We start from the raw sequence: 57671 nt of genomic DNA on the forward strand, positions 1-57671 counted from the left end.
GGCAAGCTGGAAACCTGCACCGAGGCTGTCGAGGTCGCCCAGTACCTTGAGACGCTTCTCTGCAACTTCCGACAGAGCAACGTCTTTCTCGTAAGTGAGATAGGCATAGGCACGCAGTTTGGAGCGCCCCACGCGTCCGCGCAGCTGATAAAGCTGGGCGAGGCCGAAGATATCGGCGCGGTGTATGATGATAGTGTTCGCGCTTGGCAAATCCAGGCCGCTTTCCACGATCGTGGTGGCGAGAAGGACATCGTATTTGCCCTCGTAGAAAGCGCTCATGCGCTCCTCGATTTCTCCCGCACTCATCTGGCCGTGGGCGGAAACGAATTTCACTTCGGGCACGTTCTCATGCAACCAGTCGGAAATCTGCTCCATGTCGGAAATGCGCGGCACGACGATGAAGCTCTGACCGCCGCGGTGATGTTCACGAAGCAGCGCTTCGCGCATCACCATATCGTCCCACTCCATCACGTAGGTACGTACGGCGAGGCGGTCGACCGGCGGGGTCTGGATGGTGGATAGTTCGCGCAGACCCGTCATCGCCATCTGCAGAGTGCGGGGGATGGGCGTTGCGGTGAGAGTGAGCATGTGCACGTCGGCCCGAAGCTGCTTGAGCTTCTCCTTGTGCGTCACGCCAAAGCGCTGTTCCTCGTCCACGATGACAAGACCCAGATCCTTGAACTTGGTCTGTTTAGAGAGGATCGCATGGGTGCCGACGACGATATCGACATCTCCGCTGGCAAGACCCTCGCGGGTTTCTTTCGTTTCCTTCGCCGACACCAGGCGGGACAGGCGGCCGACCTTCAGCGGAAAGCCGGAGAAACGCTGGCTGAAATTCTCGTAGTGCTGCCGAGCGAGGAGAGTTGTGGGCGCGACCACGGCGACCTGCTGGCCGTTCATCGCCGCGACGAAAGCGGCGCGCAGGGCGACCTCGGTCTTGCCGAAGCCCACATCGCCGCAGACCAGTCGGTCCATCGGTTTGCCGCTTTCGAGATCGGACAGGACATCCGAAATCGCGCGGTCCTGATCGTCCGTCTCCTCGTATTGGAAACGGTCGAGGAACTGGTTGTAGGTAGGCTCGTCCACTTCCAGCACCGGCGCTTTCCTGAGCGCGCGCTGGGCCGCCACCTGCATGAGCTCGCCGGCAATTTCCTGGATGCGCTCTTTCAGGCGCGCTCGGCGCTTCTGCCATGCCTCGCCGCCCAGCCGATCGAGCATCACCGCTTCTTCGGAAGAGCCGTAGCGGCTCAGAACATCGATATTCTCGACCGGAATGAAAAGCTTGTCGCCGCCCTTATATTCGAGCTGGACGCAATCGTGCTTCGACTTGCCGACGCTGACCGGTTCAAGGCCGAGATACTTGCCGATGCCATGCTCTGTATGGACGATGAGATCGCCGACGGCGAGCGCCTGCAATTCGGCGAGGAAGGCGTCGGCGTCCTTCCGCTTCTTCTTGCGGCGCACCAGCCGGTCGCCGAGAATGTCCTGCTCGGTGAGCAGCTCCATCTCGTCATTGGCAAAACTGGCTTCCAGCGGCAGCACCATGGCGGCCGGCTTGCCCTTCGCGGAGAGCCCGAGCGCCTCCTGCCAGCTGTCGGCCAGCTGCACCGGCGCGCCGGCTTCCGAAAGTATCGATGCGATACGCGCGCGGCTGCCGGTGGAATAGGCCGCCAGCAGCGGTCTCTTGCCGGCCTTGCCCAGCGCTTTCAGGTGATCGGCGAGGATGGGATAGACATTGTCCCCGCGCGCCCGTTCAGGCGCGAAATCGCGGCCCGAACGGAAGCCGAAATCGATGACCGTGTCACTTTCCGGCTCGTCGAAAGTGGTCGCGCGATGGGCAGGGGCGTCAGCCAGACCGGATTTGAATTCCTCGTCCGTCAAATACAGCGCGTCGGGTTTGAGCGGACGGTAGCTGCCCTTGGCCTGACCGCTCGCTGCCTTGCGCTGGCCGTAATAGTCGGCGACGTCCTTGATACGCTCGTCCGCAGCAGCAAGGCTGGCATTATCGATGACCACCACGTCGCCATCGTCGAGATGATCGAACAGCGTGACAAGCCGGTCTTCGAACAGCGGCAGCCAGTGCTCCATCCCTGCAAGACGGCGTCCTTCGCTGACCGCTTCGTAGAGCGGATCCTGCGTCGCATTCGCGCCGAACATCTCGCGATACCGACTGCGAAAACGCTTGATGCTGTCCTCGTCTAGAAGAGCTTCGCTGGCCGGCAGGAGCAGATGATTGTCGAGCCGTCCGGTGCTCATCTGGGTATTCGGATCGAAGCTGCGCAGGCTTTCCAGCTCGTCTCCGAAAAAATCGAGCCGCAGCGCCTCGTCGAGACCGCTGGGGAAGACATCCACGATCGAGCCGCGAATGGCGTATTCGCCCTTGTCGATCACCGTATCGGTGCGGCTATACCCCTGCTTCTGCAACAGCAGCGACAAGCTGTCGCGCCCAATCTCCGTTCTCGGCTTGAATTCGCGCACGCTTTCGCGAATGCGGAAAGGCGTCAGGACGCGCTGGAGCACCGCGTTCGCCGTTGTAACGACCAGCTGCGCCTTCGCCTTGCCGGTCTGCAGACGATGCAAGGCCGCGAGGCGTTTGGCGCTGACGCTCAGCGCTGGGCTCGCGCGGTCATAGGGCAGCGAATCCCATGCCGGGAATTCGATCACCTCGAGCTCGGGCGCAAAGAAATTCGCAGCATCGGCCACGCTTCGCATCGCCGCATCGTCGGGCGCGATGAAGACTGCCCGCCCTTTTCCGGCGCGCGCAAGATCGGCCATGACGAGCGGCTGCGCGCCGCGCGCGACCTGCGCGAGAGTGAGTTGCTTTTCGGCTTTCAGGATACGGGAGAGATCGGGCATTACAGCGTCAGCGCCGTAAGCCCTGCGCCGTTCCCGTCAATGCGTCTTGTTCTTCCTCAGCGAGGAATATCGACGTAATCGAGTTCCTGCATCTTCTCGATCAGTTCGCCCTGGAAACGCGGCGGCGTGGCCTGTGTCTTCAATGCCCAGGCCATGATGTCGACATCGTCTTCTTCCAGCAGCGCCTCGAACCATGCGAGTTCTTCGGTGCCCCATTCCTTGTGATAACGGTCGAAGAAGCCGCCGATCATATAGTCGGCTTCGCGCGTGCCGCGGTGCCAGCTGCGGAATTTGCAACGGGCGAGGCGACCTTCGGGGGTAAGCATTTCAGGCATGAGGGACGGGTAGGGCACTCGCCAAACCCGCGCAAGCGGCTATAGGGTCTCGAGCATGCGGCCCGAAGTCCTCAACCCCCTGTTCGCCGAAGCCGAGACGCTGGATGGCGTCGGCCCGAAACTGAAGAAGCCCCTTGCGCGGCTGGGCCTGCTGCGGATCAAGGACGTGGCCTATCACCTGCCCGAAAGGTTCGTTTCGCGCCGTGCCGTCGAAGCGGTCGACGATGCCGGAGAGGGCGAAAACATCGTCCTCAAGCTGACCGTGACCGAGCATCGCGGCAGCCGCAATCCGCGCGCGCCCTACCGTGTTCTGGCGCAGGACAGCGTGGGCAATGTCCTGGCGCTGAGCTATTTCGGCAGGGCATCCTACACCGCGAAGAAACAGCTGCCCGTTGGCGAAACCCGCTGGGTGGCGGGGAAGCTGGAACGCTATGGCGACATGCTCCAAATTGTCCATCCGGATCATGTGGTCGAGGAAGGGGGCGATACGCTACAGCGGCTGTGCGAACCGGTCTACAGATTGTCCGAAGGGCTGACGCAGCCGCGCCTTTCCGGTCTTGTCGAGCAGGCTTTGTCCAAGGTGCCGACGCTGACCGAGTGGATCGAACCTGCTCAGCTTGCGAAAGCCGACTGGCCCCAATGGCATGCCGCGCTGAAAGCGGCACACAAGGGCGAGGACAAGTCCGCCCGCGATCGCCTGGCCTATGACGAGCTGCTGGCGAACAGCCTGGCGCTGCTGCTGGTGCGGGCTGACAATCGCAGGCGCCGCGGCCAGGCCCTGCAAGGGGACGGGAGCTATCGCGGCAAGCTGGATCTACCATTTCCGCTGACAGGCGCGCAGAAGCGTTCAATCGCCGAAATCGAAGGCGATATGGCGCAGCAAGCCCCCATGCTTCGCCTGCTTCAGGGCGATGTTGGTGCGGGCAAGACCGTTGTCGCACTGGAAGCGATGCTGATTGCGGTGGAGGCAGGGGCGCAGGCCGCACTCCTCGCGCCAACCGAAATCCTCGCCCGCCAGCATTACGAAAGCCTGCGCAGGATGGCCGAACCGACCGGAGCGCAGGTCGCGCTGTTGACCGGGCGGGACAAGGGCAAAGCGCGCGAGGGCACGCTGATGGGATTGCTCGACGGCAGCATAGACATCGTGGTGGGTACGCACGCCATATTTCAGGACAAGGTTTCCTATCGCAATCTTGCCATGGTCGTGATCGACGAGCAGCATCGCTTCGGCGTCGGCCAGCGGCTGATGCTGGCGAGCAAGGGCAAGCGAGCACCTCATGTCCTCGCCATGACCGCAACGCCAATCCCCCGCACGCTGACGCTCGCCCAATATGGCGAGCTCGACGTCAGCAAGCTGGATGAACTTCCGCCTGGAAGGCAGGCGATCGATACGGTGGTGATGGGGCAGGACCGCATTCCTGTCCTGGTCGAGCGGCTGGCCGCGCAATTTGCCGAGGGCCGCCAGGCTTTCTGGGTTTGCCCCATGGTCCGAGAGATGGATGGACCCGAAGAGATCGCTGCCGCAGAAGCGCGCTATGCATCCTTGAAAGAGCGGTTTGGCGACGATGTTGTGATGGTGCACGGCCAGCTCGCACCCGAGCAGAAGGACGCTGCGATGGAGCGGTTCGCGCGCGGCGAGGCGCGGCTGCTTGTGGCGACCACAGTGATCGAAGTCGGGGTCGACGTGCCCAATGCCACGCTCATGGTAATCGAGCAGGCAGAGCGCTTCGGCCTTGCCCAGCTGCACCAGCTACGGGGCCGTGTCGGGCGTGGCAGCGAAAAGAGCTTTTGCGTTCTGCTGCATGGCGAAACGCTCTCCGAGACTGCTCAAAAAAGACTGGCGCTGATGCGGGAAAGCCAGGACGGGTTTCTGCTTGCCGAGGAAGATCTTAAATTGCGGGGCGGCGGTGAACTACTCGGCACGCGCCAGTCGGGTGATACACCCTTTTCTATCGCCACCTTCGAGCAGATCACGGAGTTGCTGCCCAAAGCGCATGACGATGCCCGGCTTCTTATGGAGCGCGATGGCGGACTGGAAGGCAAGCGCGGCGAGGCGGCGCGCACGCTGCTCTATCTGTTTGAGCGTGATTTCGGTGTGAAAACCCTGCGTGGGGGCTAGAAGCCGAGCGCTTCGAGTTCTCTCTCCACAGCGGAAAGGTAACTGCCCCCGAAAAGGCGGACGTGAAGCAGCCAGGTCCATAGCCGGTAGACCGGCTGGCGATCTTCCCATCCCGCTTCGAAAGCCATCTGCTCGAAAAACGCCGGTGGCGGATTGTCGAACACTGTCAGCGTGGCGGCATCGACCTCCGCATGGCCGAAATAGGCACACGGATCGATAAGTCCGCTGATATGGCTCCCGGAAACAAGCACGTTTCCGCCCCACATGTCGCCGTGAAGCAGCGCGGGACGTGGTCTCACCGGAAGCATGTCGCCCAAATTGGATGACAAGGCTTCCAGCCTCTTGCCTGTTGCCGCATCCAGGTGGGGCGCATGGCACAGCAGGCGGTTATGCGCCCAGAAGGATGGCCAGTCATCCGACCTGTCGTTCGCGACCGTGACATGCCGAAGCGCGTAATCTTCCGGCCAGCCATAGCTATCGCCCGTTATCCCATGCAGGGAGGTGAGGGCATGGGCTAGCGCTGTCCAGGCTTCACCGGAGAGCGATCCGTCAGAGGGCAGGCATTCGATGAGTAGAACGTCATCCTCGCAGCCCAGAACTTCGGGAACCGGGGCAGAGCTTTCGCTCATCGCCTGAAGCATCCGGCCCTCCATATCGACTACGGGACCGTGTTTGGCGACCAGCATTCGGCCGTCTGCCAGGCGAATTTCGCTCGCTCCGGAAATGTCGCCGCCGGGATATCGCCGCAGTGCGGTTACCTCGGCGCCGGTAAGGCGATGCACCACCTTGTGGATCGCATCGCTCACCGGGCCTTTTCCAATACGCGCTGGACGATCCCGCGCACGTCCACCCGGGCCTTCAGCCTTGCGCCCAGCAGCGCCGTCCCGCTGACCTTGCGCTGCACGAAAAGCGTTTCTGCAGGAGGGAGGTGCCAGCTTTCGCGATCGCGGGCGATCGGCATGACCGTTTCGCGGATCTCTGGCACGAAGGCCCGGTCACCGAAGTCCAGCGGCTCGGGCCGGGCCATTTGGGTCACCGCGATGTCGACCGCTTTCCGCATGGCTTGCGGATGGCGGTCTAGCGCCTTGGGATTGACGAAGCCCGCGTCGATAGCGGCGTCGAGGACCGCTCCGCGATCCTCCGCCAATCCTGCTGTCAGCAGGCGTCGATAGTCTTGCGAGATGGTGTCGGATACTTCGCGTGCGGCGCCAAAATCGAGGAGGACGATACGGCCCGTGGATGCTTGCCAGCGATAATTGGCGAAATTCGGGTCGGTCTGCATCAGTTGGGCTTCGAACAGTTCGCGCGCCACCAGTTCCACGAGATGCGCAAAGACTTCGTCCCGGATACCCTGTTCGGCATCTGCAAGCGCCTCGATCGGAGAGCCTTCTTCGTAACTCATTGCCAAAATGCGCGGCGTGGTAAGATCAGTGTCGAGCGCGGGAACGACGAATTGCGGCTGGTCGGCCAGCAACTCTCCGAAACGGGTCATCATCTGCCCCTCGCGCTCGTAATCGGCTTCTTCGTGCAGCTGTTCTTTCGCCGCCACGAGAAGAGGCGCGATATCCAGTTCGGGAGGGAGCAATCCCGTCAGCTTCAAGAGAGTAGCGACATTGTCGACATCGGAACCGATGCTTTGCGCAACGCCGGGATATTGGACCTTGATGGCGAGTGTCCGGCCATCAGGCGTCAGGGCGCGATGAACCTGACCGATGGAAGCGGCGGCGATGGGGCGGGGTTCGAACCGGCGGAACTTGCGTCTCCAGTCCTTGCCCCACTCCTGTTGCAAAACCTTATCCAGCTGGCGCGGGGGCATGAAATCGGCGCGGTCGCGCAAGCGGGAAAGGATGTCGGAAAGCTCGGGAGGCAGGACGTCCCCGGCGTCCATGGAAATCATCTGGCCCAGTTTCATGGCCGCCCCGCGCAAATGGGCGAGCCGATCGGTGAGCCGCCGTACGTTACCGGGCGTCAGCAGTAGCTGGTCCATGCTGGGGCGTTCGCCACTCGCCAAGCGGCGCGCCCCTTCGCTCAGCATTCCGCCTGCAACGCCTCCTGCGAGACGCGTGAAGCCGCCCAGCCGTCCGATACGCGAAGACGGGACCGAACGATGGCGCGAAGGCTTGTCGTCGTTACTCATGCTCGGTCAGTTATTCTCATCTATCAGGACCGCTACAAGAGCGTCTGCTCCGGCCTTCACCTCGTTCCACGTTGTGGTGAAGCCTTCCGGGCCACCGTACCAGGGGTCGGCGACCTCTCGACCCTGCTGGCCCGGGACAAGGTCGAGCAGCATCGCCACATGAGCCTTGCCATCGCCCGGATCGACCGCGGCAATATTGGCCATGTTTGACGTGTCCATACCCAGAATATAGTCGAATTCGTGAAAATCGGCGGCCTGCAACTGGCGGCCCCGGTAACCGGAAATGTCGATGTCGTGCTTACGCGCTTCGGCGATGCTGCGCGGATCGGGCGCCTCCCCCACGTGATAGTTCGCCGTCCCGGCGCTCTCGACCTCTACATCCAGCCCGGCATCCTGCGCAGCGGCACGGAAAGCGGCCTCCGCCAACGGTGAACGGCAAATGTTGCCGAGGCAAACGAACAGCACCTTAATTTTGCTCATGGGCCGAGCCTAACAGCTTGGGTCGGGCCGCGCCAAGCGTTTGCCGCCGCAAGGCCGAGAAACCTAGAATGGTTAATTTAGGGTTTTCATAATAGGTGACCGAAAAGTAACCTTACATGAAACGGATTGTTAAGCGTTTCGGCGTAGGTATGACCCTATGGTTAACTATCATCGCGCCTTCGCCAGCACTCTGGCCCTTTCGGTTTTCCTCGCTGCACCAGCTGCTTATGCCGCCGGTGTCGAGGCAGGTACTCTCATCGAGAACACTGCCACGGCGACCTACGACGATGGTACGGGGTCCGTCTCGGTCCCGTCGAACACCGTCACTCTACGGGTCGACGAAGTACTGGATGTTACCGTCACCTCGCTGAATTCCGGGCCTGTATCCGCGTCCTCGGGCGCGGCGGTGCTGACTTTCGAAGTTACCAATATCGGCAACGGCCCGGAAGCTTTCCGGCTGACGGCCAATCCCAGCATTTCAGGCAACGACTTCGATACCGATATCGATGACATCGCGGTCGATACCAACAATAACGGGACCTACGATCCCGGCGTGGATCAGATATTGACCGCGCCCGAAACCACGAAGGTTCTCGCTGCCGGTGAGGCCATCAAGGTCTTCGTCATCACGAGCATCCCCGGAATGGTCCTCGACGGGCAGAAAAGCACTGTCGATCTGCTGGCCGAAGCCGTCACCGGAACCGGCACGCCGGGCACGGTTTTCGCCGCGCAGGGCGTCGATGGCGGTGATGCGATCGTCGGCGGTAACGGTGCCGACGACAATGCCACCGGGTCGATCATCATCGGCATCACCAAGGTCGATCTGGTGAAGTCCGCCACGGTCAGCGATCCCTGGGGCGGCACGAGCGCGGTGCCTGGCGCAGTCGTTTCCTACACAATCACGGCGAATGTCACTGGCCGCGGAACGGTCAGCGATCTCGTGGTGGCCGACATTTTCCCGGCCGGCACGACCTATACCGCCGGGACGCTGGCGCTTGATGCTGCTGGCCTCACCGATGCTACCGACGCCGATGCAGGCGAAAGCTCTGCCACCGGGATTTCCGTAAAACTAGGCACGGTCGCGGGCGGCACCAGCCATTCCGTCACTTTCGACGTCACCATCGACTGAACTGATTGATCACATGGAATTCGGAAAAATGAAGAAATTCGCCAGCACCTTCGCCATCGCCCTGATCATGGCCGGTACGCTGGGTGTGGCCGCAGCGCCCGCCCAAGCGCAGCAGAAGGACATCGACCTCAAGGGTGACGTGAAGCTCGAGAAGGTCGTGACGGGCGAGAACGGCGAAGACACGGTCGAACTGGTCACGCCCGACACGATCGTGCCCGGCGACAAGCTCATCTTCGGCACCGATTATTCCAACAAGGGCACGCAGGCCGTCGCCAATTTCGTGGTGACGAACCCGGTTCCCAAGGCTGTCCGCCTGGCGCCCGACGCCAGCGACGAGCTGATCGTCTCGGTCGATGGCGGCGAGAGCTGGGGCAGGCTTTCGGCACTGACAGTGACCGGCGAGGACGGCGCTCAGCGCGCGGCCGCGCCGGAAGATGTGACTCACATTCGCTGGACGCTGGCCTCGGTTGCGCCGGGCGCGAGCGGACGGCTCGAATACCCAGCTATCATCCGCTGAACGGCGGAAGGTAACCGCCAAGTTCTGCGGGCGGTAAGCGAAGCGCGGACACATACTAAGGAAGTGTAAGATGAAACGCACCAAGCAAATGCTGGGTGCGACGAGTGCGATTGCACTTGTCGCCCTCAGTTCCAGCCCTGCGCTGGCGGCGGGCACTTCGGCTGGTGACAAGATTACCAACAACGTCTCGGTAAGCTTCGACGTTGGTAATATCACTCAGACCGCAGTTACCGCTTCTGACGAGTTCACGGTCGACCGCAAGGTCAATGTCACCGTCACAGTCGACCAAGCTACCGTTTCGGTAACACCGGGCCAGAACAAGGCTGTTCTGGCATTCGAGGTCACCAACCTGTCGAACGACACGCTCGATTACCAGCTCAGCGCTCTTGCTGACGCTGCCAATCCGGCCGGCCTGACCATCCTCGGCATCTATCTCGATGCAAACAAGGATGGCATTCTCGACCAGGCCGAAATCGACGCCGGTCCGATCACCTATCTCGACGACATGACCGAAGACGAAATGCGTCAGGTCCTCGTGGTTGCCGACATCGGTCTGAATGCTGCGAACACCAGCGAATTCGACGTCGTTCTGTCTGCGGATGCACGCGCTGCATCGGGCAGCGCCGCATCGCCGGGTGCCGCATTGCTCAACAGCACCGATGCGAACACTGCGGGCGTGGACACGGTTCTGGCCGACGGTGCCGGTGACAGAGACAACGCCGGCGAGGGCGACTTCTCGGCCCGCGGTACCTATGCCGTGTCGGCTGCCGATGTGACTGTGTCGAAGACCAGCCGCATCATCAGCGATCCGATCAACAGCACCACCAATCCCAAGGCAATTCCGGGTGCCGTGGTCGAATACTGCATCGTGGTATCGAATGCTTCGGGCGGCGCGACCGCTACCGGCATCGACGTGACCGACGCCCTGCCGGCCGACGTCACTTACGACAGCAGCTTCGGCATCTTCGTGAATGGCGATGCGACCTGCGCAAATGGCACCAACGGTCTGACCGCTACGCCGCCGACCGCGGCTTTCGCGGATCCCAATGTCACTGCCGATCTCAGCGACATCGGTTCGGCGCAGAGCCGTTCCGTCTACTTCCGCGTGACCATAAACTGATCACCTGAAGCAGAACGTGCGTTTCCGTTCCTCCTTCCGGCTTTTGGCAGCAGTGCTCCTCGGAGTACTGCTGCCATTTGTCGTGTTGGGAGGAACGGCGCGCGCGCAATCGATCGACAATATCGCGGAAGCGCGCTGGACGTTCGACGGCGAGAATTTCCAGACCAAATCCAATCTCTATTCGATCAAGGTCGAAACGAACAACGCATCGATCGCCCTGTATCGCCCGGTCGTGAAGCCCGGCATCCAGCTGGATTTCTCCGCCTCGCTCTGTCTGGCGACCAATTCCACCGAGACGTCCGCCGCGCGGGCAAACACGACTAGCACCAATGGCAAATCGGCCAATGTAGAGCCGACTTCTTTGATCTCGGCTGGTACGGCTCTGTATATTCAGGTCACCGCGGCTCAGGCGAACCGCAATCCCGGCGTTATCGACCAGGTCGATCTCGCTATCGCCAGCAGCACCGGCGACCGCGAGAACATTACCGTCTATGAAACGGGCGTCGATACCGGCGTCTTCATCGGCTCGATCGAAACTCATCCGACGCCGCCTGCCTTCGTGTCAGGCGATTGCCGTCTTGGCGTGATTGACAAGGGCGTCGTTGAGATCGACGTATCGCTCGGCGCAGGATCGGTATCGATCATCAGCCGCTCGGTGGACGTCATCGCGCCGGCTTTCAATGTAGTCTTTGACAGCGAAACCGGAGAAGCGGTTTCCGGTGCACGCGTCACGCTCTTGGATGCAGAAACTGGTGCGCCGGCACAGGTTTTTGCCGGAGACGGCGTCACCCCTTGGCCGTCCACGGTCACTTCCGGAGAGCCGATCTTCGATACGGCGGGTGTGGTCTACTCCATGGAGAAGGGCCAGTTCTGGTTCCCACGCGTCGCTGCCGGTCGCTATCGCCTGCGCGTGGAACCACCCACGCCATATACCATGCCTTCCGTCGTCACCCCTGAACAACTTACCCTTCTCAAAGGCGCAAACGGGCAGGCTTTCATCATCGCGGATGGATCGTTCGGCCGTGATGTTTCGCCGAATGTTAACGATTCGCGCCTGGTAGACATTCCTCTCGATCGTCCGGGTGTCGGAGTGAAACTGACCAAGACGGCATCGCGTCCCGGCGCGCAGCCGGGCGACCTGATCCTCTATTCGATCGTCGTAACCAATGATGATCCTTCGCGACCGAAACGGGCCGTGAAGGTTACCGATACTCCTTCGCGCTGGCTTCGCTTCCGCAAGGATTCCGTCCAGATCGACGGTCAGCCGGCTGGCGAAGCGGCAGAAATCGCTCCTGATGGCAGCAAAATCGTCTTCAACCTGGAAGACATCCCGGCTGGTGGCAGCCGGCGGATTACCTATGCCATGACGATCCGCGCCGATGCGCCCCCGGGGCCGGCCGAAAATCGTGCAACCGCCGAAGATTCGCTTGGTCGGCAAACCGGGACCGGAGCCACGATTGAGGTCGAACGCGAAACCATCGCTGGCCGGATGACCATCATCGGCCGGGTTTCGGCGGGCACCTGCGATGTGAAGGACAATCGTCAGGGTATCCCCGGCATCCGCGTCATGATGGAAGACGGCAGCTTCGCAGTGACCGATCGCGATGGCCGTTATCACTTCGATGGCGTCGTCCCCGGTACCCATGTCGTGCAAGTATCGCGCATGACCCTGCCCGAAGGCGGCGAATTCATCGACTGCAACCGTGACACGCGCGGCGCAGGCAGCGCGATCTCGCGCTTCGCCATCGGCGGCGGCGGCTCTCTGGTTACGGCCGATTTCTACGCGACCGTGCCGGAAGGAAGCCTGCCGACAGCCAGTGCAGCGGCAGAAACCGCCCAAGCCCTTGGTGACGGCGAAGTTGCTGCAAAGCCCGAGGCCGAGGCCGAGGCTGAAGCCCAGAGCGAAGCTGCGGTCGACTGGATCGCGCTTGGCGATGGACCCGATGGCTGGCTTTCTCCGGAAGTCGATCACAATCCGCGTGCGCCTGCCATCAAGGTGGCGATCCGCCACCGCAAGGGACAGAAGATCAATTTGCGCATCGACGGCAAGCCGGTCGACGCGCTGCTGTTCGAAGGCGTCCGCAATGCCGAAGAGGGCCGCTACGCGGTCAGCATGTGGCGCGGTGTGCCGCTGCGCGGGGAACGCTCGGTCCTCAGCGCCGACATCATCAACAGCTTCGGCGAAATCAACCAGACGATCGAGCGTGAAGTCTTCTTCACCACCACGCCGGCCAAGGCCGAACTGGTCGAAGCGCAGTCGAAGCTGGTTGCCGATGGGCGCACCAATCCGGTGGTGGCGATCCGCATTCTCGATCGCAACCGCCGGCCTCTACGTGCCGGGATTTCGGGCGAACTGACGATCAGCGCGCCTTATCAGAGCGCCGAGCAGCTCGAGCGCCAGCAGCTGAACCAGCTGACCGGCCTTGCCGCAGGATCCGCCCGCTGGACAGTGGAAGGATCCGACGGGATCGCGCTTGTCGAACTGGCGCCAACCATGGTCAGCGGCTCGCTACAGCTCGCCTTCCGCTTCGATGACGGCGAAATCTCGCGTGAGGAGGTTCTGGAAACCTGGATCGAGCCGGGCGATATAGAATGGACCGTGATTGGTCTTGCCGAAGGGTCTGTCGGCGCGCGCACTGTGGCCGAGAATATGGAACGCTCGGGCCGCTTCGACAGCGATCTGGGCGACGAAGCCCGCGTGGCGCTTTATGCCAAGGGCAGGGTGCTTGGAAAATACCTCGTCACGCTCGCCTATGACAGCGCCAAGCAGGAAGAGGATCAGCGCCTGCTCGGCACGATCGACCCTGATGCCTATTATACGGTGTTCGGCGACGGTTCGAGCCGCCAGTTCGACGCCGCTTCACGCGAAAAACTCTATCTGCGTATCGAGACCGCCAGCTTCTATGCGCTCTACGGCGATTTCGTGACCGGCTTCGACCAGACGCGGCTTTCGCGCTACAATCGCACCGCTACCGGCTTCAAGGGCGAGGCACGCTTTGGCGAATTCAAGGCGGAAGCCTTCGCTGCGGATATCTCCAGCGGTTTCCGCCGCGACGAGATTCAGGGGCAGGGCATCACCGGGCCTTACAGCCTGTCGAGCCGCGGCATCATTGCCAATAGCGAACGCGTTACTCTGGAAGTGCGCGATCGCTTCCGTAGCGAACTGATCGTGACCTCCCGGCAGCTAAGCCGCTTCATCGATTACGATATCGATCTGCTGACCGGCACGATCACCTTCAAGGAACCGGTTCTCAGCCGCGATTTCGATCTCAACCCGCAATTCATCGTCGTCGACTATGAAACCGATGGCCGCTCGGGCGGTGAAACCAATGCCGGGGTGCGCGTAGAATGGACCGATCGCACCGACACGGTTCGCATCGGCGCGACGGCCATCAGCGACAAGGGCACGGGCGCCCGCACCAATATGGCCGGTTTGGATATGCATGCCGAACTGGACGAAGCGACACAGCTTCGTGCGGAGGTCGCGATAAGCGACAATGGCGGCGATCTGGATCAGGCGTGGCTGGTGGAAATGCAGCACCAGACGGGAAATCTCGATCTTTTGGCGTATGCGCGCACGGTCGATTCCGAATTCGGCGTGGGCCATCAGAACGGGGCCGAACTCGGGCGCACCAAGGTCGGTGCCGATGCCCGTCTCAAGATCGATGACCGGTTCGCCGTGCTTGGCAGCGTCTGGCAGGACGAAAGCCTCGACAGCGATGCCCGCCGCCGTGCCGCCCAGATCGAACTCGGCTACATCAACCTCCAGAACGAATATCGCCTCGGCATCGCACGGTTCGAAGACCGCCTGCCCGATGGCTCGCAGAATATCTCGACCGTGCTCGAAGGCGGCGCGACGCGGCGCCTGTTCGACAACCGGCTGGAACTCAGCGCTTCGACCAGCATCGCTCTGGACCAGGGCGAGTCGATCGATCTGCCGACCCGTCACCGGATCGGGGCACGCTACGCGCTGACCGAAGATGTCCGTTTCGTCGGGCTCTACGAGATCGCGGATGGCGAAAATATCGGTGCCCATACCATCAAGGGCGGGTTCGAGGTGACGCCCTGGAACGGCGCGCAGGCGGTCACATCGCTCGGCAAGCAGCGGATCGACGAATTCGGCAACCGCACCTTTGCCGCCTTCGGCCTGTCGCAGAGCCTGCAAGTGACGCCCAGCCTGACGATCGATGCCACACTCGACGGTAATCGCACGCTCGGGAAGGATCCGGCGCTGGGCGATATCATCAATCCCGATCACCCCGTCAGCAGCGGCGGACAGTTGGGGCAGGCGGGCAGCCTGTTCGAAGACTTCGGTGCGGCAACGCTCGGCGTGGCCTATCGCAAGGACCGCTGGAGCGCGACTGCGCGCGCCGAATATCGCGACGGCCAGTGGGCCACGCGCAAGGGCCTGACCGCCGGTGCGATCCGTCAGCTGGGCGAAGGCTCGATCGTCGGTTCAGGCCTCACCTGGACCAATGCTTCGGGCAAGGACGGCTCGGAAAGCGAGATCCTCGATGCGGCCATCGCGCTCGCACACCGTCCGGACAATTCGGAATTTTCCTTCCTCAGCAAGCTGGAATATCGCAGCGATCAGGTCTGGAACGTGGTCGCCGGAGAGGTCGGACCGGTTGGACGCAGCGCCTTTGCCGTAACCGGCGATGCCCGTTCGCGGCGGCTGATCGCCAGCCTGTCGGGCAATTGGTCTCCTTACGGTGAGAGCGCGGACGGCAGCTTCTTCCAGCGCGATGAATACGGCCTGTTCCTCGGCGCGCGGTACAATCTCGACGAGGTTGAAGGCTATTCGCTCGAAGGGACTACGCTGCTCGCCGGGTCCGAAGTGCGCTTCGGCGTGGGCGAACGGTTCGAAATCGGGGGCAGGGGCACGATCCGCGCGGCGTTGCGCGATGGAACGACCAGCTTTTCCTTCGGGCCCAATGTCGGCTTCGTCCCGGTCGACGGGGCCTTGCTCACGCTCGGTTATAACATCACCGGCTTCCGCGACGAGGACTTCTCGGCCGCGCGCCAGACCGATGCCGGCGTCTACGCCACCGCCCGCATGAAGCTCGACGCCGACAGCCTTTCAGCCTTGGGATTGAGCCGATGAGAGCTGCCACCATCCGCCAGATCCTGACCAAGGCAGCCGCCGTCATATGGGTGATCTTGCTGAGCTTCGGCCTCACCTCTCCCGCCGCTGCGCAAACCGCGACCATCGACTGGGAAACAGGCAACTTCCCCAATCTGAACGGCGTGCCCAACCCTAGCACCGTCTCCGGCTCTGACGGTACTACTGCGACCATTTCATATAATACTGTCAGAAGCGGTTGGGGCTCTTTCAACGCCAGCTATGGCGACTTCCTGAGCTACTACAATGGCAGCATTGGCGGCGCGGATCGGCCACTTCTGCTCAATTTCGACAATTCGAGCTATGATCCGGACGACAAGGTCACGACTGACTTCACCCTCAGCAGAACAGTTAGGAATTTGAGTTTCACTCTGACCGACATCGATAATGGAAATTTCATAGATGCGATCGAAGTCTTCTATGACGATGGTTCCGGAACATTCGTGAATGCAGCAACGAACGCTGGATTCTGGTCGGCAGGCAGTGCAGTCACGAGAACCAATGACGCAACGGTCAATGGCTGGCGGGGTACCGCGAATGTTGATAGTTCGGCGACCAACGGCGATATTCGGTTCAATTTCGGCAGTACGATCGTCAAGCGTATCCGCATTGTCTATTTCAGCTACACCGGGCCCAGACGCGAGGATCCAGGCGCCCAATTGGCCGGTATTTCCGACTTCACCTATTTGGCGGTGGGCGCTGACCTCTCCTTGACAAAGACAGTCGTGGGTCCAGCTCCCGCCCAGGGTGGAAACGTCACATACCGACTGACCCTCACGAACAACTCCGCGTCAGTAGAAACTGCCAACAGCATCGGCGTGCGGGAAAACTTTCCCAGCCAATTCACTTTCTCCTCGGCTTCGGGAACCGGCGCTTTCAATTCCTCGACCCGGATATGGTCGGTCGCCAGTCTCGCTCCGGGCGCGTCTGTATCTCTGACCATTACAGGAACCGTATCTGCCAATTCGGGTACGACCATCACGAACACGGCCGAGGTGATCGCCAGCAGCGCGGTCGATCCGGATTCCACTCCCAACAACGGTGTGACATCCGAGGACGACTACGCGAGTGCAAGCTTCGTCGTCGCCAGCGGGCGCATCGCGGGCGTAGCGCCCATCCTGAACTGCCCGAATGGCTCGACGTTCTTCGACTGGGATGCAAGCTCGGTCAGCTGGGCTGCCGGTTCTACCAACAACAGTTACACCCTTGGGACTTTCGGCCAAATCGGATTCACTGTCTCAAACCCGGGAGCTTATATAGACTCCGCGGAGTTTGGAGGCAGGTCTCCCACGCTGCAAAATACCTTCACGGGCGGATTGAGCCCTGCGCAACGCAACCTCGCTGTTGTTGTCAACCAGACGTCCCGTTCCAATTCGGCTACGATCGACATCACGCTGCCTAGAGGTTTCGAAGGCGTTCAATTTACGCTGTTCGATGTAGATTTCGCACCGAACCAATTTGCGGACCGCGTTACCGTTACGGGTAGTTTGTCGGGAACCTTGGTGACGCCCACATTGACCAACGGGAACGCAAACTATGTGAACGGAAACACAGCCATTGGCGATTTCGCTTCTGACAGCGACTCTGGAATGGGGAATGTCATTGTCACTTTTACCGGGAAAGTAGACAGAATAACGATAAGCTATGGCAACCATTCCACCGCCCCGAACGATCCGGGGCAACAAGGAATCGGGCTCCACGATATCCAGTTCTGCAGGCCTCATACCACCTTGAATGTAACGAAGCTAAGCCGCGTGGTCGCCGATCCAGTGCATGGCGCCACAAACCCGAAGGCTATCCCAGGCGCCTTGGTCGAATACCTGATTTCCGTTACCAACACAGGCAGCGAGCCCGCCGATGCCAATAGCATCATGGTGAGGGACGATGCGCCAGCAGATGCGAAAATGTGTCTGGCCAATTTCGGCGGGAGTAGCGGCCCCATCCTATTCAATGCTGGCTCACCTTCGTCTGGCTTGAGTTATGTCTTCACTTCGCTGAATGATCTGTCAGATCGATTGGACTTTTCGTCCGATGGGGGGGCTACGTGGACCTACACACCGTCTCCCGACGCGACCGGCTGCGATGCGTCAATTACCGACTTCAGACTGCGCCCTACAGGAGCATTCGCTGCCTCCACGACTTTCACTGTGAAAGTGAGATTTGTCATTCGATGACTTGCAGCGGATAGAATACCATTGATTCAATAGCGGCCGCGAAAGACCGGACTTTCGCTTAATTCAGACCTCGATTGACAGATAATCGCGAAATTTAGGTGAGATGGTTTCGCAACATCAGCTCAATCCGGCAGATGTTTCGAGCCTCAGCATACAATTAAGCTGAAAATGGTGCCCAGAAGAGGACTCGAACCTCCACGCCCTTGCGAGCGCCGCCACCTGAAGACGGTGCGTCTACCAATTCCGCCATCTGGGCACACGGCCGATCAAGAAAGTGTCTTGAACGGCAGGTAGGAGCGGGCCGATAGCGGCGTGGTGGATGCCTTGTCAACAAGAATGAAGTGCGTCTTGAAATTATCTATCCAAGATGCGCAGCGGCGTTCTGGCGGGGAGCTAAAACGCCTCCGCCGGGAAATGCCGTAAAACTCCTAGAGCTTTGAAAAGTTGGGTAAAATGGTCGGGGAGAGAGGATTCGAACCTCCGGCCCCTGCCTCCCGAAGACAGTGCTCTACCAGGCTGAGCTACTCCCCGACCGGATGCGTGCGGGAACCGGTGGTCCCCGCGAGGCAGGCGCGCCCTATAGGTGTGGATTGTGCAACACGCAAGCGCGCTTTTGCAGGTTTTTGTGCCTATAGCTCCAACGCGTAAAGCGAGTGCCCCATGTCCTATACCAAATCCCATTTCGAACAGCAGTATCTCGACCTCATGCGCCAGGTGTGGCTCGAGGGAGACGAGCGGGTTGATCGTACGGGGATCGGCACCCGGTCGGTTTTCGGCGCGACATTGCGCTTTGACCTCTGCGACGGGGCAATGCCTTTGATAACGACGAAGCGGGTCTACTGGAAAACGGCGACGCGGGAATTGTTATGGTTTCTGACCGGCAACACCAACATTCGCCCTCTGGTGTTGCAGGGAGTGAAAATCTGGAACGAGTGGCCGCACGCGCGCTATGTCGAGCAGTCTGGCGAGGCCATTTCTCTCGAAGAGTTTGCCGCCCGTATAGCCGATGATGAGGCATTTGCAGATGAGTGGGGCGACCTTGGGCCCGTTTACGGAAAGCAGTGGGTCGATTGGCCAACCTATCAGCCAGTAAAGGGCGGATTGTTTCGCAAGGGATGCGGCATCAACCAAGTTGCTGAAGTGATCGAAAGCCTTCGCTCCAACCCCGGCAGCCGCCGTCACATTATCGAGGGATGGAATGTAGCAGAAGTGCCGCAAATGGCGCTGCCACCCTGCCATAAGACCTATCAATACCACGTTTCCACCTGTCCCGATGGCAAGCCGTATCTGAACGGCATTCTTTACCAGCGTAGCTGCGATGTTGCGCTTGGTCTGCCGTTCAACCTCTGGTCTGGCGCACTTCTGCTGAGAATGATTGCTCAGCAGGTCGACATGCAGCCCGGCGAATTCGTCTGGATGGGTGGTGACACACATCTTTATCTCAATCACGAGAAGCTTGTCAGCGAGCAGCTTTCGAGGGAGCCTCAGGGGATTCCATCGCTCGAGATCACGCAGCGTCCGGCCACTATTTTCGATTACAAAATAGAGGATTTCGTAGTGAAGGACTACAATCCGCACGACCCTATCAAGGCTCCGGTCGCCGTGTAGGATTGGGTGCCCGAAGGCATCTCTTGACCCTTCCTTGGTTGTGAAATAAAATAACGCCGAAGAGTAAGATTGCGTCTGGGAGACGATTCTATGGCCGATAGGCCCCAAGACGGAGTGGCTGGTGCCGGAGATAATCGGCCCCGACTTTCGCTCCATGTACCTGAGCCGAAGTTCCGACCTGGTGATGCGGTCGATTTCTCGCATATTGAAGTCTCGGAAGCGGGCGCTCAACCGCGTCCAGATGAAACCACTGATCCCAAGGACATGCTCGATTTTGCGCATGGCCTGATTCGTGTGCTGGGTGAGGATAACAAGGCGCATGGTCCTTGGGATCCAAAGCTTGATCCGGAAACGCTGCGCTCCATGCTAGGCCACATGGCCATGACGCGCGCATTCGACGAGCGCATGTTTCGCGGGCAGCGGCAGGGTAAGACCAGCTTCTACATGAAGTGTACCGGGGAAGAGGCGACCAGTGTGTCAGCGTCTATGGCATTGGCCGCAGATGACATGGTGTTTCCCAGCTATCGCCAGCAGGGCATTCTGATCCAGCGCGGCTATCCGATGATCGAGATGATCAACCAGATTTACTCAAACCGGGGTGACAAGCTCAAAGGCCGCCAGCTGCCGATCATGTACTCCAGCAAGGAGCACAGCTTCTTCACCATCTCGGGCAACCTCGCCACGCAGACCCCGCAGGCGGTGGGCTGGGCGATGGCTAGCGCGATCAAGGGCGATAGTCGGATTGCAGCAACCTGGGTGGGCGAGGGCAGCACAGCCGAAGGCGACTTCCACTCGGCCTGCCTGTTCGCCACAGTCTATAACGCGCCGGTCATCCTCAACGTGGTGAATAACCAGTGGGCGATTTCCAGCTTCAGCGGTTTTGCGGGGGCTGAGCGCGCCACCTTTGCTGCGCGTGGTGTGGGTTACGGGATTGCATCACTGCGCGTCGATGGCAACGATCCGCTTGCCTGTTATGCGGCAGAGCAGTGGGCCGCCAACCGCGCCCGTGCGAATGCGGGGCCGACACTGATCGAATTCTTCAGCTACCGCGCTGAGGGGCATTCGACTTCGGACGATCCGAGCGGCTATCGCAGTGCGCAGGAGCGTGACGAATGGCCGTTGGGCGATCCCGTCATGCGTCTCAAGAACCATCTTATCGAGATCGGCGAATGGGATGAGGAGCGGCAGGAAAAGATGGACCTCGAAGCCGCTGAGCACGTCAAGAAGACCACCAAGGAAGCCGAAGCCAACGGCATCTTGGGCCATGGCCTACATCATCCGTTCCGCACGATGTTTGAAGACGTATTCGAAGAGTTGCCTTGGCATCTCAGAGAGCAAGCCGACCAAGCGATCCATGAACGCGAAACCAAGTTTCCGGAAGGCTTGCCGAACGAAGGGAAGGGCGCATGAGCGAGACCCAGACCAAGATTGCGCCGGATAGCGAAGCGCCAGCAGAACGCCGCCTCAACATGATCGAGGCGATTAATGATGCACTCGACGTGTCGATGAACCGTGACGATAATATCGTCATCATGGGCGAGGATGTGGGCTATTTCGGCGGCGTCTTCCGCTGCACCGCCGGCCTGCAGGAAAAATACGGCAAGACGCGTGTATTCGACACGCCCATTTCCGAATGCGGTATCATCGCAGCTGCCGTGGGGATGGGGGCCTATGGCCTACGTCCGGTTCCGGAAATCCAATTCGCCGATTATATCTATCCCGGTCTCGACCAGCTCATTTCGGAAGCTGCGCGGCTGCGTTATCGTTCGGCCGCGGAATACACCGCGCCGATCACCGTGCGTAGCCCCTTCGGTGGCGGCATCTTCGGTGGCCAGACGCACAGCCAGAGCCCTGAAGCGATCTTCGCTCACGTCTCGGGCTTGAAGACGGTCATTCCGGCAACGCCTTATGACGCCAAAGGCTTGCTGATCAGCGCCATCGAGGACAATGACCCCGTCATTTTCTTCGAGCCGAAGCGGATCTATAATGGGCCGTTTTCCGGCTATTATGATAAGCCGGTGGAGCCGTGGAAGCGCTTCGACGAGAGTTTGGTGCCCGAAGGCCATTATAAAATCCCGCTCGGCAAGGCACGTTATGCGACAACGGGCGACCAGCTGACTATCTTAGCCTATGGCACAATGGTCCATGTGGTCGAAGCGGTCTGCCGCGAGAAGGGCGTTGAGGCCGACATCGTCGACCTGCGTACCATCGTGCCGGTCGACATCGAGACGATCGAAGAATCAGTCAAGAAAACCGGCCGTTGCCTGATCGTACACGAAGCCACGCGGACGGCAGGTTTTGGCGCGGAGCTGTCCGCGCTTGTCACCGAACGCTGCTTCTATCATCTCGAAGCCCCGGTCGAACGCGTGACCGGCTTCGACACACCCTATCCTCATAGTCTCGAATGGGCCTATTTCCCTGGCCCGATCCGCATCGGCGAGGCTCTCGACAAAATCCTCAAGGACTGATTCCCATGGCGAAATTTGTATTCAACATGCCGGATATCGGCGAAGGCATCGCCGAGGCGGAAATCGTCCAGTGGCACAAGAAGGTCGGCGACACGGTCAAGGAAGACGAAGAATTCGTCGACATGATGACCGACAAGGCCACTGTGCCAATGGAAAGCCCAATCGATGGCAAGATTCTCGAGATCGCCGGCGAAGAAGGTGATATGGTCTCGATCGGTTCAATGCTGGTCGTGATCGAGGTCGAGGGCGAAGTGCCCGACGATGTGGCCGAGGAAAATGACGCTGCTGCTGAAGCGGCCCCAGCACCCTCACCAAAAGCAGATGAAGTCGAAGAGCGCATCGAAGTCGAGAATTCGGACGCAAGCGATGCAGACGATGCGATGGCTGCTGACCCAAGTCCACCTCCTGCACCTGCGCCGACTCCAGCTCCCGAGCCAGAACCTGCTCCTGCGCCTTCGTCCAAGGTTCTCGCCACACCCGCGGTGCGCAGGCGCGCCAAGGACCTTGGTGTCGATCTTGCGCAGGTCAAGCCATCCGAGGAAGGCCGCATCCGCCACGGTGATCTCGATCAGTTCCTCTCCTACAATTCGGGCTATGGCGCGGCTGCAAAGACCCGTGAGGACGAGGAGAAGAAGGTCATTGGCATGCGTCGCCGCATTGCCGAAAACATGGCCGCTTCGAAGCGCAACATCCCACATTTCTCATACGTCGAGGAATGTGATGTCACCGATCTCGAAATCCTTCGGGCGCAACTGAATGACGCGCGCGGGGAAAAGCCTAAGCTTACGATCCTTCCATTACTGATTACCGCGATCTGCAAAACCTTGCCGGATTTCCCGATGATCAACGCACGCTACGACGACGAGGCCGGAGTGGTCACGCGTCATGGTGCAGTAAACATGGGTATGGCAGCACAGACAGATGCCGGATTGATGGTGCCGGTCATTAAGAACGCACACGCAAAGAACCTGTGGCAACTCGCTAACGAGATAGCGCGGCTGGCGGATGCGGCGCGAAACGGTACGGCCAAGAAGGATGATATGGAAGGCGGCACACTGACGGTCACTTCTCTCGGTCCGCTTGGAGGCGTTGCCACCACGCCTGTGATCAATCGTCCGGAGGTCGCGATCATCGGGCCAAACCGGATCATCGAGCGGCCCATGTATGTGACAGGGCCGGATGGCGTGGAGCGTATCGAGAAGCGCAAGCTCATGAATATTTCGATCAGCTGCGATCACAGAGTCGTCGATGGCTGGGACGCGGCGAGCTTCGTCCAGGCGCTTAAAAAGCTCTTGGAGAAGCCAGCGCTGATCTTGGTCGATTGATCATCCCATCGGATTGTGAAACTCCCGCTTCGGCGGGAGTTTTTTTATCGTCCGGGGGGGGGCACGCGGAACGATTGAATTGGCCCATGTAGGCCGGTTGAACTGCCTGTCGAGAAAAGAGCGCCCGCTTTTCGTTGTACGACCTGAGACAGCGTACGCGAGCGTCAAAAGCACACCATTCAGCTTAGGCCTCTCCGTCGCCATTTGGGCTACCAAAATGGTAAAAAAGGATAGGAAAACAGATACTTAAGGTGCCGTTGAAAAAAGTGCGAAATATTGGTCGGAAATAGCGTTGACAGGAATCAGAGGCTCCCCTAGATGCGCGTCTCCCAAGGGGCGCTGCAGCGTAGAATGCGCGGGTGTAGCTCAGTTGGTTAGAGTATCGGCCTGTCACGCCGAGGGTCGCGGGTTCGAGTCCCGTCACTCGCGCCACCTTGGGATATTTTCTTACTTTTGATGTTTTTCGCAGAAGTAGGCGGTTCTTCCGCCTACTTTCTTTTTCCGTATTGTGCCTTCACAGCGTCGGCAGTCCGCATCTTCTGAACGATGCCGGATGAGCCAGTTCTCATCCAGGTGCTTATAGTGGGCTTCGACCTTCACCACGGCTTGGAGAACGCTGCGCATGATGGTGAAGATATTCGCTAATTTTTCCTCGCCCAATTCATCGGTCCGGGCCTCCGGATGGATTCCAGCCTGAAATAGAGTTTCGTCGGACCACAAATTGCCGACGCCAGCCATTTTCTGCTGCTTCATGAGCGCAGACTTTATAGCGCTTCGTGTGCTCCCGAATACTTCCAGAAATTCATCCTTTTTGATCGACAGCGCATCGGTGCCCAATTCTTCCTGAGCGATGTAATCTTCGGGGCTGTCGATGACCCGCACATGGCCCAATTTGCGTGGACAGCGGAAGGCGAGCCTGCGGTCTCCTTCGAAGCGGATCAGCAGCTTGGTGTGATCAGGTGGATCTTCGGGAGCATCGAAAGGTACAAGTCGACCAGTCATGCCGAGATGCACTGTCATCCACGGGCCGGTTTTCGATCCTGCGAAGATATTTTTGCCATGCCTTCGGGTCTCGGTAAACTGGTGCCCGATGAGCCTCGCTCGCTCATTGTCTCCGGGGAGCTCGATATAGGACGTGTCGTCGCCAAGCTCGATCGCCTCGATCGTGCGGTTGAGGCACTCGCGCTCAAGTTCAAGGCGTTGGGCTTCGTTTTCGGGTAACTCGGGCATGATGCCGAAACGGTACCGATGCGCCAGCGTTTCCGATTACCGCCAGTTGCCGGTCTCCATCCATTTCAGGAAGCGGCCAAGCGGCAGCAACCAGACCAGTCCAAGCGCAAGATAAACGATGGTCTGAGCCAAGGCGGGCCATGTCCCGATCAGTGCGGGAAGGTACCGTGCAATGACTATACCGTAGACGATGAGAGCCAAAAGAAGAGCGAGCAGCCCCACCGGGATGCGCCAAGTCGGTTCGGTTCTCATGCGAAGGGACCGAAGAGGCGGGTGGGCGTGACTACGGCCCTTAAAGGCTGATCATGTGCTTCAGTCGGAAGAATTTCAGTCAGCTGACAATCCCAAGCCAAGCCTATTGGCCTGGTGCCGGTGTGCGCGGCAAGCCACCGATCGTAATGACCGCCACCCTGGCCAAGGCGGTCGCCGGATTCGGTGAAGCCCAAAAGAGGCACGAAGAGAATATCGGGTATCAAGGCCGGCGCATCGGCAAAAGGTTGCAGCAAGCCAAACGGTCCTACTTCGAGATCCTCCTCATCAAAGGGATCGGAATGCCGTGCGAATTCCATGGTGGAATTCTGCTCGCAAAAACGAGGTAAGGCAATCTCGTGGCCGCGTTCCAGGAAAAACTTCGCGTAAGACTTGGCCGGTGCTTCGAACGGGTTTGCGCGATACAGACCGATCACGGCGCCTTCTGCGATGTGGTCAAGCAGAGGACCCGGCGGCCGGTGAAAGACTAGTGCACGAACGGCGTCTGGAAGTGCAACCACATGGTCGCGGCGGATCTGGCGTAGCCGCTTGCGAAGTTCGTCCTTGGTCAAATGGAGCCTCTGTGGAACGTGAAGATCGCTGCCCCTAGGATACCCCGCTAGGGGCTAAGGGTGTGTTTCGTCGATAAGTGACGGGACCACCATGGGTCGGTGCCGGAAAATCCTCTGACGCCTTCACGTCAGGTGGGCGCCGTATATCCAGAATGCCAGGACGAACCCGCCAGTCCGGTAGGGACAGCTCCCTAGGATTGCTTATAGCCTCAGGGATGTTCATGCGGCTCGTGCCGGGCAGCCCCGCCAACGCCTATTTAGGGTTGCTGTGATCAGCCCTCAAGTCTCGATGCTGCATTTTCCAATGTGGCGGCCAAGCTTTCGAGTTTTTCGGCGACCGAAGAAATGTCGATTTCCACTTTGGGTGGCGGGGCGGGGGCCGCAACTCGTTTGTTGGCTTCGTCCAGTTCATCGGCAAGGAGAATGGCCGCGAACAGTAGATTTTTGGCTTCGTTATTAGAAAGGTTGGCTCCCATCTGAGCCAATTTGGAATCAACCATGCTGGCCAGATGGCGGACGCTGTCTTCCTGGCCGTCAGCACAGGCGATGGTGTAACGACGCCCTCCGACTTCGAGCCTGACGTCGCTCATTTCTCGAGGCTTTCGATCAAGCCGTCGAGCTGTGCAAGGCTGGCAGCAACACGCGATTTCAACTTCTCGTGATTTTCCGAGAGTTTTTCTGAGGCGCGTGCCCGACTTGCTTGTACTTCGATCCTGATGAGCGCTCTCTCGATCCTGTCGATAGCGCCGTTGATGCGTTGCTCGCTCATGGTGGGCCCGAATTAACGATATTCATGGGCTATGGCAAAGGCTTGGTGGCTCCTGTTGATAACTCTTCCAAGCCATCATGGCGTATCGTCCTTAATGGCCTTCGGGTTGACCTGCCGCGACCCTTTCGCGATGGGTGCGCGCGCGTCGAATCGCCCACATATTTGCCGGAGAACCTACCCTATGAGTCTCGACACCGCTCGCATGGTCCAGATGGCCAATGCCATCAGGGCACTTTCCATGGATGCGGTACAGGCTGCAAATTCGGGGCACCCAGGAATGCCTATGGGTATGGCCGATGTGGCTACCGTGCTTTGGAGCGAATTTCTCAAGCATGATCCTGCCGATCCAGCTTGGGCCGACCGTGACCGCTTTGTCTTGTCCGCCGGCCACGGCTCGATGCTCATCTACAGTCTGCTTCACCTCTCAGGCTATGCCCATCCGACCATGGAAGATATTCGTAACTTCCGTCAGCTTGGTAGCCCTTGCGCCGGGCATCCGGAAAACTTCCTGATCGATGGGATCGAATGCACCACGGGCCCCTTGGGACAGGGGCTCGCGATGGCAGTCGGCATGGCCATAGCCGAGCGCAAGCTCAACGCCGATTTCGGAGACGAGCTCGTCGATCACCGTACCTGGGTGATCGCTGGTGACGGCTGCCTAATGGAAGGCATCAATCACGAAGCTATCGGCCTCGCCGGGCATTTGAAGCTGGGTCGGATGAACGTCCTGTGGGACGACAACCAGATTACCATCGACGGTTCCACCGGCCTTTCGACCAGCGAGGACATTAAGTCTCGCTATGAAGCGACGGGTTGGCATGTCGTAAGTTGCAACGGGCACGATTTCGACGATGTTCGCCGTGCTCTGAGCGAAGCGCAGGCCGAAGAGCGTCCATCGCTGGTCGCCTGCCGAACCGTGATCGGGAAAGGCGCGCCCAACAAGCAGGGGACCAGCGCAACGCACGGCGCCGCGCTTGGCGATGATGAGATATCCGCAGCGCGCGAGGAACTCGGTTGGAATTATAAGCCGTTCGAGATCCCTGAGGCGGTCCTGTCCGACTGGCGTGACACGGCGGCCCGCTGCGAGACCGACCACACCGAATGGAAGAACCGTCTTTCAGAACACGGAAAGCGGGATGAATTCGAACGCCGGATGGCGGGCGATTTGCCAACGAACTTCAACCTCGACGATTACATCCAGTCGTTGATGAGTGAGCCGGTGAAGGTCGCGACCCGCAAGGCAAGCGAAATGGCGTTGGAACAGATCAATGGTCGCCTGAGTGAGACCATGGGCGGAAGCGCCGATCTCACCGGCTCGAACAACACCAAAGCGGGCGGGATAGGGCCGTTCACCGCAGACGATTATTCGGGTCGCTATATCTATTACGGCATCCGTGAATTCGGGATGGCGGCGGCCATGAACGGCATGGCGCTTCACGGAGGCGTGATCCCATACGGCGGTACTTTCCTCGTCTTCACCGATTATTGTCGGGGGGCAATCAGGCTTTCGGCGCTGCAGCAGGCGCGGGCGATATACGTGATGACGCACGACAGCATCGGACTGGGGGAAGACGGACCGACCCATCAACCGATCGAGCATGTCCAAAGCTTGCGGATAATTCCAAACCTGTTGGTTATGCGCCCTGCCGATGCGGTCGAGACGGCCGAATGCTGGGAAATTGCGTTGCGCAACAAGGATCGCCCGACAGTGCTGGCGTTGAGTCGCCAGAACCTTCCCCAGGTTCGCAACGCGCCGGACGAAACGGACATGGCGTCTAAGGGGGCGTATCGTCTCAAGAAAGCCGGGAACAAGCGCCGGGTAATTCTCATCGCCACTGGCTCCGAAGTCCATGTCGCGCTTGAGTGCGCCGAAGTCTTGGAAAAGCAGGGCGTGGGCACCGACGTCGTGTCGATGGTCTGCACACAGCTTTTCGACGAGCAGGATGATGCGTATAAGGGCGACATTCTCCCTAACGTTGATCCCGCCGAAATCCTGCGCGTTAGCATCGAGGCCGGGACTACCTTTGGCTGGGAACGCTATACGATGGCAAATGGTCTCAACATTGGCATCGACAGGTTTGGGGCTTCTGCTCCCGCAGAGGATCTTTTCGAGAAATTCGGTATCACGGCGGACGCGATCGTGCCGCAAATCATGAACAAACTGAACGCTTAAGCAGGAGCTTTTCGCATGGCTACCAAGGTTGCAATCAACGGTTTTGGACGTATCGGACGCCTCGTGGCACGCGCCATTCTGGAGCGTGACGATCATGATCTCGATTTGGTCTCGATCAACGATCTTGCCGATACCAAGTCGAACGCCTTGCTGTTCCAGTATGACAGCACGCATGGCCGCTTCCCGGGCACGGTCGAGGTCGATGGCGATGCGATTGTCGTCAACGGCAAGTCGATCAAGGTCACCAGCGAACGCGATCCGGGCAATCTGCCGCACGGAGAAATGGGCATCGATATCGTGCTTGAATGCACCGGCTTTTTCCAGAGTCATGAGCAGGCCGAACCGCATCTCAAGGCAGGCGCAAAGCGCGTGCTGATCTCCGCACCTGCAAAGAACGTCTCGGCCACGATCGTCTATGGCGTGAACCATGAAACGCTGACTGCCGATGACGTCATCGTTTCGAATGCCAGCTGCACGACCAACTGCCTTTCGCCCATGGCCAAGGTCCTTCACGACACCGTCGGGATCGAGCGCGGCTTCATGACCACGATCCACAGCTACACCAATGACCAGCGGATGCTCGACCAGATGCATGGCGACATGCGCCGGGCGCGCGGTGGTGCGCAGAACATGATCCCAACCACAACCGGTGCTGCTCGTGCAGTCGGCCTTGTCCTGCCTGAATTGGCAGGTAAGCTCGACGGTTCTTCGGTCCGCGTCCCGACACCCAATGTGAGCCTGGTCGACCTCGTCTTCACGCCCGGCCGCGATACCAGCGCCGAGGAACTGAACGCGGCACTGAAGGAAGCTGCAGAAGGCAAGATGAAGGGCGTGCTGGACTATACGGATCAGCCGCTCGTCAGCAGCGACTTCAACCATTATCCGGCTAGCTCGACCATCGACAGCCTCGAAACCAGCGTGATGGAAGGCAAGCTTGCCCGCGTCGTCAGCTGGTACGACAACGAATGGGGTTTCTCTAATCGCATGATCGACACCGCCGGCGTCATGGCCAAGTTCCTCTAAGGAAAGCTTAGGAAATGAGCAGCTTCAAGACTTTGGATGACCTCGGCGAGGTAACCGGCAAGGTTGCGCTCGTGCGCGTAGATTTGAACCTTCCGATGCAGGAAGGGCGCGCCAGCGATGTCACACGGGTCCAAGCTGCGATGCCGACCATACTTGAACTTGCCGACAAGGGCGCGAAGGTCCTTCTTCTCGCTCATTTCGGTCGTCCGAAAGGCCAGCGCCATTCGACCATGAGCACAAGCATGGTGCAGGGCGATATCGAGCGGGTGCTGGACCGCGAGATCATGTTCATCCCCGAGGTCATGGGGCCTGTCGTCGAACAGAGCGTCGGTATCCTGTCCAACGGTGATATCGGCCTGCTCGACAATGTTCGGTTCTGGCCCGGCGAGGAAGCCAACGATCCGGAATTTGCCAAGGGCATTGCGGCCCATGGTGACTTTTACGTGAACGATGCTTTCTCCGCTGCGCACCGCGCGCATGCATCAACAGAGGGATTGGCGCGTCTTCTTCCAGCTTATGCCGGCCGCGCAATGGAGGCGGAACTCAAGGCTCTGGATGCTGCGCTCGGCAGTCCGCAGCAGCCGGTCGCAGCTGTTGTCGGCGGGGCCAAGGTGTCGACCAAGCTGGACGTGCTCGAGAATCTGGTTGGCAAGGTACAGCACCTGATCATCGGGGGAGGGATGGCCAACACATTCCTCGCTGCGCGCGGCGTGAACGTTGGCAAGTCGCTTTGCGAGCACGACCTCACAGGCACGGCAAACCGCATCATGGATCAGGCAGATCATGCCGGTTGCACTGTGCACCTGCCTTACGATGTCGTTGTCGCAAAGGAATTTGCTGCCAATCCAGCATCCCTGCGGACATGCAACGTCCACGAAGTAGCCGAGGATGAGATGATCCTCGATGTCGGTCCTTTGGCGGTTCAAGCTTTGGGCGATGTTCTCAAGACCTGCCGCACTCTCGTCTGGAATGGCCCGATGGGCGCGTTTGAAACAGAGCCCTTCGATACCGCCACCGTAGCTCTGGCAAAGACCGCTGCTGCACTGACTCAGGACGGTTCGCTCATCTCGGTCGCAGGCGGCGGGGACACGGTTGCTGCTTTGGCGCATGCCGGCGTAAAGGATGACTTCACTTTCGTCTCTACTGCGGGTGGCGCCTTTCTAGAATGGATGGAAGGCAAGAAGCTTCCGGGCGTGGCAGCACTGACCAAATGAGCGAAAACGAAGCGGTTGGCTCCGGTGGTGGACTGACGCCGGTCACGGAGGGCGAATTCGCGGGTTGGTCAGCGTGGAGCGGAGATGCGTTCGAACAGCGCGCGGGCCCATTCTACGAGCGCCGTGACGCGGACGGATCGTACGTTTCTGCTTTCCGTGCAGAAGAGCGCCACATGAACGGTGCCGGTTTCATGCATGGTGGCTGCCTGATGACATTCGCTGACAGTGCGCTGTTCACAATCGCGGCGGATGCTCTGGCAGGCTCGCACGGCGTTACGATGCATCTGGCGGGTGACTTTCTCGATCCGGCGCGCTGCGGCCAGCTTATCGAAGCGCGAGGCGAAGTCGTTCGCGCCGGCGGAAAAACAATTTACGTCGTCGGTAAAATTACTGCGAACGACAGACCTGTACTCAGCTTCAATGGAATTATCCGGAAGATTAATCGCCGGGACTGATCAGCGATATTCCGGATTGGGTGCATCGAAACGGCGGCCTTCCTGCCACAAATCGACCGAATTACCCCACGCGGGGATTCCACCGGCATCCTTCAGCATGCGCGCCATGTGCATGAGATTCCAGGTCATGAAAGTGGTATTCCGCCGCGTGAAATCGTTGTCGAAACCAACATAGCCCGCTTTGCCTTCCTGTGGATCGCCGTAGCTTGGGCCAGGCCCGGCTTCTCCTATCCAGCCTGCATCTGCTTGGGGAGGAATGGTATAACCCACGTGCTGAAGGGAATAGAGCACCCCCATTCCGACATGCTTTATCCCATCCTCGTTGCCGGTCACGATGCAGCCGCCCACCTTGCCGTAAAACACATATTGGCCCTGATCGTTCGTCTGTCCTGAATGGCCGTAAAGGCGCTCTATCAGGCGTTGGCAGACACTTGATTTTTCGCCAAGCCAGATCGGCGTCCCGATGACGAGGATGTCGGCTGCTTCAACCTTCCGCCAGATATCCGGCCACTGGTCGCTTTTAGCCCCGTGTTCGGTCATGTCCGGATAGACGCCTGGTGCGACGTCGTGGTCGACCAGCCTGATTTGCTCCAACGAGACTTTATTTTCGACTAGGATCTTTTCGACGACGCCCAGGAGCTTGGCAGTGTGCGAGCCCTGCGGTGTTGGCTTGAGCGTGCAATTGATCGTCAGCGCTTTAAGGTCGGAGAAATCCGTTCCGTTCTCGTTGCAGAGCTTTTGCTGAATTTCATCTAACATACGTCTTTCCTCGTTCTCAGTGAGGATACGATACAGGAAGCGATAAGTTACCAACGGCCTGTTGCGGCTGCGAAAGCGGTTTTGTATGAGCGGCGCATACGAATGCACACTTAGTTTCATGCTATAGGGATTCTCACATGACTTTCGATGAAATGCGCGAGCGTATTGCGTCCGGCCAAGGCTTCATCGCGGCGCTCGATCAGTCCGGCGGGTCAACCCCGAAGGCGCTACGCGGCTACGGCGTAGAGGAAGGCGCCTGGAACGGCGACGATGAGATGTTTGGCCTGATCCATGAGATGCGTCAGCGCATCATTGAGAGCCCCTGTTTCGGAAATGGGAAGGTAATCGGTGCAATCCTGTTCGAAAAAACCATGGACGGCGAGAGCGGCGGCAAGAGCGTCCCCGCTCGGTTGAAGGAACGCGGGATCGTGCCCTTTCTTAAAGTCGACAAGGGACTTGAGGATGAGCGCGATGGGGCGCAGTTGATGAAGGACAATCCAAATCTGGAAAACTTGTGCAAGCGCGCAAAAGATCTTGGCGTCTTCGGAACCAAGATGCGCAGCGTAATCAAATCTGCGAATCCTGTCGGAATCAAAGAAGCAGTGCGTCAGCAATTTGCCGAGGGCGCGCGCATTCTGGCCAGTGGCCTGGTTCCCATGCTGGAGCCGGAATACGATATTACCGCAACGGATCGGGCCGATGGCGAAAAGATCATGCTGGATGCCATTCTCGAAGGCTTGGACGCGCTTCCCGATGATCAGCAGGTCATGCTCAAACTTTCCATTCCAAAGGATGCGGGGCTCTATGCCGATCTGGTGAAGCACCCGAAAGTCTTGCGTGTGGTTGCGCTCTCCGGTGGGTATTCGACCGAGGAAGCTTGTGAGAAGCTGGCCGAAAATCCCGGTATGATTGCCAGTTTCAGCCGGGGACTTCTTCAGGATCTCCGCAAGCAGCAAAGCGATGCTGAATTCGACGGAACGCTTTCAGGCGCAATCGACCAAATTCATGCTGCCAGCGTAGCTTGACCTCAATACGAGCGGTGTCATCGCCGCTCGTATACGAAGCTATAGTCGCCTGCATCGGTCTCGCGCTCGGCCTGCTTTTCCGGCAGACCGGACACGAGCGTATAGGTGCGACCCAAAATCTCATGGGGTTTGCCCAAGGTCATCTCGGCCGTCTGGGCCCAGTGAGTTGACGTGATGCGCGTCGAAACTTTGAGTTCGCCCGCGCGGACACACCGGGCATTCTGCGGGCAGCGACTGTCCTCGGTCACGGCGAGCGGGGTCAGGATCGCGTCGCCCGCCCATACTGATTGTCCTATTTTCACTGGCGTGCCCTGCGCCGCTGCCTCTTGGCCGACGCGCGGTGTGTCAGGAATGATCGCGCAGGAAGCGAGGGGGAGAGCGAAAACCGCGAGGGCTAAAGGTCTGATCATGCCAGTCTCTTAGGCCTGCCTTGTATTGCGCAAATCTGAATGTCGACGAAGTCGTCATCGGAGGGTACGAGGCGGCGCGATGACACAGAAAATTTCGACACAGCTTTATCTTATCTCTCCGTTGGATGTCTCGGGGGGCTTTCCTGAACGTCTCGAACGCGCCCTTGATGAAGGAGAAGGATTGATCACCGCCTTCCAGTTCAGGGTAAAGGGAATGGATCAGCACGAGGCTGCGGCGTTGGCCGAGCCCCTTCAGCAAATATGCGCCGACCGCGAGGTCGCATTCATCGTCAATGATTCGATACCGCTCGCTAAGCGTCTCGGCGCGGACGGAGTGCATCTGGGACAGAGCGATGGCGATCTGACGGAGGCACGGGAAGAACTCGGCAAGGATGCACAGATCGGTGTCACCTGTCACGCCTCCCGCCACTTGGCCATCGAAGCCGGCGAGGCAGGGGCAGACTATGTGGCATTCGGCGCTTTCTTCGACAGCGCGACCAAGCAAACTGAGCATCGGGCAGATCTCGACCTGCTTGAATGGTGGAGCGCGATGGTCGAGATACCATGCGTGGCCATAGGCGGTATCACCCCGTCGAACTGCAGGCCGCTGGTCGATGCTGGCGCAGACTTCCTAGCCGTGTCCGGAGCAGTGTGGTCGGGAGACGAAGTTGCTGCGGTAAAAGCCTTCAAGGAGCAAATCTCGGGGAAGTGAGTTGTGTCTTCTGAAACGGGGCGGGTCGCCTCCCCGAACCCTTCAGGAGAGGACTCCATGCGTAATTTGCTTTTCGTCGCTGTATCGTCGCTCGCGCTCGTCGCCTGCGGATCAAACGGCGCAGACGAGGACACCGATACTCAGGCCACCGCCCAGACGCAGCCAAGCCAAGACTATGGCTACGAGACCTATGACGAAAACAACCTCGCTGACAGCATGGCCTCGAACGACGATGCTTACGGCATGGGCGACTCTGTCGCTTCGGAAGATCAGGACATTCCCGACAGCGAGGAACGGCCGATCATGCAGGCGCAGGTCGTCCTCGACCGTGTTGGCTTCGGCCCGGGCGTAATCGACGGCAAAATGGGCATGAGCACTGAAAACGCGCTCAACGGCTTCCAGGAGGCCAACGACCTAGAGGTGACCGGACAGCTTGATGAGGCGACAAAAACGGCGCTATCCGACTGGGACTCCATCCCAGCGACCCGCGTCGTCACCATTCCCGAGAGTTGGTTCCAAACCGAATATGTCGACATACCGGAGGATCCGGAAGGCAAATCCAAGCTTGATCGGATGGGCTATAAATCCCTCGATGAAAGACTGGCGGAACGTTTTCATACGACTGTAGACGTGCTCAAGATGCTCAATCCCGGTGGCAAGCCCGCCGGGATGAGCGGGGCGTCGGCATCCGAGGCCTCATCGCCGACTTCGAAAAATTCCCCCTCTTCTTCTTCAGCCGAAAAGACCGACTTTTTCACGGCCGGACAGCAGATCCGCGTGCCCAATATCGGAAACGATCGGATCGAAAAGGGACAGATTGAAGATCGCAACTGGCAACAGACGCTTGCCAGCTTGGGCGTTGGCACGGATCAGCCCGAGGTCGATAAAATCGTTGTGAGCAAGGCAGGCAAAACGCTGAAAGCTTACAAGGGCGAAAAGCTGGTGGCTCTCTTCACCGTCAGTTCGGGCTCAAGCCAATTCCCGCTACCCATCGGAGAGTGGGATATCGTCGGGGAAGCCTATAACCCTCCCTACAGCTATGATCCCGAAGTGCTTTCGGGCGGCAAGGAAGATGGCAAAACCTTCAAGCTGCCGCCAGGCCCCAATAGCCCTGTCGGTGTCGTCTGGATCGACCTCTCGAAGGAGCATTACGGTATTCACGGTACGCCCGACCCCGAAACCATCGGCCGTGCGCAGTCGAGCGGTTGTGTACGGCTAACCAACTGGGATGCCGCAAGGCTCGCAGGGATGGTGTCGCAATCGACGCAGGTGATTTTCGAGGCATGAGCAGCTAGGGAAGGCTCATGAACATAATCGACCGCCTTCTGACCATCGTTGTCACCGCCACGATTACCAGCGCGATCTGGATCGTGGCGGGCGGCAGTCTGATTGAAAACGCAACGGGAGAGGGGCAACTCGAAACGACGCGTCCGGCCGACGCTGCTCCAAGTCCGTCCCCCACGAGCAGCGGTGCGGCGGAAGAAGGCACGGAGACCCCGGTTTCCGAACAGGCCCGCAACGCCGCGCCGCTTAATACCGACTTCGCTCAGCCGGTGGACGAGCGCGCGGCTCGCGAGCTGATGATCCCGGTCCTGAACGTCCGCCCGTCAGAATTATCGGACACTTTCACCGACTCGCGGGGCGGCGGTGAGCGGCTGCACGAGGCGATCGACATCATGGCGCCTACGGGTACCAGCGTTGTCGCCGCCGCGCCTGGCGTGGTGGAGAAATTGTTTGAATCCGATGCCGGAGGTCTGACGATTTACGTCCGCTCGAACGACGGGCGTACGATCCATTACTACGCTCATCTCGACAAATATGCCGAGGGATTGAAGGAGGGGCAGAAGGTGCGCCGGGGTCAGCGTCTGGGAGAGGTAGGTTCAAGCGGGAACGCTTCGGCAGATGCGCCGCATCTTCATTTTGCGATCTTGCAAACTACCAAGGATGCTGCGTGGTGGGAACCGGCCAACGCCGTCAACCCTTATCCCTTGCTGAGCCGAAGCAATTGATTGCTCTACCGCGTGAGCGGGCCCGCGCGATGACACCGCATGCGGCCGAGTTTGCCCGCCTTGTTTACTTCCTGCAGCATGCCGCTGGAGATACGCATCATCCTCATGCCCTTCATCGGGCCGCGTGTGAACGTGAGCCTGCGGCCTTCGAGAAGGTAGGTGCCAGCGCCGTGACGCGCCTTGTAGCTTGATGCGCCAGTGATCGAGAAATTCGCGCGCTCGACCTCATTCCAAGCGGAGCCGTCGGCTGAACCGGGCAGCGCACAGACATAATCTCCCTGCGGCAATAACCCCAGGCGCCCCTGCGCTAGCGTCGGCGAAGCGGTCAGAGCCGCGACGGTCATCAAAGCGATGGACAGTTTTTTCATCTCATGGCCTCCGTGAGCGACATAGGAAGAAGAAGGCAAAATTTCCACCGCCTTGCCGAGCGTGTCACCAGGCTGTAAGGCGCGCACCACATGGCTGACCGTCGAAGCGGCAGCGCTCTTTCACATCGAGGCATTTCTCATGAAGATCAGCGGCGTGGACATCCGTCCGGGCAACATCATCGAATACGAAGGCGGCATCTGGAAGGTCGCCAAGATCCAGCACACCCAGCCCGGCAAGGGCGGCGCCTATATGCAGGTCGAAATGAAGAACTTGCAGGATGGCCGTAAGACCAATGTGCGCTTCCGCAGCGCAGATACGGTCGAGAAAGTGCGTCTCGACACCGCTGAATACCAGTTCCTTTATGAAGATGGCGATATGCTCGTCTTCATGGACCAGAGCACGTACGAGCAGATCAATCTGCCTTCGGACCTGCTTGGCGATGCTCGCCCGTTCCTGCAGGACGGTATGCAGGTGAAGCTGGAACTGTGGGAAGAAAAGCCGATATCGGTCGAGCTGCCGCAGCAGGTCGAAGCCGAAATCGTCGAGGCCGATGCCGTGGTCAAGGGGCAGACAGCTTCTTCCAGCTATAAGCCCGCCGTCCTCGATAACGGCGTACGCATCATGGTCCCACCGCATATTGAAAGCGGAACCCGGATCATCGTCGACGTTTACGAGCAGAGCTACGTAGGCAAGGCGAACTGAGGGTCAGGCAAGGAGTCGCTCCCATGGGCAAATCGATCGCAAGTCGGTTCGACAATATCGATATCGAGAAAAGCACCTTGCGCGCTGTCATCATCAATGATGACGAGTTGACGTTGGAGATGGATTTTTGCCTTGACCCGGCGCATCCCGACTACGAAGAACCGGGCGAGGGGGAGGAGTGCTGTTTCCATCCTGGCCTTCTCAAATTCGCCGGGATCAGCAAGCTCCAGCTTGATCGCCGGACCAGTGCCGGCGACGGCATGCAGCGTCGGTTTGCGATCGAGACCTTTCATATCGAGGGCACGAAATTCGACATGGCCTGCGAGTGGGGCGACATCCATCTCCAGGCGCGCTCGATCCGCGTCCTCACCGAATAAGAGATAACAATGGCCGCAATTTCCGGACTGATCCGCGTGATGGAGAAAGCCGCGCGCAAGGCGGGTGCCCGTCTGCGCCGCGACTTCGGTGAAATCGAACATCTCCAGGTAAGCCGCAAGGGTCCTGCAGACTTCGTGTCGAAGGCCGACATGCGCGCTGAACGCGCGATCTATGACGAACTGATTCAAGCGCGCCCTGACTGGGGCTTCGAAATGGAAGAGGCAGGAACAATCGAGGGGGCGGACGGCATGCCCCGCTGGATCGTTGATCCGCTCGATGGGACGAGCAACTTCCTGCACGGCATTCCGCATTTCGCGATCAGCATCGCGGTCCAGGAACGCAAGCTGGGTAGCGACGATTGGGGCGATGTGACCGCTGCTGTGGTTTACAACCCCGTGACCGACGAGACCTTTTGGGCGGAAAAGAGTCGCGGCGCCTGGTTGCACGATGCTCGTCTTCGCGTTTCATCGCGCCGCAATCCGTCGGAGGCCCTTATCGCAACCGGCATTCCCTTCGCGGGGCACGGCGACTTCGCAGAATGGTCGAAGATTTTCAATGCGATCGGTCCGAACGTAGCCGGTATTCGCCGCTTCGGTGCCGCCTCGCTCGATCTCGCATGGCTCGCTGCCGGGCGCTATGACGGTTTCTGGGAAAGCGGGCTGAATGATTGGGACACTGCGGCAGGATGCCTGATTGTGCGTGAAGCCGGCGGTTTCGTCTCCGATTACCGCGGGCGCTCGCAGCCGATTCATTCGAAGCAGGTTCTGGCGGCCAATGACCAGCTGCACTCGAAACTGCATAAAATGCTCGTCAATGCTTTGAAGGCTTGATGCCGCTCCGGAGCGCGGCTAATCCCCGCGCTCCAACACGTGCCTCCGTGGCGGAATTGGTAGACGCGCTCGATTCAAAATCGAGTTTCTTACGAAGTGCCGGTTCGAGTCCGGCCGGGGGTACCACGATCTTTCGAAGGTTAATCATCTCGCTCGCCAGACAGCGGCGCGCGGCGAATCCTATCTTGTGCTAAACAGTTACAATGGGGCTCACCCCTCCCGCAATGACACGGCATCGGATTCGAGCCTGATTAAAGTAGACATTTGCTTGCATTCGCTTCGGCGGTTTGGAACTTCGGATATCGAATGATCGGAATGCCATCATACCACGCTCTGGCCGCAATGGGCGTGACTGTCGCGATGTTCATCGCCTTTGCTCGCGGACGCATGTCGATCGAGATTATCTCGCTGCTGACAATCGCCGTTATCGCGGTCGGACTGTACTTTTTCCCGCTTGATGGACAATCGCCCACGGATGGTCTTGCCATCGCTTTCGGCGGTTTTGGCCATTACGCGCTAATCACGATCTGCGCCCTGATGATCTTGGGCCGAGGGCTGATCGTGACCGGCGCACTCGATCCGGCGGCTCGCTTTCTGGAACGGGTGTTCAAGTTCAACGTGCACGCCGGGCTGCTGCTGTCCCTATTTCTCGCCTTCTTTCTTTCGATGTTCGTCAACAATACGCCCGTGCTGGTGCTGTTGATTCCTATCTTCGTTACGCTTGCGGCGCGCGGAGCCATGCCGGCTTCGAAAACCCTTATGCCTCTCAATGCCGCGTCGCTCATCGGCGGACTGGCCACGACCATCGGGACCTCCACCAATATTCTGGTCGTCTCGATCGCCGTGGACCTGGGGATGCCGATGATGAGCGTCTTCCATTACACCCCGATCGTCTTGGGAGCCGCGGTGGTGGCGCTGCCGTATTTGTGGCTGGTCATGCCCCGAATGTTGAGTGATAATCGTGTTGAGCAGACGCTGGAACAGCGGCGGTTCCACACGCGCCTCCGCGTCACCGAAGACAGCCTCCTGAACGGACGAGAGCTTTCGCAAATCACGTCGCGCCTTCCGGCGGGTATCGAATTTCACGATTTGAAGCCTGGGCTGTTCCGACCGGGGCAAAGGCTGCGGGTCTCGGGCACCCATGTGGCCATTGAAGAAGCCATCGACGTCTTGCGCGGTGAAGCTGCGCCCGGCTGGGTGCTGGAGCGTATCCAGCGGCAGCACGGTGAAACTGGCGACGATATTCAAGTCGTCGAGATGACAGTGACGGCGGATAGCCGTCTCTCCGGTCGCACGCTTCCCACATCGGGCATTGCCGATCTTTACGGGGTCGCGGTGGTCGGCATTCACCGACCCGATACGCTGATCGGCCAGAAGGACGAATTCAGCGACGTCGGGGACATGCGCATCCGCGAGGGCGATGTCCTGTTGGTGATGGGGCTTCAGCAAGATTTGGAAGCCTTTGCCAATGGCGACAGCTTGCTGCAGCTCGAGGGCAAGCGTGAATTGCCGCGGCGGTCCAAGGCCTGGCTTGCGGCGGGCATTATGGCCGGTTCGGTCGCTCTTGCGTCCTTCGGTTTCCTGCCAATCGCCATCGCCGCGCTGGGCGGGGCAATTCTGATGTTCGTGACCGGCTGCGTGAAGTTCGACCGGGTCGGGCGCGCGCTTTCCGCGCAGGTCATCGTGCTGGTAGCCGCCAGTATCGCCATCGGCCGCATAATCGATGAGAGTGGCGCGGCAGCTTGGCTGGGAGAAGCCTTGTCCTATGGCCTTCAGTATCTGCAGCCCGCCTTCGTGCTTGCAGCCATCATGATCTTCGTCACTTTCCTAACCAATTTTGCCTCCAATGCCACGGCTGCAACGGTGGGGACGCCGATCGCCTTTGCCATTGCTTCGCAGCTGGGCCTCCCGGCCGAACCGCTGGTGCTGGCCGTCCTGTTCGGCTGCAATCTCTCCTACGCCACTCCGATTGCCTATCAGACGAACATGCTGATCATGGCGGAAGGAAGCTATCAGTTCGGGGATTACGTTAAGACCGGGGTGCCGCTCGTAATAATTATGGTGGCAGCGCTCTCAATCGGTCTGGTCCTGAGTTACAGCCTCTAGCGCGCTTTCCTAATCGCTTTGGCTCTGCCAGTCTTCGGGATCGAGAGGTGGCGGTTTTGGGCGGGACGATTCCTTCTTCAGGACCGTGCTCCATGTGTTCCATCCTGTAGGAGTTTCCCAGGGCATGTCCTATTTACGTACCTCATTGCTCGCGGCCGCCTGTGCCACGATTGCTGTCACTTCTCCTGCCGCCGCGCAGGACCTCCGCGCCTCTCTGAATGACGACATGCCGGAATTGATGGAGCTATACCGCGATCTCCATGCCAATCCGGAGCTGAGTTTCGAAGAGCATGAGACTGCGGCGAAGCTCGCCAAACGGATGCGTGCTCTCGGCTTCGAGGTTACCGAGGGTGTGGGGCAGACTGGCGTCGTTTCGGTCATGAAGAACGGAGACGGCCCGACCGTCCTTTTGCGCGCCGATATGGACGGACTGCCGGTGGTCGAGCAAACTGGGCTGCCCTATGCGAGTACGGTCACCGCCACTCCGGCAAGCGGTGTCACGACCGGCGTTATGCATGCCTGCGGCCATGATACGCATATGGCGGGCTTCATCGGAGCGGCCCAGCTTCTGGCCGAACGCAAGGACGACTGGCAGGGTACGCTGGTCATGGTACTCCAGCCTGCAGAGGAACTTGGACTAGGCGCGCTAGCCATGCTTGAAGACGGGCTCTACACCCGTTTTCCCAAACCCGATTATGCGCTTGCCTTTCACGACGCAGCCGCTCCTCTTCCGGCAGGGACGATCGGCTACACCTCCGGCTATGCGTTGGCGAATGTCGATAGCGTCGACATTCACGTGAAGGGCGTTGGTGGTCATGGCGCCTATCCTCACACGACCCGCGATCCTATCGTACTCGCAAGCGCAATCGTGATGAAGCTGCAAACGGTGGTAAGCCGCAATTCATCGCCATTGGACCCCGCCGTCATCACCGTCGGTAGCTTCCATTCGGGCGCGAAGCACAACATCATCTCGGACGAAGCCAAACTTCAGCTTACCGTGCGCAGCTATTCGGACGAGAGCCGGAAGCTGCTGCTGGACGGGATCCGCCGCGTCGCCAGAGGTGAGGCGATAACTGCAGGGCTGCCGGAAGAACTTTACCCCGTGGTCACGGTAGAAGATCCCTATACGCCCTCGACCTTCAATGATCCTGATTTCACCGAACGAATGGCGGCAAGTTTCCGCGAAAGGTTCGGTGAAGAAGCGGTCGTTTCGACACCAGCCGTCATGGGCGGCGAGGACTTCAGTCAATTCCGGCGTGCTGCCCCGGAAGATGTGAAAAGCATGATCTTCTGGATCAGCGGTACGCCGGCTGAAATGCTGACTGCCCTGAAGGATGACGGGCAGGCCTTGCCGTCGTTGCATTCGCCATTCTGGGCTCCCGATGCGGAATCCGTGGTGCGCACCGGCGCCGAGGCTCTCGCTAGCGCTGCACTCGACCTGATGCCGGCACAGGGCGGCTAAGACTTGCGAAAATGACGGCCGCCGGAGCGTTTGGGGGTAGCTCCGGCGGCCGCTTCTCCTCCCCAGGAGAACTTGTTCTGGGCTTTCGTTAAATCAGCCGTCCGAGGGGACGTAGGTGCCGAGGCGGTGATGCAAGGCGTTGATTTTCGCCAGCTCCTCGCGGTCTTCGGTCTGGCGGGCATAGCTGGTCAAAGCGGTGCGCAGCAGGCGGAAGTCGGCGGTCGAGAACAGGGCGCGTGCACGGCCGGGCTCAGTCTTTGGGGTGTCTTCGGTCATCGTAGTCATCCTCTTCTCTCCGTTAGGCTGCAGCGAACTGATTCATTGTATTGTCCTTGCCGCCGGCCTTGAGGGCCGCTTCGCCGGCAAAGTATTCCTTGTGGTCATCGCCGATATCGCTGCCAGCCATGTTCTGGTGCTTGACGCAGGCAATACCCTGACGAATTTCTTCACGCTGCACATTCTTGACGTAGCCAAGCATGCCCGCATCGCCGAAGTATTCCTTCGCGAGATTGTCCGTGCTCAGCGCCGCCGTGTGGTAGGTCGGCAGGGTGATCAGATGGTGGAAAATGCCAGCTTCCCGCGCCGCATCCTTCTGAAAGGTGCGGATCCGCTCGTCCGCTTCCTGAGCCAGCTCGGTACCGTCGTAATCCACGCTCATCAGCTTCGCGCGGTCGAAGCCCGACACGTCCTTTCCTTCTGCTTCCCAGGCATCGAACACCTGCTGGCGGAAATTGAGCGTCCAGTTGAAGCTGGGCGAGTTGTTGTAGACCAGCTTGGCATTGGGGATCACTTCGCGGATGCGATTCACCATTCCGCCAATCTGGCCGATGTGCGGCTTCTCGGTCTCGATCCACAGCAGGTCTGCTCCGTTCTGGAGCGCAGTGATGCAGTCGAGCACGCAGCGGTCCTCGCCCGTTCCGGCGCGGAACTGGTAGAGATTGCTGGGCAGGCGCTTGGGTGCCAGCAGCTTGCCGTCGCGGCTGATGAAGACCTGTCCGTTCGTCACGTTAGCCGGATCGACTTCGTCGCAATCGAGGAAGGCATTGTACTGGTCGCCCAGGTCGCCCGGCTCGTTCGAGAAGGCGATCTGCTTGGTCAGACCAGCGCCGAGGCTGTCGGTGCGCGCCACGATGATGCCGTCTGGAACGCCAAGTTCGAGGAATGCATAACGGATTGCGCGGACCTTCTGCAGGAAGTCTTCGTGCGGGACGGTAACCTTACCGTCCTGATGGCCACACTGCTTCTCGTCCGAGACCTGGTTTTCAATCTGCAGCGCGCAGGCGCCAGCCTCGATCATTTTTTTGGCGAGCAAATAGGTTGCCTCGGCATTTCCGAACCCCGCGTCGATATCGGCGATGACCGGCACAACATGGGTCTGGTGCTCGTCGATCTCCTTGAGCAGGCGATGAGTCGCTACCGCATCGCCCTTTTCCTTGGCGTCATCAAGTTCGCGGAACAGTCCGCCCAGCTCACGTGCGTCGGCTTGCTTCAAGAAGGTATAGAGTTCTTCGATCAATGCGGGAACGCTGGTCTTCTCGTGCATCGACTGATCGGGCAGGGGCCCGAATTCGCTGCGCAACGCGGCAACCATCCAACCCGAAAGATAGAGATAGCGGCGCTTGGTACTGCCGAAATGCTTCTTGATCGATATCATCTTTTGCTGAGCGATAAAGCCGTGCCAGCAGCCGAGCGACTGGGTGTAATTCGCCGGATCGGCGTCATAAGCCTCCATGTCCTCACGCATGATTTTCGCCGTGTAGCGTGCGATATCGAGACCAGTGGGGAAACGGTTCTGGACGGCCATGCGCGCTGCGCTGGCAGCATCGACGGCAGCCCAGCTGTCGCCATTCTGGGCGATGGTCTCGTTCATCTTCGCAATGTGGCTCTGGTAGGTCATGATCATCTCCTGTCCGTAAGGCCCGGATGGTGTGGGCTGTTGCAGCGGTAATGGACCTAGCCAGGCGATTCGTGCAGAGAAATTTACAAAATATCTTGTGAGATAATGCGCTTTCCGGCTATTTGGCCTGTAAATATGTAAAGGAATTTACAAATGGCTGATGGTGCCGTTCGCGCCGGCCCCGCCATCAAGCGGCTGCGAAAACGAGATAATCTGACTCAGGCGGCAATGGCCGCGCGTCTGTCCATCTCCCCCAGCTATCTTAATCTAATCGAGCGCAACCAGCGCCCCATAAGCGCGCGCGTCGTCATGGCTCTCGTCGAGCAGTTCGATTTCGACCCGCGCTCGATGCGCGAGGACGAGGCTATTGGGGGGCTCGAAGGCCTTGCCAGGCGGTTCGCCGACGAACGCTTCGCCGATCTCCACATCGACCGCGAGGAACTGGACGAGTTTCTGTCCACCTCCCCACAGGTCGCGGCGGCCTTCGCGCGGCTTTACGATAAGGCGGGACCGGCAGCGGACACGCCCGACGACCCGCTAGATGCTTCGCGCCACGAAATCGAACGTTGGCGCAACCACTTCGCTGATCTCGATCACGCTGCAGAGGACTTAGCCGATGAAATGCGGCTGTCGCGCGGCGATATCGGTCTTGCGCTTACGGAGCGCCTACGCGAGCGGCATCAGTTGTCGGTCCGCATTCTTCCGCGCGAAGTTCTGCCTGAAAGCCTCAGTCGTCTCGATCTACATGCCCGGCAGGTACAGCTTTCGGAGATGCTGGGGCCGGCGTCACGTAACTTTCAGTTGGCTCTTAAAATCGCACAATTGGAAAAACAGGACGAAATCGTCTCCGTGGCTCAAGGGGCTTCATTCGAGAACGAAGCTGCTCGTGCCTTTTTTAAACGACACCTCGACGGTTACTTCGCGGCTGCCTTGTTGATGCCCTACGGTCGCTTCCTGCGCGCCTGCGAGGGAACGGGATACGACCTTCCCGTGCTTGAGCGTCGGTTTTCAGTTAGCTTCGAGCAACTGGCCCACCGTCTCACAACGTTGCAGCGAGTGGGGCAGAGAGGATTGCCATTCTTCATGATCCGGCTGGACCGGGCAGGGCAGTTTTCCAAGAGCTTCATGGGGGCCAGCACCGCTCGCTTTGCCGCAGAGGAAGTATCTTGTCCATTATGGGATGCCCACCGCGCTTTCGAACGTGGCGGCGAATTGCTTACCCAATATGTCAGCCTTGATGATACGGTAGAAGGCCAAGGCGGCTGGCTTACTATGATGCGCAGTGTGGAGGGGAGTGGGGCTCCTGGCCAGGCGCGCTTCGTCGTGGCCGTGGGCGTCGAGGCCGTTCTTGCAACCGAATTGGCGCAGGCCAGAGGCCTTTCGCTGCGCTCCGCCGATGCCCAGCCGATAGGGCCAGGTTGCGCGCGATGCTATCGACTGGGCTGTACCCAGCGATCGTTGCCGCCTCGGGGGCGCAAGCTGCACTTCGACCGGATGCGGCGAGGCACCACGCCGTTCGAATTCGGTGAGCGCTGATAATCGCGTTAACCCTCTTTGTCCGGAACCGGCTGAACGATTGCCGCGTTTTCGTCACAATTCAGATTCGAGGAAGGCAATGCAATGACTGAAGAACGGATTACCGAGACGACTGACAGAGCCGGCAATACTCATACCACACACACGGTCGTGACCGATGGGGAAGGCCGCAAAAGCAGCGGGACTTCCTGGGGTTTGCTGATCATCCTTGCAGTAGTCGCAATTGCAGCAGTGCTTATTTTTTCGCAGATGAGGGGGGCTGAAGTTGCCAAGGATAACGCTGTCGCAGGTGCGGCAGATCAGGTCGGCGAGGCAGCAGGACAGGTCGGAGATGCCGCACAAAACGCCGGTAATGCTGTGCAGGACGCAGTTGAAAACTAAAACATTCACTCCAGCGAATTGACGAGATGTGACGCCTGCGCAGTTAGGCGTCACTTTTTACCTAGAACAAAGTGTAAAGTTTACCGACAATTCAGAATTTATCAGCCATAACCCGTTCTGTCGTTGAGAAAGACAAATGGGATATGCCGGTCAAATGTCCGTAGCCAAAATGATTGAGCCGAAAGCTCTTTCCTGATGGATTGGCTGGGGTATACATCCTTTTTTTCTTACTGCGTGGGGTCACTAACGGCCGGAATCTGTGCGGTGTGGATTGCCCGGTTTGGCCAGCCCAGACGATCCGATAGGTTTTCTGCAGTTATCGCGCTTGTTTTGACGGCGATCTGGTGCGCCGCTTCTGCCTGCGTGGATCCGTACCATCCCGTAACAAAGATTGCGGAAATTGGCGTCAATCTGGCGTGGATTTTCACGCTTCTGCAGCATTTCAGAATTGATGGACGCGATGAAAGTGTCCACATGGTTCGGCCAGTCGCCGTGGCGCTCGCATTCTCCGAGATTTTACAGGTAATCTTCGTTTCGCTCGATTATCACATCGCGGCTGTTTCGGGGATGGCGCCGATCTCGTCGGAGACGTCGGCATTGCTTCGAATGCTGACTGCCGTGGGCGCCTTGGTCTTGGTGCATAATCTCTACGTCGGTGCATCGCCGCAATCACGCCAGGCCTTGCGCTGGAATGCGGCAGCAATGGCGGGATTCTGGATCTTCACCCTGAATTTGCATAATTTGGCTTGGCTCAGCGGTTCTTTTCCTCCCGAACTCATGGCGGTCCGCGGTATAGCAGTTGCATTTGTCGCCCTGCTTCTCGTTGCTGGGTACAGTCGGAAAGCTGTAGGGCTGACTTTCAGTCCATCTCGCACTGCTACCTTCCGCTTTCTCTCCTTGGTTGCGATCGGTTTTTATTTAGGGGTCATGCTCCTTCTTGCGAGCTGGCTAAATCTTCTCGAGGGCAACGGCCGAAATTTATCGAAGCTTGGCTTACTTGTTGCTGCAGGCGCCGTGGCACTTATCTGGCTGCCGTCCGAGAAACTGCGCGGCTGGGTAAAAGTCACTGCGCTCAAGCATCTTTTCAAATATCGCTACGATTATCGCAGCGAATGGATTCGTTTTACCCACACGATCGGCCGCGCAACGCCCGGCGAGAGGCCTCTGCAAGAACGGGCAGTGAAAGCACTTGCCGAAATTACGGAAAGTCCTTCCGGCGTTTTGCTTTTGAGTAACGAAGACGGCTGCTTGCAGAATGGGGGGCATTGGCGATGGGGTGATCTGGATATTCCACCCAAACCAATTTCCCCCGAGCTTGCGCGGATTTTTGAGCAAACCGGTTTAATTCTCGATCTCGACGAGAGTCGTGAGGGTATTCAGCATCACGGAGAGCTCCCTTATCTTCCCCGGTGGATGCTAGATGATCTCAAGATTTGGGCCGTTGTCCCGCTCCTGCATTTTGAGCGTCTCGTCGGGGCCGTGGTCCTTTCGCGTCCCTTGGTCGACCGAAAGCTTGACTGGGAAGATTTCGACTTGCTTGGCGTGGTAGGGCAGCAATTGGCGAGCTATCTCTCCGAGCAAGCGGGCCAAGAAGCATTGTCGGAAGCGAACAGGTTCGATGAATTCAATCGGCGAATGGCGTTCGTCATGCATGACATAAAGAATTTGTCGAGCCAGATGTCCCTCCTGCTGCGAAATGCGGAGAAACATGCTGACAAGCCGGAATTTCGGAAGGATATGCTTGTTACTCTGCGCAACAGCGCTGACAAACTGAATACCATGCTTGCACGTCTTGGGCGATACGGTACCGGCGGACAGGAAAAAATTCGTGCCTTTGATATCACAGGTCATGCCGGTGCGTTAGTTGAACGCTATTCGAACCTTCACAGTGTCTCTTTGCTGCGATCGGAAGCCGTGCAAGTGAGCGGACGTCCCGAGAGTTTTGAGCAGGCTTTGGCCCATATCATCCAGAACGCCATCGATGCCAGCGATCCAGAATGTGCTGTAACGTTGGAGATTTTTAGTGATGGTCTATTCGGTGTAGTTCAGGTGGCCGATAGCGGGGAGGGTATGAGTCCAAGCTTCGTGCGCAATGGACTTTTTACGCCGTTCGTATCCTCCAAGGAGGGAGGCTTTGGCATCGGTGCTTACGAGGCTCGCGAAATGATCCGTTCCATGGGTGGGCGACTCGATGTTGAATCGCGGGAAGGCCTCGGCACACGGTTCACCATCAGCCTGCCGCTCATATCTGCACACACTCTTTTAAGTGCAACGACTATGAAGCGAAAGGAGGCTGCGTGATGGAAGGAGCCAAGCCGAGACTCCTCATCGTTGAAGATGACGAAGGCCTCCAGGCTCAGTTGAAATGGGCCTACGACGATTACGAGGTAATTATCGCCGGTAATAGGGATCAGGCGCTGGCTGCTCTGCGTAGCGAAGAGCCTGACGTTGTTACGCTGGATCTCGGCCTGCCACCCGATCCGGACGGGACGAGCGAGGGCCTAGCTGTTCTTGATGCGATCATGGCGATGAAACCCGATACAAAGGTGGTAGTCGCTTCTGGCCACGGTGCGCGTGAAAGTGCGTTGCAGGCAATCGAGCGGGGAGCCTACGATTTCTATCAGAAGCCCGTGGACATTGAGAAACTAGGTTTGATTGTCGGTCGGGCGGTGAAGCTCGGCCAGATCGAGAAAGAGAACCGGCGCCTTTCCGCAAAGGTTGGCGAAGAAAAGACGGTTCTCGGTAATATGATTACCGCGGCACCCGAAATGGCCAAGGTCGCCCGTACGATTGAACGAGTGGCTTCGACCAACATCTCAGTCATGCTGCTAGGAGCAAGCGGCACAGGAAAGGAATTGCTCGCCAGAGGATTGCATGAGGCGAGCGACCGCCGAAGCGGTGCGTTCGTTGCAATCAACTGCGCTGCAATTCCTGAAAACCTGCTTGAAAGCGAACTTTTCGGCCATGAGAAGGGGGCATTTACAGGCGCGGTAAAGACCACCGAGGGCAAAATTGAGATGGCCAACGGCGGCACTCTCTTCCTCGACGAAGTCGGTGACATTCCATTGACGCTTCAAGTGAAATTGCTGAGGTTTCTTCAAGAAAGAGTCATTGAGCGGATTGGCGGCCGTAAAGAAATCGCCGTCAACACCCGGATAGTCTGCGCGACCCATCAGAATCTGGAGGAAATGATTGGTGTAGGGACATTCCGCGAGGACCTGTTTTACCGGTTGGCTGAAGTGGTGATCAGAGTGCCTTCTTTGGCAGAACGCCCGGGTGATAGCATTTTGTTGGCGAAGCATTTCCTTACCCGCTTCGCACGGGATATGAATCCGCAAGTAAAAGGTTTTGCTCCCGACGCGCTGGCAGCAATCGATAATTGGCAGTGGCCAGGCAATGTGCGAGAGCTGGAAAACAGAGTAAAGCGTGCTGTCATTATGGCTGAGGGTAAACTCGTTGGCGCAGAAGATTTGGATCTTGCAGAGGAAAGCGAGAATGAAAGTCTTGCCCTGAATCTCAAGCACGCACGAGAGGCTGCTGATCGGCGGATGATCCGCCAAGCGATGGCTCGTAGCCAAGGCAATATATCCATGACGGCCAAGCTATTGGGTATAAGCAGGCCCACTCTCTACGACTTGTTGAAACAGTACGATTTGCAGGACTGACAGGATAAAGGATCGCGGCTAGGCGCTAGCCATGGCGCTGCGCACACTCATATCCGATCCGATGCTTCCTATGTTAGCGGCCGCGGTCGCGCTGGCCGCTCTAATGCCGGCTGCCGGGCACGCGCGGGAATTTGTGCAGTGGTCCGCAAACGCCGGCATATTCCTTCTTTTCCTGCTCAATGGGATGCGGATCCCCCGCAGCGAAGTTCTTGCTGGGGCAGCCAATTTCAGGTTTCTTGGCCCGCTAGTGCTTTGGAGTTTCGGGGCCATGGCGTTCCTTGGGCTGGGCTTTTCCATAGCAGCCCCGTCAAGCGTTCCACCCCTAGTGGCAATCGGTTTTCTCTACCTAGGTGTCCTTCCGACAACGGTACAGTCATCCACATCCTACAGTTCGCTTGCTGAGGGAAATGTGGCGCTCTCTGTCATTGCTGCGGCAATCTTGAGCATCCTCGGAGTTTTTATCAGCGTTCCCCTCTTCGTCGCTTTGGGTGGCACGGGCGAAGGTGCAATCGGAAGCGATGTCATCATCAAGATTATGCTGATCCTTATCGTCCCTTTCGCCATCGGCCAGATCGTGCAAAATCTTACAGGTCCATTCATTGCGACCCACAAAGCGAAGATTATTTGGCTCGACCGCGGTGTGATCGCGCTGGCTGTTTACGTGGCGTTTTCCGGTGCGGTGGTGCAAGGCATTTGGACCCGTATTGATCCGCAGGGCTGGCTCTGGACTATAGGCATGGTTCTGGCGCTAATCCTTGTTGCGCATTTGGGCGCGTGGCTCGCTGCACGAAGCCTCCGCCTGCAGGTGAACGATAGTATCTCGTTTCTTTTCGCAGGTGGACAAAAATCCGCCGCCATCGGTGCCCCGTTGGCAACCATTCTTTTTAAGCCATCGACGGCTGGATTCATCGTCCTCCCGCTACTGCTCTATCACCTCTTCCAACTTGTACTTGCAGCTCCGCTTGCTAGTCGGCTGAAGTCGTTGCCTCGTCCGGATAGCGGCGATTATATCTGACAGACCACAGGAAGCTGAGACCAATCAAAACCGCTCCCAATAGGCCGGTGACCGTCTCAGGAATGTGATAGCGAGCTGACAGTAACATGATCATGCCCAGCACGATGATCGCCCAGAATGCGCCGTGCTCGAGATAGCGATACTGGGCGAGAGTTCCCGTTTTCACGAGGTGGATAGTCATGGAGCGCACGAACATGGCCCCGACCGACAATCCTAAGGCGATGATTATCATATTGTTCGAGAGAGCAAATGCGCCGATTACACCATCGAAGCTGAAGCTCGCATCGAGCACCTCGAGATAGAGAAAACCGCCTAGGCCAGATTTCACGATCTCTCCAACAGCTTTCTTCCTGGCCTCTCGCTCCTCGATTATCGCTGCTATCGCATGGACTGCTATGAACGTCACCAAGCCGAGGATTGCGGCAGTGAGGAATGTCACATCGTCAGCTGCGGGTAGGAGAGTCGACACAAAATAAACAAGCAGCAAGACCAAGCCGATTTCGACGGCGGGAACATTTGAAAACTTGTTGATCGATTGCTCTACAATACGAATCCAGTGCACTTCCTTTTCATTGTCAAAAAAGAAAGTCAGACCAACCATCGCGAGAAATGCGCCGCCGAAGCCGGCGATGCCAACGTGAGCATCGGACACTATTCTTTCGTACTCAGCGGGATTGTTCAGAGACAGGTCGATCGCTTCTAGCGGCCCGACTTGGGCTGCGATAGCAACAATGGCGATCGGGAATACAATCCTCATTCCGAATACCGCAATCAAGATGCCAATCGTAAGAAAACGTTTTTGCCAGACCGGATCCATGTCTCGCAGCACGGTCGCATTTACTACAGCATTATCGAAGCTTAGTGAGACTTCGAGGATGGAAAGAACAAGCACAATCCACAAAATCCCGAGCGTGGCAGTGAGTGAGCCGGTGCTCGACCAGCCATACCAGGCAGCCAGCGCGAAGCAGATCGCCGTGAACACAAAGGAAAAGGTGTAATATTCGCGGATTGTTTTCATGTGAGGGGTTCCTCAGCCCTTCGGCTGGTAAGTCTGGTCAGATGACGGGAAAGCGCGTCCACGCACTTCTTCGGCATATTGCGCCACCGTCTTTTCAATTACGTCGGCTATATTTTCGTATTTCTTGACGAAGCGGGGCACGCGATCGAACATTCCGAGCATGTCCTCGGTCACGAGGACCTGTCCGTCGCACTGCGCGGAGGCGCCGATGCCGATTGTCGGACAAGCGACAGCTCTCGTCGCCTCTACTGCGATTGGTTCGAGCACCCCTTCCAGAACGATCGCGAACGCCCCCGCTTCATCCAGCGCCTTCGCATCGCCGATGATCTTTTGAGCTTCCGCCTCATCACGGCCGCGAGCCATGTAACCACCCAGGACATTTACTGCCTGAGGTGTCAGCCCGACGTGTCCCATGACTGGTATGCCTCTTTGATTGAGGAATGCGACAGTCTCGGCCATCTGCTCGCCGCCCTCGAGCTTCACCGCTGCCGCGCCGCTTTCTTTCAACAACCGGGCTGCGCTGTCGAAGGCTTTTTCTTTCGAGCCTTCGTAAGAACCGAAGGGCATATCGACGACTACCACTGCATGGTAACTCCCGCGCACCACAGCCGCAGCGTGATTGACCATCATATCCAAGGTCACAGGCACGGTTGAAGGTAGCCCATATATCACCTGCCCCAGGGAATCACCTACCAGCAACATGTCACAATGTGCGTCGAGCAGTTGTGCCTGTCTCGCTGTGTATGCAGTGAGCATGACCAGAGGTTCGCGGCTATCGCCTTCGCTCTTTCGTGCACGAATCTTTGGTACTGTCAGCCGCTTCATGGGCTGCGGTGTGGGATTGGCGCGGCTGGTGCTGGTGTCGAGCTGGAAGGTCGTTGACATGTGGCACGCCCTAGCAAGCGTTGTCGACAGTTGGAAGCGAGGCTTGGACAGGGGCAGGATTACGTGCTTAAAGCCCGCGCACGTGAGCAGTGCGGGAGGCACTGCCTGATGGAGAGGGAATTAGTCGAGAATGGTCGCTGCCGGAAAAACTACGGGTGAGGGTTGGTCCTCACGCTCTGCATTCATTCTTGCTGCGGTCGGCGCTGCGGTCGGCCTTGGAAATATCTGGCGTTTTCCGACACTCGCAGGTGAGAGCGGGGGCGGTGCGTTCGTCATATTCTATATCGCCTGCGTTTTCCTGCTCGGCCTTCCTCTTGTCCTTTCCGAGGTCTTCATAGGCCGCGTCGGTCAGACCGATGCTGTCGGCTCTATCCGTAAAGTGGCTCAGGCATCAAAAGCATCGCCAGGCTGGTCCATCTTCGGTGGTATCGGCGCGGTTGCCGCCTTTCTGATCGTTTCCTTCTATTCGGTCGTGGCAGGCTGGGTCCTCTACTACGCGGGAGTGATGGGATGGGATCTGGTGCAGGCGATTACCTCCGGCGATTTTTTCCGCGGGGCACTTGCAGGCGAGAATGAAGCTCAGATCCAGCAGAGGCTGGGGGATATGTTCGCTTCGTGGCCGCTCCTGCTCGTCATGCACTTGGGTTTCATGGGGCTTACGCTTTACATTGTGGCGCGAGGAGTAAGTTCCGGCATCGAAAAGGCGGCGACTTACCTTATGCCTGCGTTTTTTGTTCTGCTTATCGGACTGGTCGTTTATGGAGCGATAGAAGGGGATATCGGCGAAGCTGCCGCTTTCCTGTTCACCCCCGACTGGTCGAAGCTTACACCTGAAGTTATGAATTCTGCGCTCGGCCAAGCTCTTTTTTCTCTGTCGCTCGGCGTTGCAGGCCTCATTACCTACGGCTCCTACATCAAGGAGAAAAGCAATCTGGGCGCAACAGCTGCTATGATTGCCATCGCGGATACCAGTGTCGCGTTGCTGGCGGGCCTTATGATCTTCCCGATCGTGTTTGCTGTGGGCCTCGATCCCGCAGCGGGGCCGACGCTGGTGTTCCAGACGCTGCCCTTCGCATTCCAGACTATGCCTGGGGGCGCGTTGTTCGGCTTTCTTTTCTTCTTGCTCATCCTCGTAGCTGCAATCACCAGTTCGATCTCGCTGTTGGAAGTGCCCACGGCCTGGGGGATCGGCGAACTGGGCTGGAGCCGTCCTAAATCCGCCTTGGTCTTTGGAGTTGGGGCCTTCCTGATCGGCATTTTCTGCCTGCTAGGTTACAACGTTCTTTCGGATGTAAGGCCGCTCGGATTCTGGTCGCTTTTTGCAGAGACGGACATTCTCGACACCATCGATGGGTTTACCGGAAAAATCATGTTGCCGCTCGGAGCGCTGCTTACGTCCCTCTTTATCGGGTGGAAAGCAGACGGCAATCTGCTTCGCACGACCACGGGCCTTTCACCGATCGCCTTTGGCGTGTGGCGGTTTCTCATCGCTTGGCTGTGTCCGCTTGCAGTGACCATCATCCTCGTGACGGGCCTTTTTCCGAGCATCTTGGGAGGCTGAGCGAAATCCTCTTTTCCGTCCGGAAGTTCGCGCGTAAATGCTGAGCTTCCGGTTGGCGGAGCGGGGCTGTCTCGCGGCGGGCCGGTGGAGGCCTCTGGCCGTATATGATCTTCGACAGGGTTAAGCCGCTCGATGCCATTCTGGCTGCGGCACAAAGGAAGTCGTTGCACCGTTCATTGGGCGCGCTGCAATTAATGCTGTTTGGCATCGGTTGTATCATCGGCACCGGAATTTTCGTTTTGACGGCTGCTGGCGCTCAAAAGGCAGGTCCGGGCCTAATGCTGGCATTTGTCATCGCGGGGGCCGTCTGCGTGGTAGCCGCGCTCTGTTACGCCGAAATCGCTTCCATGATCCCGGTAGCCGGTTCGGCCTATACCTACAGCTATGCCACCGTCGGGGAATTGGTCGCTTGGACCGTGGGCTGGGCGCTTATCCTCGAATACGCAATTGCCGCGTCGGCAGTTTCGGTGGGATGGTCCGGCTATTTCAGCGGCACCATTCTGAATGAATTTCTCGGCATTGAATTGCCGCGCTGGTTATCTGCAGGCCCACTCGTCTTGGGCGGCGAGGCAGGCGGATTGATCAATTTGCCTGCTATGGTTATCGCTTTGCTTATCACATGGTTGTTGATGATTGGCACGAGCGAGAGCGCCAAGGTCAATGCCTTCCTCGTCGCTATCAAAGTGACAGCGCTGACGGCATTTATCGGACTTACTCTGACCAGTGCCTATTTCGATCCGGACAAGTTCAACCCGTTTCTTCCGGCCGGTCTGTTCGGCGGTTTCGGCTCTGGGGTAGGTGCTGTAGGTGCTGCCGCGACTATCTTCTTCGCCTATGTGGGGTTCGATGCCGTATCTACGGCTGCTGAGGAAACGAAGAACCCGCAGCGCAATGTACCGATAGGTCTGGTCGGTTCGCTTATATTCTGCACTGTATTTTATATACTCGTGGCGGCGGGAGCGATCGGGACTATCGGTGGGCAGCCTATCATGGGGCCCGGCAATATCCCCTTTCCTGCAGGTTCCGAGGAGTTAGCCCGGCAATGCGCTCTTCCGGAGCACGTCGAGGCGTTGGTCTGCTCCAATGAAGCCTTGGCGCATGTGCTGCGTCAGATCGGATTTTCAGGGATTGGGAATGTTCTTGGCGTGGCTGCTTTTCTCGCCTTGCCATCGGTCATTCTTGTCCTGCTTTTTGCTCAGACTAGAATATTTTTCGTGATGAGTCGTGATGGCTTGCTGCCGGATGGTCTTTCGAAAGTGCATCCTCGGTGGAAGACGCCCTATGTCGTAACTGCCATTACCGGGGTGATCGTCGCCATCGGGGCCGCATTCTTTCCTGTTGGACAATTGGCCGACATTGCCAACGCGGGAACGCTCTATGCGTTCTTGATGGTGGCAGTTGCGGTCATGGTGCTGCGGCGGACTGCGCCAGAACGGAAGCGAGATTTCCGAACGCCTATTTTGTGGTTGGTAGGCCCGGCAACTATTTTCGGTTGTGCTTCTTTGTTTCTCAATCTGCCAAGTGCGGCAATGCTGGTATTGCCTGTCTGGAGTTTGATCGGTCTGCTGGTTTATTTTGGCTATAGTAGAAGCCATAGCCGGTTGGGGCAGGGCATCGTTGAAGTAGCCGATGATGTGCTTGGGGAAGAAACCGCAGTTCCGATCCATTCGGATCGGTAAGAATCGAAAAGGGCCGCCCTATCGAGGCGGCCCTTTGTTTGATCTTGTTAAATTAAAGGTCAGCTGATTTGACGTGCTTTTCTTCAGCCTCTTCGTGGACACTCATCCCCAAGGCCATCTTTGCCGTGTTGAGGAGTCCCAGATCGCCGCTCCAGATTTCGGCATCGCCTAGATCCATGCGCATGAAGAAAATGTCAGGATCGTTCTTGCCACCGTCGTACCAGGCTTCAACGAAATTGTTCCAGAATTGATCGAAGCGCTCCTGACTGGTTTCTTTTACCAGGTTTCCGTTGAAGCGGGCGAACATTTCGTGGCCCTTGCCGGCGAATGTCGCAGTTACAGGGCCGAGTTTGCAAAAGTCGCTTTTTGTGTGCGTGAAAAACCAGATCGAGCTGTTGGCATCCTTGTCGAGTTGCGGGCTCATCGGGACTGCGCTGGAGCTGTCGTTGTCTAGCTGCAGGAAAAGGAACGGGCTGTCGGCCAGCGCCTTCCAGAATTTGGTCTTCAGTTCGTCGGGATTACCTTCGGCGTGTTTCATTGTGGTCTCCGAGATTGGTTCATCTGGTCAATGAGCGAAGGGCAGGTTCGGTCCCGAGACAGATGCGGGAAAAGATGGAGCAGGAATTGCTAATGGACGGCTTTTGGAACATAATGGGAACACAGAGTCGATTCCCTGATGACCCAAACAGCCATTCCACCTTTACCTGCGACGGTTTCTGATGATGTTGCCACACTGCCTGTCTGGCATAGTGAGCGCTGGCGTCCTGGATTGGCTGCTGTGCAAGGCAAGGCGCTGCACAGCGAAGTTTTCACTTCTTCGAGAGAGGCAACCGGCATCGGGGCCGCACTGGCGCTGGCGTTAGACGACTGGCGTAGCGCCTTGTGCAATGATGATAAAGCGGTGCAAGATCAGCGAAATGTATTGTGGGTTCAAACCCGTGAGGCGGCGCGACTGGGGGGCAAGCCGTACCGGCCAGGATTGCCACCAGATTTGCAGTCGCGTGTAGTTCACGTTCTCACCGACAGACCTGAAGATGCGCTTTTCGCACTGGAGGAAGGTCTGCGCTGTCGCGAACTGTGCTTCGTTATAGGAGAAATTGCAGGCAATCCGAAAGGGCTGGACTTCACTGCTTCACGACGTTTGACGCTGACTGCGCAAAAATACGAAGTGCCTCTATTCCTGCTGAGGATAGATGCGGAGCGTGAACTGTCCTCGGCTCGAATGCGATGGGAAGTGACTGCTGCTCCGTCCGCTGAGCCCAGATGGAACGCGCAGGCCCCTGGTGATCCGTCGTGGCGCGGGGAACTGTTTCGCGCTCGTGCGCATCCGCCCGGTGAATGGATTTTCGAAGAGATCGGGACGCGACTGGAGGCTCGTCGCGACCTACCGAATGATTCTTCGCGGCAGAGTGACAAGCCATTTTCAGTCGCTCGGCATACGCAGCCATATTCAGCGCATACCAATGTTGTCGAAAGGCTGTCTTTTAGGCCGAAAAAGACTGCAGTTGAGAGTGCGAACACTGCGCTTTCGGAGCAGCTGCACTTTCGACAGGTCCAAGGCAATCGGCGCTAGTTTGGTGATTTGCCGTGAATGTGCCACGCCGCATCCTCTCTATCTGGCTACCTGCCATGGCCATGGATCGTTGGCGGCTGGGCGCGGTCGAGAGGCGGAAATTCGACGAAAAGCCCTTTGTTCTGACCGCTGATACAGCGCACGGTCCACGGATCGCTGCCACCAGCCGCCCAGGCGCTGCTGCGGGGGCAAGGCCGGGCATGATGCTTGCCGATGCGCGCACGCTTTGTCCGGAAATCATAACGGCAGTTGCCGACCCGGCGGGCGATCTCGTTTTCTTGGAAAAGCTGGCCGTCTGGGCGCGGCGTTGGGGGCCGTGGTCGGCAATAGATGGAACCGATGGCCTGCTGGTCGATGTTACTGCAGTGGCGCATCTTTTCGGAGGCGAAGACAAATTACTTGTCGATGTGGCCGCCGCCTTCACACAGCGCGAGGTTGATATGCGCTGTGCCATAGCTCCGACTGCCGGGGCAGCCTGGGCGCTGGCTCACCACGCTGCATCTGGCACGATCTTGCAACAACATGAGGATATGAAAGCAAGGCTGGGCGAACTTCCTGTAGAAGCGCTAAGGTTGGATCAGGATATCGTTACCGTTCTTCGCCGGCTTGGGCTCAAGAAATTGG

Annotated in this window: 50 protein-coding genes and 4 tRNA genes (2 of these 54 running past the window's edge); 34 read left to right on the forward strand and 20 right to left on the reverse strand. The window is 58.6% G+C overall.

The features are described from left to right. Positions 1–2856, reverse strand: the 5' portion of a protein-coding gene (gene mfd, locus K3175_RS09315) for a transcription-repair coupling factor (RefSeq protein WP_221543064.1). The gene continues 636 nt to the left of window position 1, outside the view; the window shows 2856 of its 3492 coding nt (coding positions 1–2856); its start codon is at positions 2854–2856; its stop codon lies off the left edge, out of view. Positions 2857–2912: 56 nt separating this feature from the next. After that, positions 2913–3191, reverse strand: a complete 279-nt coding sequence (locus tag K3175_RS09320) for an FAD assembly factor SdhE (protein ID WP_221543065.1) — start codon at positions 3189–3191, stop codon at positions 2913–2915. 55 nt (positions 3192–3246) lie between these two features. On the opposite strand from K3175_RS09320, the gene recG reads away from it, so the two are divergent. Further along, positions 3247–5310 carry an ATP-dependent DNA helicase RecG gene (gene recG / locus K3175_RS09325; RefSeq protein WP_221543066.1) on the forward strand — a complete coding sequence of 688 codons (2064 nt, stop codon included), beginning with the start codon at positions 3247–3249 and terminating at the stop codon, positions 5308–5310. On the opposite strand, the gene K3175_RS09330 is transcribed toward recG, so the two are convergent. From K3175_RS09330 to K3175_RS09340, 3 genes are read right to left on the reverse strand one after another with little or no spacing between them, the layout of a single operon-like run. Further along, a complete protein-coding gene (locus K3175_RS09330; protein ID WP_221543067.1) occupies positions 5307–6116 on the reverse strand; it encodes a fructosamine kinase family protein in 810 nt (269 codons plus the stop codon). The two genes, recG and K3175_RS09330, sit on opposite strands and share 4 nt — an antisense overlap. After that, entirely contained in the window at positions 6113–7447 is a 1335-nt protein-coding gene (locus tag K3175_RS09335; protein ID WP_221543068.1) for an ABC1 kinase family protein, read from the reverse strand. Before K3175_RS09335 ends, K3175_RS09330 begins: the two co-directional genes overlap by 4 nt. A 6-nt stretch (positions 7448–7453) precedes the next feature. Continuing rightward, positions 7454–7927, reverse strand: coding sequence for a low molecular weight protein-tyrosine-phosphatase (locus K3175_RS09340; RefSeq protein ID WP_221543069.1), 474 nt, complete (start codon positions 7925–7927; stop codon positions 7454–7456). A 157-nt stretch (positions 7928–8084) separates the two neighbouring features. Between K3175_RS09340 and K3175_RS09345 the strand changes: the two genes are divergently transcribed. The 5 genes from K3175_RS09345 to K3175_RS09365 all read left to right on the forward strand — a co-directional run bounded on the left by K3175_RS09345 (position 8085) and on the right by K3175_RS09365 (position 17989). After that, on the forward strand, positions 8085–9056 hold the full coding sequence (locus tag K3175_RS09345) for a hypothetical protein (RefSeq protein WP_221543070.1): 972 nt from the start codon (positions 8085–8087) through the stop codon (positions 9054–9056). 13 nt (positions 9057–9069) lie between these two features. After that, on the forward strand, positions 9070–9573 hold the full coding sequence (locus K3175_RS09350) for a hypothetical protein (protein ID WP_247710796.1): 504 nt from the start codon (positions 9070–9072) through the stop codon (positions 9571–9573). A gap of 70 nt (positions 9574–9643) precedes the next feature. Continuing rightward, positions 9644–10693, forward strand: a complete 1050-nt coding sequence (locus K3175_RS09355; RefSeq protein WP_221543071.1) for a DUF11 domain-containing protein — start codon at positions 9644–9646, stop codon at positions 10691–10693. A 16-nt stretch (positions 10694–10709) separates the two neighbouring features. After that, the gene (locus K3175_RS09360; RefSeq protein ID WP_345719346.1) at positions 10710–15797 is read left to right on the forward strand and encodes a hypothetical protein; all 5088 of its coding nucleotides are present in this window, start codon (positions 10710–10712) and stop codon (positions 15795–15797) included. Beyond that, positions 15794–17989 (forward strand): DUF11 domain-containing protein, encoded by a 2196-nt coding sequence (locus K3175_RS09365; protein ID WP_221543072.1) that lies wholly within the window; start codon positions 15794–15796, stop codon positions 17987–17989. The genes K3175_RS09360 and K3175_RS09365 overlap by 4 nt, the downstream gene beginning before the upstream one ends. Positions 17990–18158: 169 nt before the next feature. Here K3175_RS09365 and K3175_RS09370 read toward each other — a convergent pair. Next, positions 18159–18245: transfer RNA gene (locus K3175_RS09370), tRNA-Leu, on the reverse strand. A 198-nt stretch (positions 18246–18443) separates the two neighbouring features. Then, positions 18444–18520, reverse strand: a tRNA-Pro gene (locus K3175_RS09375). 129 nt (positions 18521–18649) lie between these two features. On the opposite strand from K3175_RS09375, the gene thyA reads away from it, so the two are divergent. The 5 genes from thyA to K3175_RS09400 all read left to right on the forward strand — a co-directional run bounded on the left by thyA (position 18650) and on the right by K3175_RS09400 (position 23822). Continuing rightward, positions 18650–19597, forward strand: a complete 948-nt coding sequence (thyA, locus tag K3175_RS09380) for a thymidylate synthase (protein ID WP_221543073.1) — start codon at positions 18650–18652, stop codon at positions 19595–19597. Between the two features lie 90 nt (positions 19598–19687). Then, positions 19688–21007, forward strand: a complete 1320-nt coding sequence (locus K3175_RS09385; RefSeq protein ID WP_221543074.1) for a 3-methyl-2-oxobutanoate dehydrogenase (2-methylpropanoyl-transferring) subunit alpha — start codon at positions 19688–19690, stop codon at positions 21005–21007. After that, on the forward strand, positions 21004–22065 hold the full coding sequence (locus K3175_RS09390) for an alpha-ketoacid dehydrogenase subunit beta (RefSeq protein ID WP_221543075.1): 1062 nt from the start codon (positions 21004–21006) through the stop codon (positions 22063–22065). The genes K3175_RS09385 and K3175_RS09390 overlap by 4 nt, the downstream gene beginning before the upstream one ends. A 5-nt stretch (positions 22066–22070) precedes the next feature. After that, positions 22071–23390, forward strand: coding sequence for a dihydrolipoamide acetyltransferase family protein (locus tag K3175_RS09395; protein WP_221543076.1), 1320 nt, complete (start codon positions 22071–22073; stop codon positions 23388–23390). 355 nt (positions 23391–23745) lie between these two features. Beyond that, positions 23746–23822: transfer RNA gene (locus K3175_RS09400), tRNA-Asp, on the forward strand. A gap of 15 nt (positions 23823–23837) precedes the next feature. On the opposite strand, the gene K3175_RS09405 is transcribed toward K3175_RS09400, so the two are convergent. The 5 genes from K3175_RS09405 to K3175_RS09425 all read right to left on the reverse strand — a co-directional run bounded on the left by K3175_RS09405 (position 23838) and on the right by K3175_RS09425 (position 26210). Beyond that, positions 23838–24620, reverse strand: coding sequence for a DNA-formamidopyrimidine glycosylase family protein (locus tag K3175_RS09405; RefSeq protein WP_221543077.1), 783 nt, complete (start codon positions 24618–24620; stop codon positions 23838–23840). 36 nt (positions 24621–24656) lie between these two features. Beyond that, positions 24657–24872, reverse strand: coding sequence for a DUF2842 domain-containing protein (locus K3175_RS09410; RefSeq protein ID WP_221543078.1), 216 nt, complete (start codon positions 24870–24872; stop codon positions 24657–24659). Next, on the reverse strand, positions 24869–25441 hold the full coding sequence (locus tag K3175_RS09415) for a 5-formyltetrahydrofolate cyclo-ligase (protein WP_221543079.1): 573 nt from the start codon (positions 25439–25441) through the stop codon (positions 24869–24871). The genes K3175_RS09410 and K3175_RS09415 overlap by 4 nt, the downstream gene beginning before the upstream one ends. A gap of 272 nt (positions 25442–25713) precedes the next feature. Then, positions 25714–26031, reverse strand: coding sequence for a cell division protein ZapA (locus K3175_RS09420; protein WP_221543080.1), 318 nt, complete (start codon positions 26029–26031; stop codon positions 25714–25716). Beyond that, positions 26028–26210 carry a hypothetical protein gene (locus tag K3175_RS09425; RefSeq protein WP_221543081.1) on the reverse strand — a complete coding sequence of 61 codons (183 nt, stop codon included), beginning with the start codon at positions 26208–26210 and terminating at the stop codon, positions 26028–26030. The genes K3175_RS09420 and K3175_RS09425 overlap by 4 nt, the downstream gene beginning before the upstream one ends. Positions 26211–26391: 181 nt before the next feature. On the opposite strand from K3175_RS09425, the gene tkt reads away from it, so the two are divergent. The 4 genes from tkt to K3175_RS09445 are packed head-to-tail and all read left to right on the forward strand — an operon-like array spanning position 26392 to position 31075. Continuing rightward, on the forward strand, positions 26392–28383 hold the full coding sequence (gene tkt / locus K3175_RS09430; protein ID WP_221543082.1) for a transketolase: 1992 nt from the start codon (positions 26392–26394) through the stop codon (positions 28381–28383). A 15-nt stretch (positions 28384–28398) separates the two neighbouring features. Continuing rightward, entirely contained in the window at positions 28399–29406 is a 1008-nt protein-coding gene (gap, locus tag K3175_RS09435) for a type I glyceraldehyde-3-phosphate dehydrogenase (protein WP_221543083.1), read from the forward strand. A gap of 14 nt (positions 29407–29420) precedes the next feature. Further along, positions 29421–30620 (forward strand): phosphoglycerate kinase, encoded by a 1200-nt coding sequence (locus K3175_RS09440; protein WP_221543084.1) that lies wholly within the window; start codon positions 29421–29423, stop codon positions 30618–30620. Then, positions 30617–31075, forward strand: a complete 459-nt coding sequence (locus tag K3175_RS09445; protein WP_221543085.1) for a PaaI family thioesterase — start codon at positions 30617–30619, stop codon at positions 31073–31075. Before K3175_RS09440 ends, K3175_RS09445 begins: the two co-directional genes overlap by 4 nt. Here K3175_RS09445 and K3175_RS09450 read toward each other — a convergent pair whose 3' ends face one another. Then, positions 31076–31954, reverse strand: a complete 879-nt coding sequence (locus tag K3175_RS09450) for a flavodoxin family protein (protein ID WP_247710797.1) — start codon at positions 31952–31954, stop codon at positions 31076–31078. A gap of 17 nt (positions 31955–31971) precedes the next feature. Here K3175_RS09450 and K3175_RS09455 point away from each other — a divergent pair, with 17 nt between their 5' ends. Then, positions 31972–32859 carry a fructose bisphosphate aldolase gene (locus K3175_RS09455; RefSeq protein WP_221543086.1) on the forward strand — a complete coding sequence of 296 codons (888 nt, stop codon included), beginning with the start codon at positions 31972–31974 and terminating at the stop codon, positions 32857–32859. A gap of 17 nt (positions 32860–32876) precedes the next feature. Here K3175_RS09455 and K3175_RS09460 read toward each other — a convergent pair whose 3' ends face one another. Continuing rightward, the gene (locus K3175_RS09460) at positions 32877–33269 is read right to left on the reverse strand and encodes a hypothetical protein (RefSeq protein WP_221543087.1); all 393 of its coding nucleotides are present in this window, start codon (positions 33267–33269) and stop codon (positions 32877–32879) included. Between the two features lie 79 nt (positions 33270–33348). On the opposite strand from K3175_RS09460, the gene thiE reads away from it, so the two are divergent. Genes thiE through K3175_RS09475 form a run of 3 tightly spaced genes read left to right on the forward strand, consistent with a single transcriptional unit; the run spans position 33349 to position 35990 of the window. Further along, positions 33349–33981, forward strand: coding sequence for a thiamine phosphate synthase (gene thiE / locus K3175_RS09465; RefSeq protein ID WP_221543088.1), 633 nt, complete (start codon positions 33349–33351; stop codon positions 33979–33981). Between the two features lie 57 nt (positions 33982–34038). Continuing rightward, positions 34039–35268 carry a L,D-transpeptidase family protein gene (locus tag K3175_RS09470; RefSeq protein ID WP_221543089.1) on the forward strand — a complete coding sequence of 410 codons (1230 nt, stop codon included), beginning with the start codon at positions 34039–34041 and terminating at the stop codon, positions 35266–35268. Between the two features lie 17 nt (positions 35269–35285). Then, positions 35286–35990: a M23 family metallopeptidase gene (locus K3175_RS09475; protein WP_221543090.1), complete on the forward strand. Its 705-nt coding sequence runs from the start codon at positions 35286–35288 to the stop codon at positions 35988–35990. A gap of 5 nt (positions 35991–35995) precedes the next feature. Here the strand turns inward: K3175_RS09475 and K3175_RS09480 are convergent, their stop codons facing one another. After that, positions 35996–36358, reverse strand: coding sequence for an elongation factor P (locus tag K3175_RS09480; protein ID WP_221543091.1), 363 nt, complete (start codon positions 36356–36358; stop codon positions 35996–35998). A gap of 139 nt (positions 36359–36497) precedes the next feature. On the opposite strand from K3175_RS09480, the gene efp reads away from it, so the two are divergent. The 6 genes from efp (at position 36498) to K3175_RS09510 (ending at position 41837) form a co-directional block, all read left to right on the forward strand. Further along, complete coding sequence (gene efp / locus K3175_RS09485; protein WP_221543209.1) at positions 36498–37061, forward strand: elongation factor P; 564 nt, start codon at positions 36498–36500, stop codon at positions 37059–37061. 23 nt (positions 37062–37084) lie between these two features. After that, a complete protein-coding gene (locus K3175_RS09490; protein ID WP_221543092.1) occupies positions 37085–37438 on the forward strand; it encodes a hypothetical protein in 354 nt (117 codons plus the stop codon). Between the two features lie 9 nt (positions 37439–37447). Then, on the forward strand, positions 37448–38269 hold the full coding sequence (locus K3175_RS09495; RefSeq protein ID WP_221543093.1) for an inositol monophosphatase family protein: 822 nt from the start codon (positions 37448–37450) through the stop codon (positions 38267–38269). A gap of 41 nt (positions 38270–38310) precedes the next feature. Next, a tRNA-Leu gene (locus tag K3175_RS09500) sits at positions 38311–38395 on the forward strand. Between the two features lie 180 nt (positions 38396–38575). After that, positions 38576–40375, forward strand: coding sequence for an SLC13 family permease (locus tag K3175_RS09505; RefSeq protein WP_221543094.1), 1800 nt, complete (start codon positions 38576–38578; stop codon positions 40373–40375). Positions 40376–40499: 124 nt separating this feature from the next. After that, complete coding sequence (locus K3175_RS09510) at positions 40500–41837, forward strand: amidohydrolase (protein ID WP_221543095.1); 1338 nt, start codon at positions 40500–40502, stop codon at positions 41835–41837. 93 nt (positions 41838–41930) lie between these two features. Here K3175_RS09510 and K3175_RS09515 read toward each other — a convergent pair whose 3' ends face one another. Both K3175_RS09515 and K3175_RS09520 read right to left on the reverse strand, forming a co-directional pair. Then, a complete protein-coding gene (locus tag K3175_RS09515; RefSeq protein WP_006832439.1) occupies positions 41931–42113 on the reverse strand; it encodes a hypothetical protein in 183 nt (60 codons plus the stop codon). A 22-nt stretch (positions 42114–42135) separates the two neighbouring features. Beyond that, positions 42136–43734, reverse strand: a complete 1599-nt coding sequence (locus K3175_RS09520) for an isocitrate lyase (RefSeq protein ID WP_221543096.1) — start codon at positions 43732–43734, stop codon at positions 42136–42138. Positions 43735–43887: 153 nt separating this feature from the next. Here K3175_RS09520 and K3175_RS09525 point away from each other — a divergent pair, with 153 nt between their 5' ends. The 5 genes from K3175_RS09525 to K3175_RS09545 all read left to right on the forward strand — a co-directional run bounded on the left by K3175_RS09525 (position 43888) and on the right by K3175_RS09545 (position 50331). Continuing rightward, the gene (locus K3175_RS09525) at positions 43888–45270 is read left to right on the forward strand and encodes a helix-turn-helix domain-containing protein (protein WP_221543097.1); all 1383 of its coding nucleotides are present in this window, start codon (positions 43888–43890) and stop codon (positions 45268–45270) included. Positions 45271–45354: 84 nt separating this feature from the next. Continuing rightward, positions 45355–45651 (forward strand): hypothetical protein, encoded by a 297-nt coding sequence (locus K3175_RS09530; protein WP_221543098.1) that lies wholly within the window; start codon positions 45355–45357, stop codon positions 45649–45651. Positions 45652–45846: 195 nt separating this feature from the next. After that, positions 45847–47952, forward strand: coding sequence for an XrtA/PEP-CTERM system histidine kinase PrsK (prsK, locus tag K3175_RS09535; protein WP_221543099.1), 2106 nt, complete (start codon positions 45847–45849; stop codon positions 47950–47952). After that, positions 47952–49316 carry a PEP-CTERM-box response regulator transcription factor gene (gene prsR, locus K3175_RS09540; RefSeq protein ID WP_221543100.1) on the forward strand — a complete coding sequence of 455 codons (1365 nt, stop codon included), beginning with the start codon at positions 47952–47954 and terminating at the stop codon, positions 49314–49316. Before prsK ends, prsR begins: the two co-directional genes overlap by 1 nt. Before the next feature lie 31 nt (positions 49317–49347). Further along, positions 49348–50331, forward strand: a complete 984-nt coding sequence (locus K3175_RS09545; protein WP_221543101.1) for a bile acid:sodium symporter family protein — start codon at positions 49348–49350, stop codon at positions 50329–50331. On the opposite strand, the gene K3175_RS09550 is transcribed toward K3175_RS09545, so the two are convergent. Beyond that, positions 50282–51349, reverse strand: coding sequence for a DUF475 domain-containing protein (locus tag K3175_RS09550; RefSeq protein WP_221543102.1), 1068 nt, complete (start codon positions 51347–51349; stop codon positions 50282–50284). The two genes, K3175_RS09545 and K3175_RS09550, sit on opposite strands and share 50 nt — an antisense overlap. Before the next feature lie 12 nt (positions 51350–51361). Next, the gene (gene panB, locus K3175_RS09555) at positions 51362–52234 is read right to left on the reverse strand and encodes a 3-methyl-2-oxobutanoate hydroxymethyltransferase (RefSeq protein WP_221543103.1); all 873 of its coding nucleotides are present in this window, start codon (positions 52232–52234) and stop codon (positions 51362–51364) included. A gap of 130 nt (positions 52235–52364) precedes the next feature. Between panB and K3175_RS09560 the strand changes: the two genes are divergently transcribed. Next, positions 52365–53795, forward strand: a complete 1431-nt coding sequence (locus K3175_RS09560) for a sodium-dependent transporter (RefSeq protein WP_221543104.1) — start codon at positions 52365–52367, stop codon at positions 53793–53795. Positions 53796–53899: 104 nt separating this feature from the next. Next, positions 53900–55474 (forward strand): amino acid permease, encoded by a 1575-nt coding sequence (locus K3175_RS09565; RefSeq protein WP_221543105.1) that lies wholly within the window; start codon positions 53900–53902, stop codon positions 55472–55474. A gap of 52 nt (positions 55475–55526) precedes the next feature. Here K3175_RS09565 and K3175_RS09570 read toward each other — a convergent pair whose 3' ends face one another. Then, the gene (locus tag K3175_RS09570; protein WP_221543106.1) at positions 55527–56012 is read right to left on the reverse strand and encodes a pyridoxamine 5'-phosphate oxidase family protein; all 486 of its coding nucleotides are present in this window, start codon (positions 56010–56012) and stop codon (positions 55527–55529) included. Between the two features lie 138 nt (positions 56013–56150). Here K3175_RS09570 and K3175_RS09575 point away from each other — a divergent pair, with 138 nt between their 5' ends. Beyond that, complete coding sequence (locus K3175_RS09575) at positions 56151–57047, forward strand: ImuA family protein (RefSeq protein ID WP_221543107.1); 897 nt, start codon at positions 56151–56153, stop codon at positions 57045–57047. Between the two features lie 56 nt (positions 57048–57103). Further along, positions 57104–57671, forward strand: partial view of a DUF6504 family protein gene (locus K3175_RS09580; RefSeq protein WP_221543108.1) — the 5' end (the start) only. The gene runs 941 nt beyond the window's last position; only the first 568 of its 1509 coding nucleotides appear in the window; it begins with the start codon at positions 57104–57106; its stop codon lies beyond the right edge, outside the window.

This window comes from Qipengyuania aestuarii (assembly GCF_019711535.1).
GTDB classification, from domain to species: Bacteria; Pseudomonadota; Alphaproteobacteria; order Sphingomonadales; family Sphingomonadaceae; genus Qipengyuania; species Qipengyuania aestuarii.

What these genes read in the sequence shown, in the direction of transcription:
- K3175_RS09575 (WP_221543107.1), top strand. Translation starts at nt 56,151, where the DNA reads ATGACCCAAACAGCCATTCCACCTTTACCTGCGACGGTTTCTGATGAT.
- K3175_RS09445 (WP_221543085.1), top strand. Translation starts at nt 30,617, where the DNA reads ATGAGCGAAAACGAAGCGGTTGGCTCCGGTGGTGGACTGACGCCGGTC.
- K3175_RS09470 (WP_221543089.1), top strand. Translation starts at nt 34,039, where the DNA reads ATGCGTAATTTGCTTTTCGTCGCTGTATCGTCGCTCGCGCTCGTCGCC.
- K3175_RS09545 (WP_221543101.1), top strand. Translation starts at nt 49,348, where the DNA reads ATGGCGCTGCGCACACTCATATCCGATCCGATGCTTCCTATGTTAGCG.
- K3175_RS09550 (WP_221543102.1), bottom strand. Translation starts at nt 51,349, where the DNA reads ATGAAAACAATCCGCGAATATTACACCTTTTCCTTTGTGTTCACGGCG.
- K3175_RS09515 (WP_006832439.1), bottom strand. Translation starts at nt 42,113, where the DNA reads ATGACCGAAGACACCCCAAAGACTGAGCCCGGCCGTGCACGCGCCCTG.
- thyA (WP_221543073.1), top strand. Translation starts at nt 18,650, where the DNA reads ATGTCCTATACCAAATCCCATTTCGAACAGCAGTATCTCGACCTCATG.
- K3175_RS09460 (WP_221543087.1), bottom strand. Translation starts at nt 33,269, where the DNA reads ATGATCAGACCTTTAGCCCTCGCGGTTTTCGCTCTCCCCCTCGCTTCC.
- K3175_RS09405 (WP_221543077.1), bottom strand. Translation starts at nt 24,620, where the DNA reads ATGCCCGAGTTACCCGAAAACGAAGCCCAACGCCTTGAACTTGAGCGC.
- K3175_RS09490 (WP_221543092.1), top strand. Translation starts at nt 37,085, where the DNA reads ATGGGCAAATCGATCGCAAGTCGGTTCGACAATATCGATATCGAGAAA.
- thiE (WP_221543088.1), top strand. Translation starts at nt 33,349, where the DNA reads ATGACACAGAAAATTTCGACACAGCTTTATCTTATCTCTCCGTTGGAT.
- K3175_RS09390 (WP_221543075.1), top strand. Translation starts at nt 21,004, where the DNA reads ATGAGCGAGACCCAGACCAAGATTGCGCCGGATAGCGAAGCGCCAGCA.
- K3175_RS09455 (WP_221543086.1), top strand. Translation starts at nt 31,972, where the DNA reads ATGACTTTCGATGAAATGCGCGAGCGTATTGCGTCCGGCCAAGGCTTC.
- K3175_RS09475 (WP_221543090.1), top strand. Translation starts at nt 35,286, where the DNA reads ATGAACATAATCGACCGCCTTCTGACCATCGTTGTCACCGCCACGATT.
- K3175_RS09410 (WP_221543078.1), bottom strand. Translation starts at nt 24,872, where the DNA reads ATGAGAACCGAACCGACTTGGCGCATCCCGGTGGGGCTGCTCGCTCTT.
- K3175_RS09440 (WP_221543084.1), top strand. Translation starts at nt 29,421, where the DNA reads ATGAGCAGCTTCAAGACTTTGGATGACCTCGGCGAGGTAACCGGCAAG.
- K3175_RS09365 (WP_221543072.1), top strand. Translation starts at nt 15,794, where the DNA reads ATGAGAGCTGCCACCATCCGCCAGATCCTGACCAAGGCAGCCGCCGTC.
- K3175_RS09320 (WP_221543065.1), bottom strand. Translation starts at nt 3,191, where the DNA reads ATGCCTGAAATGCTTACCCCCGAAGGTCGCCTCGCCCGTTGCAAATTC.
- panB (WP_221543103.1), bottom strand. Translation starts at nt 52,234, where the DNA reads ATGTCAACGACCTTCCAGCTCGACACCAGCACCAGCCGCGCCAATCCC.
- K3175_RS09570 (WP_221543106.1), bottom strand. Translation starts at nt 56,012, where the DNA reads ATGAAACACGCCGAAGGTAATCCCGACGAACTGAAGACCAAATTCTGG.
- efp (WP_221543209.1), top strand. Translation starts at nt 36,498, where the DNA reads ATGAAGATCAGCGGCGTGGACATCCGTCCGGGCAACATCATCGAATAC.
- recG (WP_221543066.1), top strand. Translation starts at nt 3,247, where the DNA reads ATGCGGCCCGAAGTCCTCAACCCCCTGTTCGCCGAAGCCGAGACGCTG.
- K3175_RS09495 (WP_221543093.1), top strand. Translation starts at nt 37,448, where the DNA reads ATGGCCGCAATTTCCGGACTGATCCGCGTGATGGAGAAAGCCGCGCGC.
- K3175_RS09335 (WP_221543068.1), bottom strand. Translation starts at nt 7,447, where the DNA reads ATGAGTAACGACGACAAGCCTTCGCGCCATCGTTCGGTCCCGTCTTCG.
- K3175_RS09505 (WP_221543094.1), top strand. Translation starts at nt 38,576, where the DNA reads ATGATCGGAATGCCATCATACCACGCTCTGGCCGCAATGGGCGTGACT.
- K3175_RS09345 (WP_221543070.1), top strand. Translation starts at nt 8,085, where the DNA reads ATGGTTAACTATCATCGCGCCTTCGCCAGCACTCTGGCCCTTTCGGTT.
- K3175_RS09450 (WP_247710797.1), bottom strand. Translation starts at nt 31,954, where the DNA reads ATGAAACTAAGTGTGCATTCGTATGCGCCGCTCATACAAAACCGCTTT.
- K3175_RS09350 (WP_247710796.1), top strand. Translation starts at nt 9,070, where the DNA reads ATGGAATTCGGAAAAATGAAGAAATTCGCCAGCACCTTCGCCATCGCC.
- K3175_RS09340 (WP_221543069.1), bottom strand. Translation starts at nt 7,927, where the DNA reads ATGAGCAAAATTAAGGTGCTGTTCGTTTGCCTCGGCAACATTTGCCGT.
- K3175_RS09355 (WP_221543071.1), top strand. Translation starts at nt 9,644, where the DNA reads ATGAAACGCACCAAGCAAATGCTGGGTGCGACGAGTGCGATTGCACTT.
- K3175_RS09425 (WP_221543081.1), bottom strand. Translation starts at nt 26,210, where the DNA reads ATGAGCGAGCAACGCATCAACGGCGCTATCGACAGGATCGAGAGAGCG.
- K3175_RS09530 (WP_221543098.1), top strand. Translation starts at nt 45,355, where the DNA reads ATGACTGAAGAACGGATTACCGAGACGACTGACAGAGCCGGCAATACT.
- prsR (WP_221543100.1), top strand. Translation starts at nt 47,952, where the DNA reads ATGGAAGGAGCCAAGCCGAGACTCCTCATCGTTGAAGATGACGAAGGC.
- gap (WP_221543083.1), top strand. Translation starts at nt 28,399, where the DNA reads ATGGCTACCAAGGTTGCAATCAACGGTTTTGGACGTATCGGACGCCTC.
- K3175_RS09525 (WP_221543097.1), top strand. Translation starts at nt 43,888, where the DNA reads ATGGCTGATGGTGCCGTTCGCGCCGGCCCCGCCATCAAGCGGCTGCGA.
- K3175_RS09395 (WP_221543076.1), top strand. Translation starts at nt 22,071, where the DNA reads ATGGCGAAATTTGTATTCAACATGCCGGATATCGGCGAAGGCATCGCC.
- K3175_RS09560 (WP_221543104.1), top strand. Translation starts at nt 52,365, where the DNA reads ATGGTCGCTGCCGGAAAAACTACGGGTGAGGGTTGGTCCTCACGCTCT.
- K3175_RS09385 (WP_221543074.1), top strand. Translation starts at nt 19,688, where the DNA reads ATGGCCGATAGGCCCCAAGACGGAGTGGCTGGTGCCGGAGATAATCGG.
- K3175_RS09480 (WP_221543091.1), bottom strand. Translation starts at nt 36,358, where the DNA reads ATGAAAAAACTGTCCATCGCTTTGATGACCGTCGCGGCTCTGACCGCT.
- K3175_RS09565 (WP_221543105.1), top strand. Translation starts at nt 53,900, where the DNA reads ATGATCTTCGACAGGGTTAAGCCGCTCGATGCCATTCTGGCTGCGGCA.
- tkt (WP_221543082.1), top strand. Translation starts at nt 26,392, where the DNA reads ATGAGTCTCGACACCGCTCGCATGGTCCAGATGGCCAATGCCATCAGG.
- K3175_RS09520 (WP_221543096.1), bottom strand. Translation starts at nt 43,734, where the DNA reads ATGACCTACCAGAGCCACATTGCGAAGATGAACGAGACCATCGCCCAG.
- K3175_RS09510 (WP_221543095.1), top strand. Translation starts at nt 40,500, where the DNA reads ATGTCCTATTTACGTACCTCATTGCTCGCGGCCGCCTGTGCCACGATT.
- prsK (WP_221543099.1), top strand. Translation starts at nt 45,847, where the DNA reads ATGGATTGGCTGGGGTATACATCCTTTTTTTCTTACTGCGTGGGGTCA.
- K3175_RS09420 (WP_221543080.1), bottom strand. Translation starts at nt 26,031, where the DNA reads ATGAGCGACGTCAGGCTCGAAGTCGGAGGGCGTCGTTACACCATCGCC.